The 54,582-nt window shown below is 70.4% G+C and carries 51 protein-coding genes and 1 pseudogene; 26 read left to right on the forward strand and 26 right to left on the reverse strand.

Annotated elements, in window-relative coordinates:
* Together VGZ32_RS13455 and VGZ32_RS13460 are read right to left on the reverse strand one after the other, a co-directional pair.
* Positions 1-428, reverse strand: a pseudogene (locus VGZ32_RS13455) (anthranilate phosphoribosyltransferase); the annotation flags it as partial.
* A gap of 61 nt (positions 429-489) precedes the next feature.
* Complete coding sequence (locus VGZ32_RS13460) at positions 490-942, reverse strand: hypothetical protein (protein ID WP_326886328.1); 453 nt, start codon at positions 940-942, stop codon at positions 490-492.
* Positions 943-1,302: 360 nt separating this feature from the next.
* On the opposite strand from VGZ32_RS13460, the gene VGZ32_RS13465 reads away from it, so the two are divergent.
* Genes VGZ32_RS13465 through VGZ32_RS13480 form a run of 4 tightly spaced genes read left to right on the forward strand, consistent with a single transcriptional unit; the run spans position 1,303 to position 5,548 of the window.
* The gene (locus tag VGZ32_RS13465) at positions 1,303-1,953 is read left to right on the forward strand and encodes a heme-copper oxidase subunit III (protein ID WP_326886329.1); all 651 of its coding nucleotides are present in this window, start codon (positions 1,303-1,305) and stop codon (positions 1,951-1,953) included.
* Between the two features lie 32 nt (positions 1,954-1,985).
* Positions 1,986-2,840 carry a c-type cytochrome gene (locus VGZ32_RS13470; RefSeq protein ID WP_326886330.1) on the forward strand — a complete coding sequence of 285 codons (855 nt, stop codon included), beginning with the start codon at positions 1,986-1,988 and terminating at the stop codon, positions 2,838-2,840.
* A gap of 3 nt (positions 2,841-2,843) precedes the next feature.
* On the forward strand, positions 2,844-3,929 hold the full coding sequence (locus VGZ32_RS13475; protein WP_326886331.1) for a ubiquinol-cytochrome c reductase iron-sulfur subunit: 1,086 nt from the start codon (positions 2,844-2,846) through the stop codon (positions 3,927-3,929).
* Entirely contained in the window at positions 3,926-5,548 is a 1,623-nt protein-coding gene (locus VGZ32_RS13480; RefSeq protein ID WP_326886332.1) for a cytochrome bc complex cytochrome b subunit, read from the forward strand. The genes VGZ32_RS13475 and VGZ32_RS13480 overlap by 4 nt, the downstream gene beginning before the upstream one ends.
* A gap of 146 nt (positions 5,549-5,694) precedes the next feature.
* On the opposite strand, the gene VGZ32_RS13485 is transcribed toward VGZ32_RS13480, so the two are convergent.
* Both VGZ32_RS13485 and VGZ32_RS13490 read right to left on the reverse strand, forming a co-directional pair.
* Entirely contained in the window at positions 5,695-5,973 is a 279-nt protein-coding gene (locus tag VGZ32_RS13485) for an Lrp/AsnC ligand binding domain-containing protein (protein WP_326886333.1), read from the reverse strand.
* Positions 5,974-6,073: 100 nt separating this feature from the next.
* Positions 6,074-6,964 (reverse strand): rhomboid family intramembrane serine protease, encoded by an 891-nt coding sequence (locus tag VGZ32_RS13490; protein WP_326886334.1) that lies wholly within the window; start codon positions 6,962-6,964, stop codon positions 6,074-6,076.
* Between the two features lie 147 nt (positions 6,965-7,111).
* Between VGZ32_RS13490 and VGZ32_RS13495 the strand changes: the two genes are divergently transcribed.
* The 3 genes from VGZ32_RS13495 to VGZ32_RS13505 all read left to right on the forward strand — a co-directional run bounded on the left by VGZ32_RS13495 (position 7,112) and on the right by VGZ32_RS13505 (position 11,549).
* Positions 7,112-8,554 carry an NYN domain-containing protein gene (locus tag VGZ32_RS13495; protein WP_326886335.1) on the forward strand — a complete coding sequence of 481 codons (1,443 nt, stop codon included), beginning with the start codon at positions 7,112-7,114 and terminating at the stop codon, positions 8,552-8,554.
* 168 nt (positions 8,555-8,722) lie between these two features.
* Positions 8,723-10,114, forward strand: coding sequence for a C40 family peptidase (locus VGZ32_RS13500; protein WP_326886336.1), 1,392 nt, complete (start codon positions 8,723-8,725; stop codon positions 10,112-10,114).
* A gap of 271 nt (positions 10,115-10,385) precedes the next feature.
* Positions 10,386-11,549, forward strand: a complete 1,164-nt coding sequence (locus tag VGZ32_RS13505) for a glycosyltransferase family 4 protein (protein WP_326886337.1) — start codon at positions 10,386-10,388, stop codon at positions 11,547-11,549.
* Positions 11,550-11,649: 100 nt separating this feature from the next.
* Here VGZ32_RS13505 and VGZ32_RS13510 read toward each other — a convergent pair whose 3' ends face one another.
* On the reverse strand, positions 11,650-13,476 hold the full coding sequence (locus VGZ32_RS13510; RefSeq protein ID WP_326886338.1) for an AMP-dependent synthetase/ligase: 1,827 nt from the start codon (positions 13,474-13,476) through the stop codon (positions 11,650-11,652).
* A gap of 418 nt (positions 13,477-13,894) precedes the next feature.
* On the opposite strand from VGZ32_RS13510, the gene VGZ32_RS13515 reads away from it, so the two are divergent.
* The 4 genes from VGZ32_RS13515 to VGZ32_RS13530 all read left to right on the forward strand — a co-directional run bounded on the left by VGZ32_RS13515 (position 13,895) and on the right by VGZ32_RS13530 (position 17,270).
* Entirely contained in the window at positions 13,895-14,344 is a 450-nt protein-coding gene (locus VGZ32_RS13515) for an SRPBCC family protein (protein ID WP_326886339.1), read from the forward strand.
* Positions 14,345-14,461: 117 nt separating this feature from the next.
* Positions 14,462-15,829 (forward strand): ArsA family ATPase, encoded by a 1,368-nt coding sequence (locus VGZ32_RS13520; protein ID WP_326886340.1) that lies wholly within the window; start codon positions 14,462-14,464, stop codon positions 15,827-15,829.
* Positions 15,826-16,275, forward strand: a complete 450-nt coding sequence (locus VGZ32_RS13525; protein WP_326886341.1) for a DUF5304 family protein — start codon at positions 15,826-15,828, stop codon at positions 16,273-16,275. Before VGZ32_RS13520 ends, VGZ32_RS13525 begins: the two co-directional genes overlap by 4 nt.
* Positions 16,276-16,328: 53 nt before the next feature.
* Entirely contained in the window at positions 16,329-17,270 is a 942-nt protein-coding gene (locus VGZ32_RS13530; protein ID WP_326886342.1) for an ROK family glucokinase, read from the forward strand.
* Between the two features lie 111 nt (positions 17,271-17,381).
* Here the strand turns inward: VGZ32_RS13530 and VGZ32_RS13535 are convergent, their stop codons facing one another.
* On the reverse strand, positions 17,382-18,083 hold the full coding sequence (locus VGZ32_RS13535; RefSeq protein WP_326886343.1) for a hypothetical protein: 702 nt from the start codon (positions 18,081-18,083) through the stop codon (positions 17,382-17,384).
* Positions 18,080-18,931, reverse strand: coding sequence for an alpha/beta hydrolase (locus tag VGZ32_RS13540; RefSeq protein WP_326886344.1), 852 nt, complete (start codon positions 18,929-18,931; stop codon positions 18,080-18,082). The genes VGZ32_RS13535 and VGZ32_RS13540 overlap by 4 nt, the downstream gene beginning before the upstream one ends.
* Positions 18,932-19,150: 219 nt before the next feature.
* On the opposite strand from VGZ32_RS13540, the gene VGZ32_RS13545 reads away from it, so the two are divergent.
* On the forward strand, positions 19,151-19,888 hold the full coding sequence (locus VGZ32_RS13545; RefSeq protein WP_326886345.1) for a lysophospholipid acyltransferase family protein: 738 nt from the start codon (positions 19,151-19,153) through the stop codon (positions 19,886-19,888).
* A gap of 146 nt (positions 19,889-20,034) precedes the next feature.
* Here the strand turns inward: VGZ32_RS13545 and VGZ32_RS13550 are convergent, their stop codons facing one another.
* On the reverse strand, positions 20,035-20,685 hold the full coding sequence (locus VGZ32_RS13550) for a GTP cyclohydrolase II (RefSeq protein WP_349263593.1): 651 nt from the start codon (positions 20,683-20,685) through the stop codon (positions 20,035-20,037).
* Positions 20,686-21,087: 402 nt separating this feature from the next.
* Between VGZ32_RS13550 and VGZ32_RS13555 the strand changes: the two genes are divergently transcribed.
* Positions 21,088-22,113 (forward strand): 6-phosphofructokinase, encoded by a 1,026-nt coding sequence (locus VGZ32_RS13555; RefSeq protein WP_326886347.1) that lies wholly within the window; start codon positions 21,088-21,090, stop codon positions 22,111-22,113.
* Positions 22,114-22,222: 109 nt separating this feature from the next.
* Complete coding sequence (locus tag VGZ32_RS13560; RefSeq protein WP_326886348.1) at positions 22,223-23,383, forward strand: ROK family transcriptional regulator; 1,161 nt, start codon at positions 22,223-22,225, stop codon at positions 23,381-23,383.
* A gap of 50 nt (positions 23,384-23,433) precedes the next feature.
* Here the strand turns inward: VGZ32_RS13560 and VGZ32_RS13565 are convergent, their stop codons facing one another.
* Both VGZ32_RS13565 and VGZ32_RS13570 read right to left on the reverse strand, forming a co-directional pair.
* On the reverse strand, positions 23,434-25,410 hold the full coding sequence (locus VGZ32_RS13565) for an anthranilate synthase family protein (protein ID WP_326886349.1): 1,977 nt from the start codon (positions 25,408-25,410) through the stop codon (positions 23,434-23,436).
* A 197-nt stretch (positions 25,411-25,607) separates the two neighbouring features.
* On the reverse strand, positions 25,608-27,071 hold the full coding sequence (locus VGZ32_RS13570; RefSeq protein WP_326886350.1) for an MFS transporter: 1,464 nt from the start codon (positions 27,069-27,071) through the stop codon (positions 25,608-25,610).
* Between the two features lie 168 nt (positions 27,072-27,239).
* On the opposite strand from VGZ32_RS13570, the gene mgrA reads away from it, so the two are divergent.
* From mgrA to VGZ32_RS13590, 4 genes are all read left to right on the forward strand, one after another.
* Positions 27,240-28,229, forward strand: a complete 990-nt coding sequence (mgrA, locus tag VGZ32_RS13575; protein ID WP_326886351.1) for an L-glyceraldehyde 3-phosphate reductase — start codon at positions 27,240-27,242, stop codon at positions 28,227-28,229.
* A gap of 249 nt (positions 28,230-28,478) precedes the next feature.
* Positions 28,479-29,831, forward strand: a complete 1,353-nt coding sequence (locus VGZ32_RS13580) for a class II 3-deoxy-7-phosphoheptulonate synthase (protein WP_326886353.1) — start codon at positions 28,479-28,481, stop codon at positions 29,829-29,831.
* Entirely contained in the window at positions 29,828-30,859 is a 1,032-nt protein-coding gene (locus tag VGZ32_RS13585) for a threonine aldolase family protein (RefSeq protein ID WP_326886354.1), read from the forward strand. Before VGZ32_RS13580 ends, VGZ32_RS13585 begins: the two co-directional genes overlap by 4 nt.
* A 135-nt stretch (positions 30,860-30,994) precedes the next feature.
* A complete protein-coding gene (locus VGZ32_RS13590; RefSeq protein ID WP_326886355.1) occupies positions 30,995-31,795 on the forward strand; it encodes a hypothetical protein in 801 nt (266 codons plus the stop codon).
* A gap of 69 nt (positions 31,796-31,864) precedes the next feature.
* Here the strand turns inward: VGZ32_RS13590 and VGZ32_RS13595 are convergent, their stop codons facing one another.
* Positions 31,865-33,340, reverse strand: a complete 1,476-nt coding sequence (locus tag VGZ32_RS13595; protein ID WP_326886356.1) for an MFS transporter — start codon at positions 33,338-33,340, stop codon at positions 31,865-31,867.
* A 165-nt stretch (positions 33,341-33,505) separates the two neighbouring features.
* Between VGZ32_RS13595 and VGZ32_RS13600 the strand changes: the two genes are divergently transcribed.
* Positions 33,506-34,303 (forward strand): TetR/AcrR family transcriptional regulator, encoded by a 798-nt coding sequence (locus tag VGZ32_RS13600; RefSeq protein WP_326886357.1) that lies wholly within the window; start codon positions 33,506-33,508, stop codon positions 34,301-34,303.
* On the opposite strand, the gene bfr is transcribed toward VGZ32_RS13600, so the two are convergent.
* Both bfr and VGZ32_RS13610 read right to left on the reverse strand, forming a co-directional pair.
* Positions 34,300-34,794, reverse strand: a complete 495-nt coding sequence (gene bfr / locus VGZ32_RS13605) for a bacterioferritin (protein ID WP_326886358.1) — start codon at positions 34,792-34,794, stop codon at positions 34,300-34,302. The genes VGZ32_RS13600 and bfr overlap by 4 nt on opposite strands.
* Positions 34,795-34,898: 104 nt before the next feature.
* On the reverse strand, positions 34,899-35,105 hold the full coding sequence (locus VGZ32_RS13610; protein WP_326886359.1) for a (2Fe-2S)-binding protein: 207 nt from the start codon (positions 35,103-35,105) through the stop codon (positions 34,899-34,901).
* 376 nt (positions 35,106-35,481) lie between these two features.
* Here VGZ32_RS13610 and VGZ32_RS13615 point away from each other — a divergent pair, with 376 nt between their 5' ends.
* Positions 35,482-36,126 carry a sulfite oxidase-like oxidoreductase gene (locus VGZ32_RS13615; RefSeq protein ID WP_414642538.1) on the forward strand — a complete coding sequence of 215 codons (645 nt, stop codon included), beginning with the start codon at positions 35,482-35,484 and terminating at the stop codon, positions 36,124-36,126.
* 15 nt (positions 36,127-36,141) lie between these two features.
* Here VGZ32_RS13615 and VGZ32_RS13620 read toward each other — a convergent pair whose 3' ends face one another.
* Positions 36,142-36,696, reverse strand: coding sequence for a DUF4230 domain-containing protein (locus VGZ32_RS13620; protein ID WP_326886361.1), 555 nt, complete (start codon positions 36,694-36,696; stop codon positions 36,142-36,144).
* Positions 36,697-36,967: 271 nt separating this feature from the next.
* Here VGZ32_RS13620 and VGZ32_RS13625 point away from each other — a divergent pair, with 271 nt between their 5' ends.
* Positions 36,968-37,198: a hypothetical protein gene (locus tag VGZ32_RS13625; protein ID WP_326886362.1), complete on the forward strand. Its 231-nt coding sequence runs from the start codon at positions 36,968-36,970 to the stop codon at positions 37,196-37,198.
* Between the two features lie 36 nt (positions 37,199-37,234).
* Here VGZ32_RS13625 and VGZ32_RS13630 read toward each other — a convergent pair whose 3' ends face one another.
* The 12 genes from VGZ32_RS13630 to VGZ32_RS13685 all read right to left on the reverse strand — a co-directional run bounded on the left by VGZ32_RS13630 (position 37,235) and on the right by VGZ32_RS13685 (position 50,159).
* Positions 37,235-38,212: a hypothetical protein gene (locus VGZ32_RS13630; RefSeq protein ID WP_326886363.1), complete on the reverse strand. Its 978-nt coding sequence runs from the start codon at positions 38,210-38,212 to the stop codon at positions 37,235-37,237.
* A gap of 126 nt (positions 38,213-38,338) precedes the next feature.
* Positions 38,339-39,412 (reverse strand): SCO2521 family protein, encoded by a 1,074-nt coding sequence (locus VGZ32_RS13635; RefSeq protein ID WP_326886364.1) that lies wholly within the window; start codon positions 39,410-39,412, stop codon positions 38,339-38,341.
* A gap of 1 nt (position 39,413) precedes the next feature.
* A complete protein-coding gene (locus VGZ32_RS13640) occupies positions 39,414-40,364 on the reverse strand; it encodes an SCO2522 family protein (RefSeq protein ID WP_326886365.1) in 951 nt (316 codons plus the stop codon).
* Positions 40,365-40,371: 7 nt separating this feature from the next.
* Positions 40,372-41,310: an SCO2523 family variant P-loop protein gene (locus VGZ32_RS13645; RefSeq protein WP_326886366.1), complete on the reverse strand. Its 939-nt coding sequence runs from the start codon at positions 41,308-41,310 to the stop codon at positions 40,372-40,374.
* Between the two features lie 4 nt (positions 41,311-41,314).
* A complete protein-coding gene (locus tag VGZ32_RS13650; RefSeq protein WP_326886367.1) occupies positions 41,315-43,192 on the reverse strand; it encodes an SCO2524 family protein in 1,878 nt (625 codons plus the stop codon).
* A 69-nt stretch (positions 43,193-43,261) separates the two neighbouring features.
* Positions 43,262-44,023: an SCO2525 family SAM-dependent methyltransferase gene (locus VGZ32_RS13655; RefSeq protein ID WP_326886368.1), complete on the reverse strand. Its 762-nt coding sequence runs from the start codon at positions 44,021-44,023 to the stop codon at positions 43,262-43,264.
* A 170-nt stretch (positions 44,024-44,193) separates the two neighbouring features.
* Complete coding sequence (locus tag VGZ32_RS13660) at positions 44,194-44,793, reverse strand: N-acetyltransferase (RefSeq protein WP_326886369.1); 600 nt, start codon at positions 44,791-44,793, stop codon at positions 44,194-44,196.
* Positions 44,794-45,066: 273 nt separating this feature from the next.
* Positions 45,067-46,950, reverse strand: coding sequence for a Stk1 family PASTA domain-containing Ser/Thr kinase (gene pknB, locus VGZ32_RS13665; RefSeq protein ID WP_326886370.1), 1,884 nt, complete (start codon positions 46,948-46,950; stop codon positions 45,067-45,069).
* A 156-nt stretch (positions 46,951-47,106) separates the two neighbouring features.
* Positions 47,107-48,000 carry a thiazole synthase gene (locus tag VGZ32_RS13670; protein WP_414642539.1) on the reverse strand — a complete coding sequence of 298 codons (894 nt, stop codon included), beginning with the start codon at positions 47,998-48,000 and terminating at the stop codon, positions 47,107-47,109.
* A gap of 7 nt (positions 48,001-48,007) precedes the next feature.
* A complete protein-coding gene (gene thiS / locus VGZ32_RS13675) occupies positions 48,008-48,229 on the reverse strand; it encodes a sulfur carrier protein ThiS (RefSeq protein ID WP_326886372.1) in 222 nt (73 codons plus the stop codon).
* Complete coding sequence (gene thiO / locus VGZ32_RS13680) at positions 48,226-49,416, reverse strand: glycine oxidase ThiO (protein WP_326886373.1); 1,191 nt, start codon at positions 49,414-49,416, stop codon at positions 48,226-48,228. Before thiO ends, thiS begins: the two co-directional genes overlap by 4 nt.
* Positions 49,417-49,643: 227 nt before the next feature.
* Entirely contained in the window at positions 49,644-50,159 is a 516-nt protein-coding gene (locus tag VGZ32_RS13685) for a hypothetical protein (RefSeq protein ID WP_326886374.1), read from the reverse strand.
* A gap of 107 nt (positions 50,160-50,266) precedes the next feature.
* Here VGZ32_RS13685 and VGZ32_RS13690 point away from each other — a divergent pair, with 107 nt between their 5' ends.
* From VGZ32_RS13690 to VGZ32_RS13710, 5 genes are all read left to right on the forward strand, one after another.
* Positions 50,267-50,632, forward strand: a complete 366-nt coding sequence (locus VGZ32_RS13690) for an Rv2175c family DNA-binding protein (protein ID WP_326886375.1) — start codon at positions 50,267-50,269, stop codon at positions 50,630-50,632.
* A gap of 39 nt (positions 50,633-50,671) precedes the next feature.
* Positions 50,672-51,340 carry a thiamine phosphate synthase gene (gene thiE, locus VGZ32_RS13695; protein WP_326886376.1) on the forward strand — a complete coding sequence of 223 codons (669 nt, stop codon included), beginning with the start codon at positions 50,672-50,674 and terminating at the stop codon, positions 51,338-51,340.
* Between the two features lie 211 nt (positions 51,341-51,551).
* On the forward strand, positions 51,552-51,674 hold the full coding sequence (locus VGZ32_RS13700) for a hypothetical protein (protein WP_326886377.1): 123 nt from the start codon (positions 51,552-51,554) through the stop codon (positions 51,672-51,674).
* A 655-nt stretch (positions 51,675-52,329) separates the two neighbouring features.
* Entirely contained in the window at positions 52,330-53,994 is a 1,665-nt protein-coding gene (locus VGZ32_RS13705) for an MFS transporter (RefSeq protein ID WP_326886378.1), read from the forward strand.
* Positions 53,995-54,076: 82 nt separating this feature from the next.
* Positions 54,077-54,582 (forward strand): helix-turn-helix domain-containing protein (locus VGZ32_RS13710; RefSeq protein WP_326886379.1); only part of this gene is annotated, 506 nt, incomplete at its 3' end.

Here is a 54,582-nt window from a genome sequence, read left to right on the forward strand (position 1 = left end):
ATGGGCAGATCGAGTCGCACGCCGAGCTCTTCCAGCACGTCCGCGGCGCCTGATGCGGAAGATAGGGCGCGGTTGCCGTGCTTGACCACGCGCGCGCCCGCTCCAGCGGCCACGATCGCGGACATGGTGGAGATGTTGACGGTCTTGGCCAGGTCGCCGCCGGTGCCCACGACGTCCACGATCCGGCCGGGCACCTCGATCAGCTCCGCGTGCCGGTACATCGCCGCGACCAGGCCCTCGACCTCGTCCACGGTCTCGCCCTTGGCCCGCAACGCGACCGCGAACCCGGCGATCTGCACCGCGGTCGCCTCGCCGTTCATGATGACGTCCATCGCCCACGCGGTCGCGTCGGACGACAGGTTCTCGCGCCGCATCAGCCGGCTGAGGATCCCGGGCCAGTTGTGCGCGCCCTCCGCCGAAGTCGTCATAGTCCTGGCCCTCCTCCCGGGAGTTACACGGTGCGGCCGGCGGTACGCCGCCGTCGGGGCGTCAGGCTACCCGGGTGCGCAGCAGGGCGGCGGCGACATCCGCGAGCCGGACCGGGTCGATCGGGTGCGGCACGATCGCGTCCGCCCGCGCCCAGGTGGCGAGCCAGCCGTCCTGCGCGCGCCCGGTCAGCACCAGCAGCGGCGGGCAGTGGTAGATCTCGTCCTTGAGCTGCCGGGCGATCCCGATGCCGCCGGCCGGCACCGCCTCGCCGTCCAGAATCGCCAGATCGATGCGCACGCCGGACTTCGCGATCGCGTCCATCGCCTCGATCACGGCCGGCTCGGTGGCCACCTCGTGCACCCGCACCTCGGGCAGGTCCGGGGCCGGGCGGGTGCCGAGCGCCCCGCGGATCGCCGCGCGCACGGTCGCGTCGTCGCTGTACACCAACACCGTCAGGACGGTGGGCGGCGCCGGTGGGGCGACGACGTGGTCGACGGTCGACGGGCCGGGCATGGGCCACTCCCTCGTGACGTGGGGCGCGGCGGCCCTGGTCGGTCCCGCGCGCCCGCTGCCTTTCGCTTTCGCTCACGCAGATCGTAGTCGGCCGTCTGTCGTGGTGGAACGCGAGGTGGCACCGGTGGACCGGCAAAGGCAACGATTAGGTCACGGGGCGGGTTCCGGCCGAACGGGGGAATCCGGTCGCCCACGGTTGAGCCGCGGGGGTGAGGGGAAGGAGAATTCCTCCGGCCACGGGGCGGATCGCGTGCGATGTCCGTTTCGACCCTGAACGGCTACTCCATTCTGACGTAACGTCACTCTTTCGAACCGGTAACCCCTACCCCCTGCGTCGGGCCCGCGGGGGCAGGCGACATAATGGCCGCCGTGGCGACAGCAACAGCAACCCAAGCCGCACCCGCGCACCGGGTGCCCAACCGGCCCAACCTGGTCAGCGTCGGGACGATTGTCTGGCTGGCCTCCGAGCTGATGTTCTTCGCGGCACTGTTCGCGATCTATTTCACCCTGCGGTCGGTGTCCGGGAACGACTTCTTCAAGGCCAACGCGGCGCACTTGAACGTGCCGCTGTCCGCGGTCAACACGATCATCCTCGTGTCCTCCTCGTTCCCCTGCCAGTTCGGCGTGTTCGCGGCGGAGCGCCACCAGGTCGCCCGGACCGGCTCGCTGTGGAACCTGCGGCGGTACGGGATGCGCGAGTGGTACGCCCTGGCCTTCCTGCTCGGCGCGGTCTTCATCTCGCTGCAGGTCTACGAGTACTCCTCGCTGATCCGGGACGGTCACCCGATCTCGGAGAACCAGTGGACCAGCATCTTCTACCTGGCCACCGGTTTCCACGGGTTGCACGTCACCGGCGGTCTGTTCGCGTTCCTGATGGTGATGGGCCGCACCTACAAGGCCCGAAGGTTCTCCCACGATCAAGAAGTCGCCGCGGTCGTGGTGTCGTACTACTGGCACTTCGTCGACGTGGTCTGGATCGGCCTGTTCAGCGTGATTTACCTCATCAAGTAACTACGGACGCAAGCCATTAAGGGAACCAAGTCGTGAAATCGCTCTCCATGCGGCGACGCCACCCACTGGCAGCGTTCGTCGTCCTGGCCCTCGCGCTGGCGTTCGCCGGCATGCTGTTCGCCGCCCTCGTGTCGCCCGCGGCGAGCGCCGACAGCGGGGAAACCGCGGCCCAGCAGATCGCGGACGGCAAAGGGCTGTACACGTCGTCCTGTTCGAGCTGCCACGCCCCCAACGCCGCGGGCTCCGACCTGGGCCCGTCGCTGATCGGCGTCGGCGGCGCCGCGGTGGACTTCCAGGTCTCCACCGGCCGGATGCCCGCCAAGCAGCCCGGCGCGCAGATCCAGGCCAAGCAGAACCAGGCCCAGCAGAACATCTTCACGCAGCAGCAGATCGACGACATGGCGGCGTACATCCAGTCGCTCGGCGGCGGTCCGAACGTCCCGGCCGCGAGCGACTACGCCCAGAACGACAGCCTGATCGCGCTCGGCGGCGTGCTGTTCCGCAACACCTGCTCGCAGTGCCACAGCGTCAACGGCATCGGCGGCGCGCTGACCGACGGCAAGTACGCCCCGGCGCTGACCGGCACCTCGCCGAAGGCGATCTACGAGGCGATGCTCACCGGCCCGCAGAACATGCCGGTGTTCGGCGACAGCAACCTGTCGCCGAAGGACAAGCAGGCGATCGTCTCCTACCTGGTCGAAGCGCGCGCGGCGCCGAACTACGGCGGAGCCGGCCTCGGCCGGCTGGGCCCGGTGTCCGAGGGTCTGTTCATCTGGACCATCGGCCTGATCCTGCTGCTGCTTTTCGCGGTGTGGATCGCCGCGCACACCACGAAGGCCTCCGCGGAGCGTGTCGCGAAGGCCGCCGCTGAGAAGGCGGGGAAGTAACCGATGAGCACGGGTGAGATGAACCACGAGGAAGAGCACGGCGGCGCGGTCGCCGTGGAGGAGCACGGCCACGGCGCCCTGGTGCCGGCCGACGACCCGTTCGCCGACCCCGGCCTCGAGCCGCACCGGCCGCGGATCTTCGACATCGACGAGAAGGCGGCCAAGCGGGCCGAGCGGCAGGTGGCCCTGCTGTTCACCCTCTCGGCCCTGTCCGCCGTCGGCTTCATGGTGGCCTACACCGAGATCCCGCGCACCGCGATCGTGAACTTCTTCCCGATCGGCGCGGTCTCGGCGTCGAACTTCGCGCTCGGCGTCCTGCTGGGCGTCTCGATGTTCTCGCTGGGCGCGGGGGCCATCTACTGGGCTCGCACGCTCATGACCGACGTGGAGTTCCCGCAGGAGCGCCACCACCTCGAGTCGGAGCCGGCCGACAAGGCCGCGGCGATCGCCGAGTGGAAGCAGGGCGTCGAGGACTCGGGCATCAAGCGCCGTCCGCTGATCCGCCGGACGCTGATCGGCGCGATGGCGGTCCTGCCGCTGCCCGCCCTTTGGATCCTGCGCGACCTCGGCCCGCTGCCCGGCAACTCGCTGCGCAGCACCGCGTGGACCGAGGGCGAGCTGATCATCAACGACGCCACCGTGTCCCTCGACGGCACCACCGGCACCGGCATCAAGCCCGAGGACGTCACCATCGGGTCGCTGTTCATGTGCCGCCCGGCCGCGGCGCTGACCGCCGGCGAGGACTTCAACAACCTGATGGCGAAGGCGGCGGTCTTCGTGGTCCGGATGGACCCGGCGGACATCGCCTCGCAGCGGGAGCGGGACTGGGGCTACGAGGGCATCGTCGCCTTCTCCAAGATCTGCACCCACGTCGGCTGCGCGGTCGACCTCTACGAGCAGCAGACGCACCACATGCTGTGCCCGTGCCACCAGTCCACCTTCGACCTGTCCGACGCCGGCAAGGTGATCTTCGGCCCGGCGGCGCGCTCGCTGCCGCAGCTGCCGATCATGGTCAACGCCGACGGCTTCCTGGTCGCCCGCAGCGACTTCCAGGAGCCGGTCGGCCCGAGTTTCTGGGAGCGCGGATGAGCGCCACGCCTGCGGAGTTCGCCCCGCCCGCGACGCCGGCGGGCAAGGCCGCCGACTATCTGGACCAGCGCCTCGGCATCGCGAACGCGGCCAAGAGGCAGCTGCGCAAGATCTTCCCGGACCACTGGTCCTTCATGCTGGGCGAGATCGCGCTGTACAGCTTCATCATCCTGCTGCTGTCGGGCATCTTCCTGACGCTGTTCTTCACCCCGTCCATGAACGAGGTGACGTACAACGGCTCGTACACCCCGCTCGACGGCATCCGGATGTCCGAGGCCTACGCCTCCACCATCAACATCTCGTTCGACGTGCGCGGCGGCCTGCTCATGCGGCAGATCCACCACTGGGCCGCGCTGATCTTCGTGATGGCGATCACGGTGCACATGCTCCGGATCTTCTTCACCGGCGCGTTCCGCAAGCCGCGCGAGATCAACTGGCTGATCGGCTTCGGCCTGTTCGTCTGCGCGCTGCTGGAGGGCTTCGCCGGCTACTCGCTGCCGGACGACCTGCTGTCCGGCACCGGTCTGCGTATCGCCGAGGGCGTCATCCTGTCGATCCCGATCGTCGGCACCTACGTCTCGTTCTTCCTGTTCGGCGGCGAGTTCCCGGGCCACGACCTGGTGCCGCGGCTGTTCACCATCCACATCCTGCTGGTCCCCGGCATCCTGCTGGCGCTGATCACCGCGCACCTGATCCTGGTCTTCTACCAGAAGCACACCCAATGGGCGGGCCCGGGGCGCACCGAGGAGAACGTCGTCGGCCTGCCGTTCCTGCCGGTCTACACGGCGAAGGCGGGCGGGTTCTTCTTCGTCATCTTCGGCTTCACGGCGTTCCTCGGCGGCCTGGTCTCGATCAACCCGATCTGGTCGTACGGGCCCTACATCCCGAACCAGATCAGCGCGGGCTCGCAGCCCGACTGGTACATCGGGTTCCTCGAGGGCTCGCTGCGCATGATGCCCAACGTGGAGTTCAACTTCTGGGGCCACACCCTCTCGCTCAACGTGCTGATCCCCTCGCTGATCGTGCCGGGCATCCTCTTCACCGGGCTGGCCCTCTACCCGTTCATCGAGGCGTGGGTCACCGGGGACAAACGCGAGCACCACATCCTGGACCGGCCGCGCAACGTGCCGACCCGGACCGCGATCGGCGTGGCCGGGGCGACGTTCTACGGCGTGCTGTGGCTGGTGGGCGGCAACGACCTGATCGCCACCCACTTCCACCTCTCGCTCGAACAGATCACCTGGTTCGGCCGGTTCGCGGTCTTCTTGGGCCCGGCGTTCGCGTTCTGGCTCACCAGACGGATCTGCTTCGGCCTGCAGCGGGCCGACCGGGACAAGGTGCTGCACGGCAGGGAGTCGGGCATCATCGTGCGCGCGCCCTCCGGCGAGTTCTCCGAGATCCACGAACCCGTCTCGCAGGGCGACCTGCACAAGCTCACCGCGCACGACGTGCACCGGCCGCTCAGCCTCACCGAGGTCGCCGACTCCAACGGCGTCCCGGCGCCGCGGATGCGCCAGGCGAAGCTGCGGGCCCGGGTCACCAAGTGGTACTTCGGCGAGCGCGTGGAGAAGCCCACCGCGGAGGAGTACCACGACGCGATCAGCAGCGGCCACCACTAGCCGCGGTCGCAACCGAAAGCGAACCGGGAAGGCCCGCTCCGAGGGTTCGGGGCGGGCCTTCCCGCGTGTTCCGCCACGGGGCCTGGCAGCGGAGTAGCGGGCGCGGGCACGGCGCCCCTCACGCCACGCCGTTCACGCGGGGCCGTTCACTCCAGGCCGAGCGCGAAGGCCGCCTCGAGGTCGTGGCGCGAGTAGGCCCGGAAGGCGATGTGCGTCTCGGTGCGCACGATGCCCGGGATCTTGTTGAGCCGGCCCGGGATCACCTCGGCCAGCTCGTCGTGCGCGTGGACCCGCACGATCGCGATCAGGTTCCACTCCCCGGTGACCGAGTACGCCTCGCTCACGCCGTCCACGGCGGAGACGGCCTCGGCGACCTCGGGGATCCGGTCGACGTCCGTCTTGATCATGACAATCGCGGTGACCATGCCGAATACCCTAAGGCCCGGTCTGCCTGCGGCCTACTCGCGGCCCACTTCCGGACCACTTGCCGGGACAGCGACGCCGTCGTCGGCGCGCTTTAACGGGCTAGCGGCGGCCGGGATAGGGGAAGTTCGGGTCGTAGGGGTCCTGGTCGTACGGTCCGGGCTGTGCCCAGCCTGGCGGGACCGGGGGCGGCGTCTGTGTGCGTCTTGCGGGTGGGGGAGGGGAGCCGCGACCCCTGCTGCCCACGACCAGCACCGTGTAGAGGAATCCGGCGGTGAAGCCGGCGACGTGCGCCACATAGGCCACCGTGTCGTCTGTAGGCACGCCAAGGAGGTGCTGGACCGACGGCAGTTGCAGGATGAACCAGGAGCCGAGCACCAGCCAGGCTGGGAAGCGCAGCGGTAAGAAGAACAGGAAGGGCACCAGGCTGGTGACCCTTGCCTTCGGGAACATGTAAAGGTACGCGCCGAGCACGGTGGCGATGGCCCCGGAGGCGCCCACGAGCGGCATCGTGGACGACGGGTTGACCGCCGCGAACGCGTATGTGGCCAGGTAGCCGCCGCCCAGATAGAACAGCAGGAAGTGGATCCGCCCGAACCTGTCCTCCACGTTGTTGCCGAACACGTAGAGGAAAAGCATGTTCCCCAGCAGGTGCAGCCAGCCGGCGTGGATGAACATCGCGGTCAGCACCGACACGAACGGCACCTTGTGCGGCATCGCGCCGAGCGGGCAGGCGACCTGGCCGATCGACGTGTCGACCGCGATCTGCGGCTCCTGGGCCGGGGTGAGCTGCCGGTTCGTCACCAGTTCGTGGGGGATCGCCCCGTGCTCGACGAAGAAACGCTGCTCGGTGCACGCCTGGGCGACCGACGGGTTCCCGAGGACCGCCGCGCTCGGCCCGAACAGGAAGACCGCGAAGTTCAGCGCGATCAAGGCGAAGGTCACGTACGACGTGCGCCGCACCGGGTTCTTGTCATGGATCGGGATGACCACCCTCAGATCCTTCCCGGTTTGGTGCCAACTGCGCGCGCGGCGCGCGTGGGGTGCGTGACGAAGGCCGCGCGCGGGAATTCACCCTCTACCCTTGAAGTGTGCGCACCCACGGGGAGAGTGGTATCTGCTGCCGGCCGGAGGGCCGGGATGAGAGGAGTCGACGTGGACGGCCAGGAGTGGGAGGTGCCGATCCCCGACTCCGCCGAGCTGCCCTACGACCCTGACGGAACCGACCCCGAAGGCACGCCGGGCGGCGGTGACTCCGTGCTCGAGGACGCCACGGTGCGACTCGCCTCCCCGCTGCACGAGGCGGTGCGGCAGCGGGTCATCTCGCTGGCCTCTGAGACCGCCGGGCAGCTGCCGCCCGTGCAGGTGCCCACGGCGTTGCGCTCCTTCGCCCGCTTCACGCCCGCCAAGCGGGCCAAACTCGCCGCGATCCCGCTGGCCGCCGCCGTCGAGACCGACACGGTCTTCCGCGGCCGGGTCGCCGACCGGGTCTCCGCCGCGTTCCCCGAGGTCGTGCGCGCGCTCGAGGACGGGGTGCTGCCGGCCGCCGCCGATCCGCGCGACGTCGCCGCGATCGCGTACCTGGTGCGCCCACCCGGCTGGCCGGAGTTGGTCGCCGAGGCGGAGCAGGCGGCGCGCGCGGCCGAGCGGTTCGTCGCCGACGAGCATCTCGGCGACGAGGTCGCCCGCCTCAAGGCCGAGATCGACGTGCTGCGCGACGCCGCCAAGCAGGAAACCGAGCGGTGGAAAGCGGAGCTGCAGACCGAGCGGCGCCAGGGCGACTCGCTGCGCCGCCAGATCAGGTCGCTGGAGGCGGACATGCGCCGCGCCCAGGCTCAGGCTCGCCGGGCCGAGACCGAGGCGCAGGCGGTGCGCGACGAGGCCGCGGGGGCGGTGTCCAACGCCGAGGCGGAGCTGCGCCGGCTGCGCACCCGGCTGGCCGACGCGGAGAGCGCGCTGGAGTCCACACGGCGCAACGCACGGGAGAATCGCACGGCCGACGAGGTCCGGCTGCGGCTGCTTCTGGAAACCATCTCCGAGGCCGCCACCGGGCTGCGCCGCGAGCTGGCCCTCTCGCCGACCGACCAGCGCCCGGCCGACATGGTCGACGCGGTGCGCCCGGCCGCGCCCGGCACCGGCGACGTGTCCGAGAAGGCCCGCGCGACCGACGACCCGGCGATGCTCGACGCGCTCCTCGCCCTGCCGCGCGCTCACTTGGTCGTGGACGGTTATAACGTCACCAAGACCGCCTTCCCGACCCTGTCCCTGCAGGAGCAGCGGGTCCGGCTCGTAAAAGGTCTCGGCACGCTCGCGGCGCGCACGGGCGCGGAGGTCACGTGCGTCTTCGACGGCGCGCAGCTCGGCGGTCCGGTTCCGGTGCCGCCGCACAAGGGCGTGCGCGTGCTGTTCTCCCGTCCGGGTGAAATCGCCGACGAGCTGATTAGGCGCCTGGTGGCGGCTGAGCCGCAGGGCCGCCCGGTCATCGTGGTCTCCTCCGACCGGGAGGTGGCCGAAGGGGTCCGCCGGTCAGGCGCTCGCCCGGTGCCCTCGACGATGCTCGTGCGGGCTCTGGCGCGCGGCTGAGGCCCGCCGAACCAGGCGCCCGCGTATTGGCCCGACCGAGTGAGCAGCCGTTGCTCTGAGAGTGACTGCCTCGCTACGGTGCGTGCGGTCCGCCGTTTCGGGGACGGCCGGGGTATCCCGCGCCGCCGGGGCGGACCGCCGCCGAGCGTGGAAGGAGTGACGCCGAGCGTGGCGTCCCATAAACGCGCGTGCCGCCGCAGAACTCTGTTGCGCGGAACCGGCGTGGTGGTCTCCACCCTCGCGGTCGCCGGATTCACCGCGAGCGTCGGCCACGCCGAACCGGCCGGGGGCGGGGCGAACCGCGGGGCGGGGAAGGGGGCGGCGCCGGACGGCGGCACCGCGGGCAATCCCGCGCAAGATAACGCAGGAAATCGCGGACCGGCCTCGGCCAGCGCGGCCGAGGCATTCGCGGCCACGTCCGCAGCGGTCGAGCAGCAGGTCGCAAACCTCTACCAGCAGGTGGACGCCGCCACCCAGCAGTACGACGCCACCGAAGAACGCATCGCGCGGCTCCAGGCGGCGGTCTCGGGCGAAAGCTCGAAGGCGGCGCAGTTGCGGGACCAGCTCGGGACGGCCTCAGCCGGACTCGGCCGTCTCGCCGCCGAGCAGTACCGCGACGCCGGGATGAGCCCCGAGATGGCTCTGGTCTTCGCCACCCATCCGGACGCGTACCTGGAAAAGGCCGGGGTGGACGACCGGTTGGCCGACCTGGCCCGCCAACGGGTGCTCGCCGCACTGATCGACCAGCGGCAACTGAACACGCTCGAGCGAGAATCCGCCGCCAGCCTGTCCGATCTGAACGTGGCTCAGACGCAGCTCGCCGCGCACCGGTCCGACATCGAAGCGCGGCTCGCCGACGCCCGCAACAGGCTGGACATGCTCGGCGGCGCGCAGCGGCAGCAGGTGACGGCGGCGCTCGCAGGCAGTCTGCCCGGCGACGGTCTCGGCACCACGGTGTCCGTCGCGGCCCCGACCCTCAGCTCCCTCATCGCGTCGGTCGCCGCTTCCACAGGGAACGGGGCTTCAGCCGCAGCCGCAGCCGCAGCCCCAGGCACGCCCGCGCCGACCGCTGTCCCGTCAGCCGCCGCCCCACCGGGCGCATCAGTAGCCGCGGCGAATCCGGCCGGAGCGCCGTCCCCGGGCGCGACGGGCGCGGACGGTGCGGCCCCTGACAACTCTGCGGACCAGAGCACATCACCGGGTGACGAGGCACGCATAATCAAGGCCATCTCCGCCGCCTACTCAGAGCTCGGCAGGCCCTACGTCTGGGGCGCGACGGGCCCGGACGAGTTCGACTGCTCCGGCTTGACCCAGCACGTGTGGGCTTCCGCCGGCGTCATGCTGCCGCGCACTTCGCAAGAGCAGGCCAACGCCGGTGAAGGCGTCCCGCTGTCCGACATCCGCCCCGGCGACCTCGTGATCTACTACGCGGGCGACACCCACGTCGGCCTCTACGTCGGCCAGGGCCTGGTGATCCATGCCCCGCGGCCCGGCTCGTTCGTCCAGTTCGCGCCCGTCGACTCGATGCCGATCGACAAGATCGTCAGACCGGTGCGGTAGGGCGTGCTTAAGAAGGATCGTCAGATAAGCCCGCAGCGATCCTTCTTAAGCACGCCCTAGCTGGCGCGGTTTCTCCCTCCCGCTCGTCGCGGCGATCGTGTCCGCCAGAAAGTGGTAGCGACACCCGCGACGGATCGGTCACGGGGTGTCGCGGGCGGCGGGCCGTGGCGCGGGGGCCACTGCCCGCCAGAGGGCCGGAGTTCCCTGGATCGTCGCGTTCCTGACGGACCGTCGTGTGTGGCGGCACAACCGGATCTGAGATCGTGGCGGCATGGTCCGCACGCTCGTCGTCACGAACGACTACCCCCCGCGCCCCGGCGGTATCCAGGAGTTTGTTCAGTCGATGGTCGACGGGTTCACTCCAACGGACGTGGTCGTCTACGCCTCGACCTGGCACGGCCGCGCGGAGGAGTGCCGCGCGTACGACGCCGCGCATCCGTACCTGACCGTGCGCGAGCGGACCTCGGTGCTCCTTCCGGAGCCCCGCCGCGTGCGCCGCGCCTGCGAGATCGCCCGAGCCGAGGGCTGCGAGGCGGTCTGGTTCGGCGCTGCCGCCCCGCTCGCCCTCATGGCGCCCTCGCTGCGGCGCGCGGGGGTTCGCCGGCTGGTCGCCACGACACACGGCCACGAGGTCGGGTGGGCGAAACTGCCCGGCGCCCGCCAACTGCTACGCCGAATCGGTGAATCGGTCGACGTGGTCACCTATCTGAGTGAGTATCAGCGCACCCGGATCGGGGCGGCGCTGAGCCCGGCCGCCGCCGCGCGGATGGCGCCCCTCTCGCCCGGTGTGGACATCGACCGCTTCAAGCCCGAGAACCGCGGCGCGCCCGAGACCACCGCACTGCGGGCCCGGCTCGGACTCGCCGACCGGCCCGTGGCGGTGTGCGTGTCGCGGCTGGTCCCGCGCAAGGGCCAGGACACCCTCATCCGAGCCTGGCCCGAAGTGCGCCGCTCGGTTCCGGACGCCGCGCTGCTGATCGTCAGCGGTGGCACTTATCGCAAGGATCTCGAGCGCATCGCCCGCGAAGCCGGCGTCGAGCGCGACGTCGTGTTCACCGGCGCGGTGCCGTGGGCCGAGCTGCCGTTCCACTTCGCGGTAGGAGACGTGTTCGCGATGCCGTGCCGCACCCGCCGTGGCGGCCTAGACGTGGAGGGCCTCGGCATCGTCTACCTCGAGGCGTCAGCGACCGGGCTGGCCGTCGTCGGCGGAGACTCCGGCGGCGCGCCCGACGCAGTGATCGACGGCGAGACCGGCTACGTCGTGTCCGGCCGCTCGATCAGCCAGACTGCCGGCCGGGTGGCCGAACTGCTCGCGGACCCGACGCTCGCCACCAAGATGGGGCAGGCCGGGCGGGCGTGGGTGCAGGAGCGGTGGCAATGGTCATCGATCCGGGCCCGGTTCCGCGCGCTGCTGGATCCGGACGAGGGGGCCTAAGGGCTCAGGGCGTCGAGCGGATCTACGGAGGCTGGGAAAGCCCCTGCGCCGGACCGAGGAGCAGTCCGGCGCAGGGGTGAGAGACAGCGGCAGGTAAGGGCTACTTCGCGTACAGGGCCTCGATATCGGCCACGTGCTCCGCGTTCAGCACGTGCCGCTTGATGCCCATCTTGAGCGACAGCTGGCCGCCCTCGATGGTCCACTCGACCGGCAGCACCTTGAACTTGCGGATCGACTCGGCCCTGGAGACCGCCTCGTTCGCCGACGCGACTGCCGCCTCGATCTCGTGCAGCACCGCCGGGTCGCCGGCCAGGTCCGCGAGCGGCATGTCCTTGGGACGACCGTGCAGCTCAAGCCACCCCGGCAGCGCCTCAGGGTCGAGGGTGATCAGCGCGGCGATGAACGGCTGCTGGTCCCCGACCACCATGGACTGCGCGACCAGCGGGTGCGCGTTGAGCCGGTCCTCAAGCACCGCGGGGGCCACGTTCTTGCCCGCCGCCGTCACCAGGATCTCCTTCTTGCGCCCGGTGATCGAGAGGTAGCCGTCGTCGTCCAGCTTGCCCAGGTCGCCGGTGCGGAAGTAGCCGTCCTCGGTGAACGCCTCCTTCGAGGCCTCCTCGTTGTTCCAGTACCCGGCGAACACCTGGCGGCCCTTGATCAGGATCTCGCCGTCGTCGGCGATCTTGATGGTGGTGCCGGGCACCGGGGGACCCACCGTGCCCGCCTTAGCGTTCGGGTACGGGTTGACCGCCACCGCGGGCGCCGTCTCGGTCAGGCCGTAGCCCTCGCACACGAACAGCCCGATACCGCGGAAGAAGTGGGTCAGCCGCGCGCCCAGCGGCGCGCCGCCGGAGATCGCGTACTTGGTCCGGCCGCCCAACGCCGCGCGCAGCTTGCCGTAGACGAGGCGGTCGAACAGCTTGTGCTTCAGCACCAGGCCGGTGCGCACCCGTCCGGTCTCGTGCGCCTCGGACCACTCGATCGCGGTCGCGGCCGCCATGTCGAAGATCTTGCCCTTGCCTTCGGAGTGCGCCTTGAGGCTCGCCGAGTTGTAGACCTTCTCGAACACCCGCGGCACCGAAAGGATGAACGTCGGCTGGAAGCTGCCCAGTTCCGCGACCACGTTCTTGACGTCCGAGCAGTGGCCGAGCTTGGCCCGCGCGAACAGCGCCCCGAGGTGGATGACTCGGGCGAACACGTGCGCCAGCGGCAGGAAGAGCAGCGTCGAGGGCTGCTCGCCGTCCTCGCCGAGGAACATGGCGTTCAGGAAGTTGACCGCGTTGCCTACCTCGAACAGCAGATTGCCGTGGGTCAGGACGCAGCCCTTCGGCCGCCCGGTCGTCCCCGAGGTGTAGATCAGCGTCGCCACGGTGTCCGGCTTCAGCGAGCCGCGCCGCTCGGCCAGCGTCGCCTCCGCGACGTCAGCGCCCGCGGTGGCCAGCAGCGCCAGGGCACCGGATGGGGCCTCGGCCGACGAGTCGATCTGCCAGACGTGCTTGAGCCCGGCGGCCTGGTCGCGCACCGACTCCACCGTCGCGGTGTTCGCCGCGGTCTCGGCGAAGACGGCCACCGCGCCCGAGTCCGCCAGGATCCACGCCACCTGCTCGGTCGAGGAGGTCTCGTAGATCGGCACCGGGATCGCGCCGGCCTCCCAGATCGCGAAGTCCAGCAGCGACCATTCGTAGCGGGTGCGGGAGAAGATCGCGACCCGGTCGCCCGTCCCGACCCCCATCGACACCAGGCCGCGGGCCACCGCCGAGATCTCGTCGAGGAACTCCCGGGCGGTCACGTCCTGCCAGGCTCCGGCGGAGTCCTTGCGGGCGACCACCGCCAGGTCCGGTACTTCCGCTGCGTTGCGGTGCACGAGATCGGTGAGGTTCGCCCCTTCGGGCACCTCGTACAACGGTTCAACAGTGAACTCGCGCACCCATGGCTCCTCGGACACTGAGGGTTTAAACGGTCTACAGCGGTAATACCGGAAACGGTCCGGTTAGTCCCGCACTGTTGTGCCATACCAGCGTTTCCGCCCTCTGGAATCCGGCCCGCGGCGGCGGGCCGCACCAATCCCAGACGCGCGTTTCCATGGCATCCGCACTGACGTTACATCTCATTACTAGCGGGTAGCTAGTGTCTCTGGCCAGGCGAACGCGTCACATCCGCGCGGCGAAGTCGCCCTGGCCACTGTGGCATTGGCCGACCTGCGGTATACGTGTGCCTCCTTAGGGGCAGCGCGGCGCGGTACCCTGAACCGAGCAAAGCCAGGGGAACACCACCGGCCGACGGCCCTCGTCCGGCGCGGCCCCGATCCGGACGTCGGGCACGGCAGGGGCAGAAAGGGCAGGGCGATGGCGGACCGCACCAGAGCCTCTATCCATATCGGCGCGCCCGCCGCCGCCGTCATGGCGGTGATCGCGGACCTGCCCGCCTACCCGGAGTGGACCGGAGAGGTCAAGAAGGCCGAGGTGCTGGCGACCGATCCGGACACCGGGCGCGCCGCCCGGGTGCGGCTGTCCATCGACTCCGGGGCGCTGCGCGACCAGCAGGTGCTTGCGTACACCTTCGACGGGGACCGCGCCGTGCACTGGACCCTGGTCGAGGGGGACATGCTGCGTTCGCTCGAGGGCTCGTACGTGCTCACGCCCCAGGACGGCGGCGGCGCCACGACCGTCGAGTACACGCTCGCCGTCGACGCGAAGATCCCGTTGTTCGGAATGATGAAGTCGAAGATCGAGAAGGTCATCATCGACCGCGCGCTCGCGGGCCTGAAAAAGCGCGTCGAAACCACCGCCCGGTGACCGCGGGCCGCCACGACGCCGAACGCAGACAGCAGACAGATTCAGATGGAGACCTCCTCGCAGCCCGGACCCGCCTCGCCCCCCAAACCCTCCGACAGCACCCTTCCCGACAGCGCCATGACCTCCGTCGGTGACGCTACGGGCATCGGCGCCGCGGCCCTCTCAGAGGCACCCGACCTCGCCGAAAGCGCCCCTGCCCCGGCTACTGCGGCGGCCCCGCCTGAGCAGCTGAACCCCGCCCGCGCCACGCGCTTGGTCTTCGTCACCGGCAAGGGCGGCAGCGGCGTGAGCACGGTGGCCGCGGCCACCGCGGCGCACGGTGCGCAGCGCGGCCTGCGCACCCTCGTGCTCTCCCTCGGCGCGCTCGGCGCGGACAACGACGCCGACGACCTGCCCGCGATCCTCGACCACGAGGTCAACACCGTGCCCACGCAGGTCGACGATCTGCTTTACGCACAACGCTTCGCGGTGCAGCCCGCGTTCGAGGAGTGGTACGGCAAGGCCGTCACCCGCTTCCGCGGCCTGCTGGAAACATTCGGCGTCGGCGCCCCCGACGCCGCGGAACTGGCCGCCCCGCCCGGCGTGGGCGAACCGCTCGCACTGCACGAGATCACCACGGCCGTCACCGGCGGCGCTTGGGACCTGGTCGTGGTGGACGGCCCGCCGCTCGGCCCCGCGCTGCGCTTGCTGTCGCTGCCCACCAGCGCGCAGACCTGGCTGCGCCGTGCCCGCCCGGTGGAGAACCAGGCCGCCCGCGCGCTGCGCCCGCTGCTCTCCTCGCTGGCCGGGCTGCCCCTGCCGCAGACCGCGCTGGTCGACCTGGCTGACAACGCCACCGCGCGCTGCGCCGCCGCGCACGCCGCGCTCGCCGACCCCCTCTCCTCGGTCCGCCTGGTCGCCACGCCGGACACCGTCGCCGCCTCCCGGCTGCGCGCCGCGCGCACCGCCCTCGCCCTCTACGGCCTGCGGCTCGACGGCCTGGTCGTCAACCGCCAGATCCTCGAGGCGCCCCGGGACAGCTGGTCGAGGGGTTGGGCCGCGGCCCAGCGGATCGCGATGGAAACCCTGGCGGAGACCTTCGGCGGGGTGCCCCTGCACGAGATCCCCTACCGCCCCTGCGAACCGCTCGGCCTCGAGGAACTCGCCGTCGTCGCGGCCGCCGCGTACGGCGCGGGCGACGGCCTGGGCCCCGCCGCCATGCCCCCGGCCCCCCGGCTGATCGAGTCCGAGGGCGGATATACCCTGGTGGTGCCGCTTCCCGCGGCCGACCGGCGGGCGCTGTCGCTGGTCCGGCGCGGGGACGACCTGGTGCTCACGACCGGCGCGCACCGCCGCGTCCTGCCGCTCGACTCGGTGCTGCGACGCTGCCGGGTCGCCGGGGCGGTGCTGCGCGAGCAGGCCCTGAACATCCGCTTCGTGCCCGATCCGGACCTTTGGCCGGCCCGGGACGCCGCGCCGTCCACGCCGCCAGGAGGCCAGCCGTGACCGACCGCCCAGCCGACGATTCCGCGGACCGCGACCCCGGCGCCGACGGGGCCGCCCCGGACGGCGAGGACGAGGGCGCCGACATCCCCGTCGTCGAGGTCGCACCCGCCGCGCCGCCGGCCCGCATTGGCTCCGGCGTGCCATCCACTCCCAGCACTGCCGGACCGGACTGGACGCGGGATGAGCCGGTACGGGATGATCCGGGGACGTTGGGTGAGGAAGCGCGCAAACTGTGGGACACGGTCCGCGATCAGTTCGTCGATCCTCTCCTGCGGAACTACCCGGAGGCGGCCGGGCATCTTTCCACTGCGGGTTCGGAATTCGCGGCGGCGTTGCGTGCGCTCGTCCGCGGTGCCGAGCGCCGGTGGACCGACAGCGAGCAGCACCCGGAAGACGGCCGCGACGGCCGGACCGCGAGGGACGAGGGCGGGGACGCCGACTCCTGAGCCCGGCCCGGCCCCGCGGCCGTGCGCAGGGGCGAATGGCGAATGAGGGGACCATGGGACTGACGATCGGCGTCGACATCGGCGGCACGAAGATCCTTGCCGGCGTCGTGGACGAGAGCGGCACGATCCTTGACCGGGTCAAGGTGCCGACGCCGCGGGACTCGGCGCACACCGCCGTGGCCATCGCCGAAGCGGCCCTCGCCGTGCGCAAGGACTATCCGGTCCAGGCGGTCGGCCTCGGCGCCGCCGGGTTCATCAGCTCCGACCGGGCCACCGTGCTGTTCGCCCCCAACGTCGACTGGCGCAACGAGCCGCTCAAGGCCCGGGTCGAGGAGCGGGTCGATCTGCCCGTGGTGGTGGAGAACGACGCGAACGCGGCGGCGTGGGGCGAGGCCCACTTCGGCGCCGGCGGCGGCCGCCCCAACGTGGTGCTCTACACGATCGGCACCGGCGTCGGCGGCGGGATCGTGCTCGGCGGCGAGCTGTTCCGCGGACACTTCGGCATCGGCGCGGAGTTCGGCCACTACCGCGTCGTGCCGGACGGCCGGCTGTGCGGCTGCAAGCAGCACGGCTGCCTGGAGCAGTACGCCTCCGGCAACGCCCTGACCCGGTACGTGAAGGAGCGCGCCACGGCCGAACCGGACCGCGCCAAGATCCTGCTCTCGCTCGGCGACGGCACCCCCGAGGGGATCATCGGGTCGCACATCACCGAGGCGGCGCGCAAGGGCGACCAGATAGCCCTGGACGGCTTCGCGGAGATCGGCGGCTGGCTGGGCCAGTCGATGGCGGACATCGCCTCGATCCTGGACCCCGAGGTGTTCGTGGTCGCGGGCGGCGTGTCCGACGCCGGGGAGATCCTGACCGGCCCGGCGCGCGAGCGGTACCACACGTCCCTGGCCGGAGACGGCAACCGGCCCTTCGCGGAGGTCGTGACCGCGACGCTCGGCCCGGACGCCGGACTGATCGGCGCCGCGGACCTTGCGCGGCGCTTGTAGGCGGGCTCTCTTGTAGTCGGAGCCGGATTCTCCGGGGCGGTGCCCCGAGACGGCGCAGCAGTACAACGCGAGCGCTTTGAACGAGACGCGCCGCGCTAGACGGCCGTACCGCTAGACGACCGCGCCGAACGTCGGGTCGTCCGGGTCGTCGTCCTCGTCGTCGGGCCGGTCCTTGAGCTTGGTGACCAGGTACGCGAAGCCCGCGATCCCGGACAGGATGCACAGCAGCGAAGCCCACTGCGGCGTCTGCCAGTGCAGCACCGTGGCCAGTGCCAGATACGCCGGGCCGCCGAGCCCCATCAGCCACGCCGCCTTCGTCGCCATGCCCAGTTCCGGCAGCGGCGGCGGGGTCGGCGGCACGAAACCCTCGTACTCGGCGTCTTCGCGGGCTTGCCAGTCGCGCGGTCCCGCCACGGTCGGCGGCGCACCGGACTCGCCGCCGCCTGTTGCCGCCGGGCTAGCGTCGCCGGTCCAGGTGACCGAGGCCGGGGGTCCCGCGGGCGCCGAACCGGGGGCGGCACCGGGCCGGTTCGCCGGGCGCACCACGCGTGCCGGACCACCCTGGCCGAATCCCGTCGCCGGGTCGGGGGAGGAGGGCGCCCGGTGCTGTCCGGGCCCCGGCGCCGGATCGACCTCGGCCTCCTGCTCCGCGTCCTCGTCGCGCGGCAGATCCTCCGCGTCCGGCCACAGACCCGTCTCGTGCGAAGGGCTGGCGTGGAACGAGGCGACCAGTTCGGTCCAGACCGCGTCGTCCACAGCTCCGGGCTGCTGCTCCCCGCCTTCCGGCTGCCGGTCCGCGTCGCCCGTGGTCATACCGGCGCCTCCGATCCGTCCGCCGCCGCTGGATCAGGCGCCTGCGTAGCGCGTGCGTCCGCCGCGAGCCTCCGGAAAAACACCGCGGAGTCCGCGAAAATGGTGGGCGCGTCGTTGTCGAGCGTCGCCACGTGATAGCTGTCCGGCAGCAGCACCTCGGTCACGTCCGTAGACCCCACCTTCTCCAGCACCAGGGCGCTGTTGCTCGGGTGCACCACATGGTCCTCCGGGGACCGGAACAGCAGCAGCGGCGCCGTCACCTTCGGCAGATCCGCCTCGACCGTCGTCCACAGCTTCGTCAACGACAAGGCCGCCTTCAGCGGTACCTTGTCATACGCCAACTCGCCCGAGCCGGGTCGCTTGATGTCCGAGGCGATACCGGGCATCGCGGGCACGAATCGCGCGAGCAGCGGGATCAACGCCTCGCGAGAGCTGTTCCGCTTCACCGACGGATTGACCACGGCCACACCGCGGATCGCGGCGCCGTGCACCTCGGCCAGCCGCAGCGCCAGACCGCCGCCCATCGACAAACCCCCGACGAAGACCGCGTCGCAGTCGTCGAGCAGACGGCGCAGTGCCTTGTCCGCCTCCGCGTACCAGTCCTCCCAGGTGGTGGACTGCAGATCCCGCCAATGCGTGCCGTGCCCCGGCAAGCGCGGCAGCGACACCCGGAATCCGGCCTCGACGAGGTACTGCGCCCACGGACGCATCGACTGGGGCGAGCCGGTGAAACCGTGGCACAGCAACACCCCGAGCCGCCCGCCGCCGCTCTCCGGCGTCGCCTCGAACGGCTCGGCCCCGGGAAGCAGCGCGGTCGCCGTCCCGGAATGCGCCGAATCAGTCGTCACCGTCGCTCCTCCACGAGCCCGGACCTGGTAATGGCCACGGGACCCGTCCGCGGTCCAGCGGTGCGGACACCGCCCCTCCGGGCATCGTCCCACGCGGTCCGCTTCTGCGTACACCCAACGGTCGTCAAAGTGCGGCGCGGCGGTCATCAGGCGCGGCGGACGGCGACGCACGGCTAAACTCCGGCAGACCACATCCCATCCGGGGAGGCGTGACCGGCGATGCTCTACGGCCTTCTCAAATCGACGCTGCTCGGCCCGCTGATGCGGCTCGTGTTCCGGCCGCGCGCCGCGGGTGCCGACGGGTTCCCGGCCGAGGGACCGGTGCTGCTGGTCGCGAACCACCAGTCGTTCTCCGACTCGCTGTTCATGCCGCTGGTCGCACCCCGGCCGGTGAAGTTCCTCGCCAAATCCGAGTACTTCACCGGCTCCGGCCTCAAGGGCCGGCTCTACTCGTTCTTCTTCCGCGGCGTCGGCTCCATCCCGATCGACCGCTCCAGTGCCAAGGCCGCCGATCCCGCGATCTCCACCGCGCTGCGGCTGCTCGCCGAGGGTCACGTCGTCGGCATGTACCCCGAGGGCACCCGATCGCCGGACGGCCGCCTGTACAAGGGACGCACCGGCGTCGCCCGGATCGCGTTGGCCGCCCGCTGCCCGGTGGTGCCCTGTGCGATCTCCGGCACCGAGCGCGTCCAGCCGACCGGCGCCAAGATTCCGCGCCCGGCGCGCGGCCACCACGGCCGGGTCCGGGTCGTGTTCGGCGCGCCGCTGGACTTCTCCCGCTACACCGGCCCTGACGGCGAGGCGTGGCGGCTCCTCGAAGGCACCGAGGCCGAACGCGCGGTGCTACGCGCCGTCACCGACGAGATCATGCACACGCTGATGCGGATGACCGGGCTCGAATACGTGGATGTCTACGCGACATCGGCGAAGAAGACCGCGAGCAGGCGGGGTGTTTGACGGCTCGGCGTTTAGTGGCTCGGCGAGCTCGACCGGGGCTTTATGACGGCTGTAGATCGCGTGGCGGGGCAGTGTATGAACTGGTGCAGGAGCTATCCTCGCCACGCGATCTTTCGCCGCCGCGGTCGAGCTCGCCGAGCATCCGGTCAGGCTGCCGGGTTCAGCACGATGCCGTGGCCCGTCACGCTCACCTTGGTCTGCAGGTAGCGCAGGTTCGACGCGGTCACGAACACCCCGGTCGGCACCTTGTCCCGCACCGTGATCCCGTTCCGGCCCAGCTGAACGGCCTTGTCCGGATTGTTCGACAGGAGCCGGATCTCAGGAGCCTCCAGCGCGTGCAGGATCTGAGCCGCGGCCGTGTAGTCCCGCGCGTCCGAGGGCAGTCCCAGCGCCTCGTTCGCCTCGTATGTGTTCAGGCCTTTGTCCTGGAGTGCGTACGCGTCGAGCTTGTTGTACAGGCCGATGCCCCGGCCTTCCTGCCGTAGGTAGATCAGATAACCGCCGACGTTCGTGATCTGCTCCGCCGCGTCGCGCAGCTGCGGACCGCAGTCGCACCGCGCTGATCCGAATACGTCACCCGTCAGGCATTCCGAGTGAAGCCGTACCAAAGGCACGGCCGCCTCCCGGTAAGGCCCGAGACCCATCGCCAGGTGCTCCTGCCCGTCGACGAGTCCTTCGAAGGTGAATACCTGCGCGTCGGTCCGGTACCCGTCGCTGAACTGCAACGGGATGCGGACAGATGTACGCACGGTGGCCGCCGGCGGAGCCTCGGACCTCGAAACCCGCTGGGACTGCATTGTCATCCACAGCTCCTGAGGCTGGTGTCAAGTGATCACTTCTTTTTCACAGGTGACCAACGGTCGGGGCGCCCGCGGAAATTCCCGCCCGCCCACCGGACGGCCGCTGTTCACCGGCTCGTCATCCGTCCGCGATGCGAGCCGGGGAAAACCGACCCGTGAGTAACCGGTAAGTTGGATGGCGAGGTGAAACGCCGCACAATCCCTCCAGACCCCTCGTCCGGACGGTGGCGCGGCGGCGGGCAACGAGGCCCGGACCCTCCCCGCGAACGGGAGCGCGCGGCGGCGTGCCACCCTACCGGGAGGGGATCGGGGACGCCCGGCGCGGCGGCCCCCTCCCCAGCAGAGCCGGTGCAGGCGGCTCCCATACCTCCCACACATACGGCTGTTGAAGGGATCACAATGCGCGTCGGAGTCCTGACCGGCGGGGGCGACTGCCCCGGTCTGAACGCCGTCATCCGGGCGGTCGTCCGCAAGGGTGTCCAGAAGTACGGTTACGAGTTCGTCGGCTTCCGCGACGGCTGGCGCGGACCGCTCGAGGGCCTGACCCGGACCCTCGACGTCAAGGCGGTGCGCGGGATCCTGCCGCGCGGCGGCACCATCCTCGGCTCCTCCCGCACCAACCCGATCAAGGTCGAGGGCGGCGTCGAGCGGATCAAGGCGAACCTGGCCGAGCTCGGCGTGGACGCGCTGGTCGCGATCGGTGGCGAGGACACCCTCGGCGTCGCGACCAAGCTGCACGAGCAGGGCGTCCAGGTCGTCGGCGTGCCCAAGACCATCGACAACGACCTCAACGCCACGGACTACACCTTCGGCTTCGACACCGCCGTCACCATCGCCACCGAGGCGATCGACCGGCTGCACACCACCGCCGAGTCGCACCACCGGGTGCTGATCGTCGAGGTCATGGGCCGGCACGCGGGCTGGATCGCGATCCACTCGGGCATGGCCGGCGGCGCGAACGTCATCCTCATTCCGGAGGAGAGGTTCGACATCGACCAGGTCTGCGCCTGGATCGAGTCCCGGTTCAAGAGCGAGTACGCCCCGATCGTGGTCGTCTCCGAGGGCGCCACGCCGGCCGACGGCGGCGAGGCCCTGGTCTCCCAGGAGCTCGACGCGTTCGGGCACGTGCGCCTCGGCGGCATCGGCGAGGCGCTGGCCAAGGAGATCGAGAAGCGCACCGGCAAGGAGGCGCGCACCACGGTGCTCGGCCACGTCCAGCGGGGCGGCACCCCGACGCCGCGCGACCGCTGGCTCGCCACCCGCTTCGGCCTGCACGCCATCGACGCGGTGCACGACTCCGACTGGGGCAAGATGGTCGCGCTCAAGGGCGTCGACATCGTCCGGGTGCCGCTCGCGGCCGCGACGACGGAGCTCAAGACCGTCCCGATGTCCCTCTACGACGAGGCCAAGGTCCTCTTCGGCTGAGCCGGCACAACCCTTCCGGGAATGCGGCCAGGGGCGGCGGGTTCACTCGGCGTCGCTCCGGCCGCAGCGCGGGTACTATCCAGCCAGCGCTACCGCCCGGAAGCAGGAGATGACCCCCCGCCCCGCGACTCCTCAAACCGCCCGTGCGATCAACGACCGGGCGGCCCTCGAGCTGTTCGCCGCGCGCGGCGCGCTCACCGCCGGGCAGCTGCAGGAGGCCACCGGCCTGGCCCGCCCCACGGTGATGGACCTGCTCGCCCGGCTCGGCGAGGGCGGCCTCATCGAGCAGATCGGCGAGGTCGGAGCGGACCGGCGCGGCCCCAACGCTCGGCTGTACGCGCTGGCCGGGCACCGCGCCCGGGTCGCCGGGGTCGACGTGCGCACGCACGTCGTGCGCGTCGCGATGACTGACCTGGCCGGACACGTCCTGGCCCGGCACACGCTCGCCGTGCCGCACGGCGCCCCGGATGCGATCCCCGACGCGGAAGCGCTCAAGGTAGTCACGGACGACCTCGCCGAGGCGCTGCGCGCGGGCGTCGGAGCGGATAAGGCGCCCCTGCACGGGGTGACGATCGGTATGCCCGGGCTGATCGACCCAGCGACCGGGATGGTGCGCCCGACGTCGCCAGCGGCTTTCTGGCACGCCGATCTGGCCGCCGAACTGCGCGCGGCGCTCGCCGTCGGCGACGGTCTGCCCCCGGCAACGATCGTGCTGGAGAACGAGGTCAACCTCGCTGGAATCGCCGAGTACCGGGCCACCGGCACCGGCACCTTCGGCCTGCTGTGGCTCGACCGCGGCATCGGCGCTTGCCTCGTGCTCGACGGCGTGTTGCGGCGCGGCGCGTCGGGCGGGGCCGGCGAACTCGGCTTCCTGCAAGCGCCGGGCACCACGCCGCGTGGCCCGGATTCTCCCGGCTGCGCGGGCGGACTGTGGGAGCTGATCGGCGCCGACGCGGTCCGTAGCCTGGCCGCGGCGCACGGCACGACCCCGGACGACTTCGGGCACGAGCGGTTCCGCGCCGAGTTGGCCGAGCGCGTGGCCTTGGGCGTCGCCGCCTTCGCCCTGGTGGTCGACCCCGGCGTCGTCGTGCTCGGCGGTGAGCTCGGCCGGGCGGGCGGCGCGCTGCTCGCGGACGCGGTCGAGCGGCACCTCGCGCAGGTCTGCCCCGTCCCGACCCGAGTCGTCGCCACGGCCGTGCCCGGAAACCCGATCCTCGCCGGGGCCGTCGCCACCGCGCTGGACCGCGCCCGGGCCGAACTCTGGCCCTGACGCGTGTCGCGGCTTCGTCCGTGACAGCGTGCTGAGTCGGACCGCGGCAGTCAGCCGACGGAGCACTCCCGATCCGGCCTTGTCAGGATGCGGACCAGTTCCCGCCGCAGGATTCGGAGTCCGTCGATGGTGAGCACGGACTCGGCGTGGAACTGGAGGCCGGTGTAGTGCGGGCCGCGCATCGCCACGATCTCCCGGCGTTGCCCACCTTCGCGATCTTCTGGTGCGCCGAGCGTGGCGAATTCCAGCCCTGGCACCGGACCGCGCGGAGCCAGCGCGCAGAACGAGTTATAGAACCCGACCCGCTCCGGCCGTCCGAACAGGTCCACCGGCACCTGCGTGCCCTGATTCGGCTCCGGTCGGCGCGCGAGCTCGAGCCCGAGTGCCGCGCACACCATCTGGTGCCCGAGACACACGGCGAGGAAGGGAGTGCGGGCGGCGAGCAGACGGTGCGTGAGCATCCGGCCGTTGCGCATCTTCGGCAGCGAAAGGTCGCGCGGATCGCCGGGGCCGGGGCCGAGCACGACCAGATCGAAGCCCGCGAGGCCGTCGCGCTCGTCGTACCCGGCGGTTCCGTCGACGGCCGCGTACGGCGTCCGCGCCACCTGCATGCCGAGCGCCCGCAGGACCACGGCGAGCATCGAGGTGAATGCGTCCTCGTAGTCCACGATCAGCGCGGAGCGTCCGTTGAGTTCCGGTGCGGCGAACTCGCGCTCGTCGTGCTCGGCCAGCCAGAAGGGGGCGAGGTTCTCGTTGCGAGCGGCCAGTGCGGCGCGCACTCGGGGGTTCTCCGCGTGGCGAACGCCAGTGGTCGCGCGCGGCTGTGTTGATTTCGGCCGCGTTGATCTCGGCTGTGTCGATGTACTGATGTGTTGGCCGCGCTCGCCCGAGTTCGCATTCTCGACGCCGAACGCACGCAAGACACCTGCGGCTTTCGCGTGAGTCTCGAGAACTTCGCCGTAAGGGTCCGAGCCGCGCACGAGCGTTGCGCCCACAGGAATCCTCAGCGAGCCGTCAGCAGGATCCAGATACGCTACGCGCAGCAGCAGTGACGCGTCCATCGTCTGTGTGCCCTGTTCGTCCGCGCCGATCAGCGCCGCGACTCCAGCGTAGTATCCCCGGCCGCCGGTCTCGTGCCGCTGGATCACCCGGAACGCATTGCGGATCGGCGACCCCGTGGCTGTCGGCGCGAACATCGTCTCGCGCAGTACGCGCCGCGCGTCCATGTCCGTACGCGCCTCGATGTAATACTCCGTATGCGCCAGATGGGCCATCTCCTTGAGGAACGGCCCGGCGACCCGTCCATGGCCGCCGACCTCGGCCAGCATCTTGAGTTCCTCGTCCACCACCATCGCCAGCTCGTCGCGCTCCTTCGGATCGGCCAGGAACGCCAGCACCTCCTCCGGCGTCGCCTCGCCCGGCGGCTTGCGCAGCGTCCCGCTGATCGGGTTCATCACCGCCACGCCGCCGTGCAGCGAGACGTGCCGCTCCGGAGTCGCGCCCACCAGGATGCGGTCACCGGTGTGGATCAGGAACGTCCAGTAGGCGCCGCGCTCCCGATCTAGGAGCCCTCGGAACGCGGCCAGCGCCGTCGCGGCGGCGTCGTCGCAGTGCCCGACGAACGAGCGGCGCAGCACGAAGTTCGCGCCCTCGCCGCGCGCGATCTCATCGTCGAGTACTGCCTTGACCTGCCGTGCGTAGGAGTCGTCGTCGATGTCGAACGCACCGTCGCGGATCGCGGGAGGCTGCGCGTCCGGCAGGTCCGCCGGCGAGAGCTCGACGCGCTCGCGCACCAGCAGCGACAGCAGCGGCGTTTCGTCGTCGTGACAGGCGTCGCCGCGTTCGCGCAGCTGCCGATAGGGCACGAGAACGAGCTGCTCACCGCCCTCCCGCTCAACCGGCGGCAGGTCGGCGAGGCGCTCGACGGCGACCATCCGCCCGCGCAGCAGTTCGACGGTGTCGCGGCCTTCGCGTCGCAGCAACGCGTAGGGCGGGGCCAGATCCAGGAGCTCGGTGTGCGTCGGCATGGTCGGAGCCTTTCGGTCGGCCAACCGCCCTCCGGCTGAACCGATCCCTCGCCACACACAGCGAACCGGCCGCCAGATCGGCGGCCGGTTCGCGTGAGTCGGGGTGCGCGAGCCTTGTCAGTCCGCCGAGAGGGCGGACCACCACTGGGTCAGGGAACTGGAGCGGGCTCGCTGCATGGCGCCGACTGTAGCAGGACTCAGCGCTTCGGGAGAAGGAATGACGTCCCGAGGACCACCACCGCGAGCGCCGCGCAGAGCGCCGCGGCGACCGTCATCGCCGAGACGTAGCCGTGCACGCCCGCAGACCTGCCGAGCACCGAGAAGAAGACCGTGCCCAGGATCGTGACGCCGCTGGCGTTGCCGAACTGCTGCGCCGTGGTGAGCGCCCCGGCCGCCATCCCGGCGCGGGCCGGCTGTATCCGGGTGAGCACCGCGCCGATGATCGACGGCAGCGCCAGCCCGTTGCCGAATCCGACCACGATCATCCCCGGCTCGAGCCAGCCGACCGTCGTGTGGTCCCCGCGCGCCAGCAGGAGCCCGGCGGTGAGCAGCAGTCCGGCGAGGCTCACCGTCGCGCCGATCGTCACCACGCGCTTGCCGAACCGCCGCGCCAGCACCGAGCTGAGCGCGAAGGCGATACCCAGCGGGGCGAACGCCAGGCCCGCGCGCAGCGGCGAGAGCCCGAGGCCGTCCTGCAGCAGCAGCGTGAGGCACAGCATGAACCCGGCGAAGAAGGTCAGATAGCCGCCGGAGATCACCATGCCGGCTGCGAAGACCCGCTCGCGCAACAGCTCGGTCGCCAGCACCGGGGCACCGCCGCGTCGGCCGAGCCGAGACTCGTAGCGCAGCACCGCGGCCATCAGTGGGACCGACGCCGCGATGGCGATCCACGTCCACACCGGCCAACCCTCCGGCCGTCCCAGCGTGATCGGCACCAGGATCAGCGCCAGCGCCGCGCTGATCCCGATCGCGCCGACCGGGTCGAGCCTGGTGTCCGCCCGCCTGTCCCGGCTCGGCAGCCACCGGGCCGCCAGCGTCGCAGCGGCCAGGCCGATCGGCACGTTGATGAAGAAGATGGTGCGCCAGCCCCAGCCGAACAGGTTCGCGTCGAGCAGCACGCCGCCGAGCGCCTGCCCGGACACCGCGCCGATGCCGATCGTGGCGCCGAACGCCGCCATCGCCTTCGCCCGCTCGTGCAGCGGGAACATCAGGTTGATCAGGGCCAGCAGCTGCGGGACCATCGCCGCCGCGGTCAGCCCCTGCAGGATCCGCGCGGAGATCAGCAGCGTCGGGCTGGTGGCCAGCCCGCACAGCAGCGACGCGGCGGTGAACGCGGTCATCCCGAACAGGAAGAGCCGGCGGTGGCCCCAGAGGTCGCCGAGACGCCCTCCGGTGATCAGGCCGCTCGCGTATGCGAAGCCGTAACCGCCCACGACCAGCTCGATCGCCGAGTCGGAGGCGCCGAGGTCGTGCTGGAGCGAGGGGGCGGCGACGTTGACCACGAAGTAGTCGAACATCGCCATGAACATCGCGGAGAGCAGGACGGGCAGGACACGCCACCTCTGTGGATAGGGCGGTGGCTCGTCGTCGTGTCTTTGCTGTCGGTGCGGGGCTGTAGCGTCGGAGACCTGGGTCGCAGCGTGTTCGGCGGCGAGGGACATGCGCGGTACCCCCTGTGCGGCGGTTAGTTCGATGAGAAGCGAACACTGGAATCGTACGACGATCATCGAACAACTGCAACCGGATTACCGGGGGAGCCGCGAGCGCCGAGCCGTCGCCCTCCGCCGCACTAGGATTCCGGCGGACCACGACACCGAGGGGCGAACGCGATGACCTACACAGCCGCCGGCGACCGATACGCCACCATGCAGTACCGCCGCTCTGGGCGCAGCGGACTCAAACTCCCCGCCATCTCGCTCGGCCTATGGCAGAACTTCGGCGACGCCAAGCCCCGCGAGACCCAGCGCGCCGTGCTGCGCCGCGCCTTCGACCTCGGCGTCAGCCACTTCGACCTGGCCAACAATTACGGCCCGCCGGCCGGCTCGGCGGAGGCGAACTTCGGCGCGATCTTCGCCGAGGACTTCCGCCCGTACCGCGACGAAATGATCATCTCCACCAAGGCCGGCTACAACATGTGGCCCGGCCCCTACGGCGACTTCGGCTCCCGCAAGTACCTGCTCGCCTCGCTCGACCAGTCCCTGTCCCGGATGGGCCTGGACTACGTCGACGTCTTCTACAGCCACCGCCCCGACCCGGAGACCCCGCTCGAGGAGACGATGGGCGCGCTCGACCACGCGGTGCGCTCGGGCAAGGCCCTCTACGTTGGCATCTCCAACTACACCCCCGACCAGACCCGCGCCGCCGCCGCCATCCTGCGCGACCTCGGCACCCCGCTGCTGATCCACCAGCCGTCCTATTCCATGCTCAACCGCGGCGCGGTGGAGAACGGCCTGCTCGACACCCTCGAGGACGTCGGCGCCGGCTGCATCTGCTTCTCGCCGCTCGCTCAAGGCGTGCTGACCGACCGGTACCTCGGCGGCGTCCCCGCCGACTCTCGCGCCGTGATCGGCCAGTTCCTGCGCCCGGAGTCCCTCACCGACGAACGGATGGACAAGGTCCGCGCCCTCGACAAGCTGGCCGGCGACCGCGGCCACGCGCTGGCCCAGCTCGCCCTGGCCTGGGTGCTGCGCGACTCCCGGATGACCTCCGCGATCATCGGCGCCTCCTCGGTCGCCCAGCTCGAGGCCAACGTCGCCGCCCTCCAGATCCCCCCGCTGAGCGCCGACGAGCTGGCCGCGATCGACCGCATCCTCGGCTAGGGGGATTTTGGAAAGTCTCGCCGGGCCCGCGGCGCCTGCCACGCACGCTCGCTGCGTGGGCGAAGCACCCCCCGGTGCCGCCAGGCACCTATGGTTCACAGCTTCCCGATATGAGGGAGCTCCGCCGCCTTGCGATCGCACGCGTCAGACGCCGCGGGCTTATCCGGCGAGACTTTCCACACACCCCCTGCAATCTCGTCACCCGAAACGCGGGCTACCATCCCACCGGCGTCCCTTAGCCTTATCCGTGTGGATACGACACTCAGTGCACACGCGCAGTTAGAGACGTGGCGGAACCTGCCCGTGAAGCAGCAGCCGGCGTGGCCCGACCACGCCGCTCTGCGCGCCGCCGCCGCGGAGCTGCGCACGTATCCGCCGCTCGTCTTCGCCGGCGAGTGCGACATCCTCAAGGGCCGTCTGGCGCAGGTGGCTCAGGGCGAGGCGTTCGTGCTGCAGGGCGGCGACTGCGCGGAGACCTTCGAGGGAGTCACCGCCGACGCGATCCGCAGCAAGCTGAAGACGCTCCTGCAGATGGCGGCGGTGCTTACCTACGCCGCCTCCGTGCCCGTCGTCAAGATCGGCCGCATTGCCGGGCAGTACGGCAAGCCCCGCTCGAAGGACACCGAAACGCGCGACGGCGTGACCCTGCCCGCCTACCGAGGCGACTCGGTCAACGGCTTCGACTTCACCCCCAAGGCGCGCGTCCCCGACCCGTGGCGCATGGTCCGCATGTACCACTCGTCCGCCGCGACCCTGAACCTGGTGCGCGCCTTCACCACCGGCGGCTACGCGGACCTGCGCCAGGTGCACGCGTGGAACCGGGACTTCGTGGCCAACTCCCCGTCGGGAGAGCGCTACGAGATGGTCGCCACCGAGATCGAGCGGGCGCTGAACTTCATGCGCGCCTGCGGCACCGACCCGGAGGAGCTGCGCACCGTCGAGTTCTTCTCCTCGCACGAGGGGCTGCTGCTCGAATACGAGTCCGCACTCACCCGCACCGACTCGCGCACCGGGCTGCTGTACAACACCTCGGGCCACTTCGTCTGGATCGGCGAGCGCACCCGCGACCTCGACGGCGCGCACATCGACTACTTCTCCAGGATCCGCAACCCGATCGGCATCAAGCTGGGACCGGCCACCACCCCCGACGACGCCATCGCCTACCTCAACAAGCTGAATCCGGACCGGGAGCCCGGCCGGCTCACCTTCGTCACCCGGATGGGCGCCGGCCTGGTCCGGGACAAGCTCCCGGCGCTCGTCGAGAAGGTCACCGGCGAGGGCCACCAGGTCGCCTGGATCTGCGACCCGATGCACGGCAACACCTTCGAGGCGCCCAGCGGGCACAAGACCCGCCGCTTCGACGACGTGCTCGACGAGGTCAAGGGCTTCTTCGAGGTGCACCGCGGGCTCGGCACCCACCCCGGCGGCATCCACGTCGAGCTGACCGGGGACGACGTGACCGAGTGCATCGGCGGCGGCGACGAGATCGTGTTCGACGACCTGGGCACCCGCTACGAGTCGGCCTGCGACCCGCGCCTGAACCGCTCCCAGTCGCTGGACCTGGCGTTCCTGGTGGCCGAGATGTACCGAAGCGCCTCATGACCGCCGCCGGCGCCGCTACCGATGCGACCTCTGTCGACCTGCGCAGTGACACGGTCACCAAGCCGACCGCGGCGATGCGCGCCGCGATGCTCGAGGCCGAAGTCGGCGACGACGTCTACGGTGAAGACCCGACGGTCGCAGCCCTCGAAGAGAAGGTCGCCGACCTCTTCGGCTTCCCGGCCGCGCTCTTCGTCCCCACCGGAGTGATGGCCAATCACATCGGCATCCGCACGCTCGTCGGCCCGGGCGAAGAGCTGGTCTGCGACGCCGACGCGCACATCGCCGCGCACGAGGACGGCGGCCTGGCCTGGCACGGCGGTATCCAACTGCGCACCGCCCTCAACGAGCGCGGCCTGTTCACCCCCGAGACCCTCCGACAGCTGATTCGCCCGCGGCTGCCCCACACGCTCGCGACCAGTGCCATCGAGCTCGAAAACACCCACAACCGCGGCGGCGGCTCGGTCTATCCGCTGGCGACCCTCGAGGCGATCAAGGAACTTGCCGACGAGTACGGCATCCCCGTGCACGTCGACGGCGCACGCATCTGGAATGCCCACATCGCCACCGGAACCCCGCTGCGCACCTACGGGGAACTCGCCGACACCTTGTCGGTCTGCCTGTCCAAGGGTCTGGGCGCTCCTGTCGGCTCGGTCCTGCTGCTCAAGCTGGAGGACCGCCCGCACGCCGTGGCCATGCGCCACCGTCTCGGCGGCGGCTGGCGCCAGGCCGGCCTGCTCGCCGCCGCGGGCATCTACGCCCTCGACCACCACATCGAGCGGTTGGCCGACGACCACGCAAATGCCAAGCTGCTTGCCGAGACTCTGCGCGCCCACGGACTGGCCGCGCGTGAGCCGGAGACGAACATCGTGCTCGTCGACGTGCCCGACGCGCCCGCCCGCGCCGCGCGGGCGAAGGAGCGCGGCGTGCTCGTGTCAGCGTTCGGACCCACGATGCTGCGCCTGGTGACCCATCTCGATGTGAGTGAAAAGGACTGTCTGCGCGCCGCAGAGGTACTCGCGCGCTCCTGAAATCCCGTCACAATCGGCCCGGATGGTCCGGTACCGTCCTGGTTGGCGGTGTTCGCGCCTGTTGATAGAGCCCTGTCATTCGGACTACCGTCCTTCCGACGCAATCACGGATCCGTACTGTCTGGGGGAAGGCTCATGGGCCTGTTCGACAAGCTCTTCAACGACGACGAGAAGGAACGCGAGGAAGAGGCCAAGCGTAAGGCGGCTGAGAAGTACGCCGAGGACCACGCCCACGACCACGACGCGAAGGGGCACTCGGAGCACGCCACCGCCCACGTCCACGCCGCGGTGACCACGACCACTCCGGCGAAGAAGGTCCCTGCGAAAAAGGCCGCGGCCGCCGAGCCGGAGCACGAGGCCAAGCCCGTGGCGAAGAAGACGACTGTCAAGGTCCCCGCAGCGGCACCCGTCACGGCCACGATCCCGCACCAGCACGGGCCGGCGACAATCCCGCATCAGGGCCAGATCAAGGCCGGATCAGTCACCGTCGCGCACGACCAGGCGATGACGCTGCACGTGCTCGCCCACATCCCGGACCACGCCCCGCGCGAGGACGACCCGCACTACCACCTGTTCGAGCAGGCCAAGGCCCGCCTCAAGCGCCAGGGCCTGTGGAAGTGCATGATCGGCGACGAGCTGTGCGGCGGCGAGCCCGAGCTGCACCACACGTTCATCGAGTTCTCGCAGATCAACGAGGTCGACCCGTCGAAGATCCAGCAGGCCCTCGGTCTGCATTTCGACAGCGACGAGCAGTTCCAGGAGTGGGCGGAATCTCCCGGCAATTTGGAGGTTCTGTGTGCACAGCATCATCGCGCCCATTACGGAATCCACGTCATCCCAGGTCCGCTGTGGGAAGCGCTTCGTTTCCGCAAGGCGGGAACCGCGGCCGCGGCCGAATTCGTGGCCGCCTCCGACGCGCCTAAGGATGCTAACTGACGAAGGCCGTCAAAAGGGCGCGGACTCACCCCTGTGGAGTCCGCGCCGTTTTGTGACTCAGGCCGCCCGTCAGTGGATCTCGGCGTTGGGGCGGGCGAAGCGGGGGAGAAGAAAGCCGAGCGGGATGCAGACGACAGCCGCGGCGGCGGTATAGAGCAGGGCGTTGGTGGACGCGGCGACCGAGGTGTGGCCGGCCTTCAGCCCGTTGAAGTAGAGCGTGCCGAACAGGGCGACGCCGAGCGAGTTCGCCAGCTGCTGGACCGCGTTGAGCACGCCTCCTGCGGTGCCGGTCTCGTGTTCGTCGACCTCTGCGACGACGAGGGTGAAGTAGGTCGCGATCATGAGGCCCATGCCGATTCCGCACACCGCGTATGAGGGGGCGACGTCCCAGGCCGTCATGCCCTGGCCGGCCGTCGTGACCGTCCACGCGAGCGCCGCGAGGCCGCCCGCCATGAGGACGACTCCGCTGTGCAGCACCCTGCGACCCAGCTTGGGCGTGAGCGCCGCGCCGGATCCGGCGCCGACCGCGGCGCCGAGGGAGAACGGCAGGCCGGTCAGTCCCGCGCGCAGGGAGCTGAAGCCGAGCGCCAGCTGGATGTGCAGCATCAGGACGATGAAGAGCCCGCCCATCGCCGCGAAGAAGCACGTCGCGAAGACCAGGCCGCCGCTGAAGCCCTTCTTGGTGAACAGCGTCGGCGTCACGAGGGGAGTACGGCCCCTGCGCTGGCGCGCCCGCTGCTGGAACCCGAACGCGGCGAATACCGGCACTGAGGCGGCCATCAGCACGAACATATAGACCGGCCAGTTCTTGTCACGGCCCTGGATCAACGGGTAGACCAGCAGCAGCATCGCGAACCCGGACAGCAGCATGCCGACCACGTCGAGGGTGGGCGCGTTGGGGCCGTGGCGCTTGTCCCGGGGCACGACGCGCCAGGCGCAGACCAGTCCCAGCAAGCCGAGCGGGATGTTGACCCAGAAGATCGAGCGCCAGTGTGAGCCGAGCAGATTCGCCTGCACCAGCGCGCCGCCGACGATCGGTCCGAGCGTCGCGGCAAGTCCCATCACCGGTCCGAAGACGCCCATCGCGGCGCCCGCCTGTGCGGGCGGGAAGACGGAGCGGATGATCGACAGGCCCTGCGGGAGCATGACGGCCGCGGACAGGCCCTGCAGACAGCGGGCCGCGATGAGCAGCTGCGGGTCGGGAGCGGCCGAGCTGAGCCCGGAGAACAGGGTGAACGCTCCGATGCCGAGCAGGAACATCCGGCGGTGGCCGTAGATGTCACCGAGACGGCCCGCGGTGATCAGCGCCGCGGCCATGGCCAGTGTGTAGCCGGCGATCACCCATTGCAGCTGGGTGCTCGAAGCGTGCAGGTCGCGGGCGATCGATGGGGCGCCAACGTTCACGATCGTGGCGTCCAGCAGGTCCATGATGTCCGCGCCGAGCACGGTGAGCAGAACGAACCATTGGAGCCGGGACTTCTTCGCGGCGGCGTGGGTGCCGCTGGACTGACCGGCTGCTACGGCCGGTTCGACGCTGGTGGACATGCTCTGCCTCCCCAAGACACGACGAACAGTGTTTGTGATACGAACACCGTTCTACACTCGTACGATGTTCGCGTCAAGAACGATGTTCGCTTGCGGAACGTCGTTCGTGATTGCGTACGGCGTTCGAGCGCGCGTACGCTGGCCGGGAGATCGAGGAGGACCGCGATGGGTGCGCGAAGCGAGGCTGAGACGGCGGCCGCGGCCGGGTGGGCCGGGATCGCGCCGCCGTGGTCCCCTGCGGCGAAGGGCCGCGGCGCGCGCGCCGAGAAGCCGGCGCTAAGCCGGGAGGCGATCGTCGAGGCGGCGCTACGGATCGTCGACACCGAGGGATTGGACGCGGTGTCGATGCGGCGGATCGCCCAGGAGTTCGGCACCGGTGCCGCCTCGCTCTACGCGTATGTGGCGAACAAGGACGAGCTGTTCGACCTGGTCGTGGATGCCGTCATGGCGGAGATCGCGGACAGCTGGCCGCCGCACGACCCGAAACGCGACTGGCGCGAGGAGCTCAAAGAGAGCACCCGGCTCGGCGTGGCGGTGCTGCGGCGGCACCGCGACGTGGCGAAGGCTTTCATGGGCCGGATCCCGTTCGGCCCCAACGGTCTGCGGGGAGTGGAGGCGCAGCTGGCCATCCTGCGCGATGGCGGTGTGCCGGACCACGTGGCCGCCTATGTCGGCGACTTCCTCGGCTCGTACATGGTCTCCACCGTGATCGAGGAAGACATGTGGGCCTCGCGCTTTCCCGGGGCGACCGAGGACGACGTCGCCCGTCAGATGGGTGAGATCCGCGACTACCTGGTGTCCCTGCCGAGCGACCGGTTCCCCCACGTGGTCGCGATGGCCGGGAAGATGGTGGACGCGGACCGGGACGGACCCGACCGGTTCGAGTTGGGGTTGGAGATCATCATGCGGGGGATCGCCTCCTACCAGGAGAAGGAGAAGACGGGCGACGGGGCCGGAGACTAGGCGGACGACTCGGCGGCGTGCGGCTGCTCGACCAGCTGCGCGAGGTACAGCGGCTCGCCGAGCCGATTGAGCAGGTCGAGCTGGGTCTCCAGGTAGTCGATGTGCTCCTCCTCGTCGGCGAGGATCCCCTCGAAGAGGTTGGCGGAGGTCACGTCGTCCTTCTCGCGCATGTACCGGATGCCGCGGCGCAGCCGGTCCACCGCCTCGACCTCGATCTTCATGTCGCACTCGAACATCTCGGTGACCGACCGGCCGATGCGCAGCGGTCCGAGCCGCTGGAAGTTCGGCAGCCCCTCGAGGAAGATGATCCGCTCGGCGAGCCGGTCGGCGTGCTGCATCTCCTCGATCGACTCGCGGCGGGTGTGCCGGGCCAGCTTCGCCCAGCCGTTGTTCTCCTGGAGCTTGTAGTGCAGCCAGTACTGGTTGATCGCGGTCAGCTCGGCGGTGAGCTGCTCGTTCAGGAACTCGATGACCTTCTTGTCGCCCTGCATGGCCGCGATCCTTCTTCCCGACTGGCGTGAACGGCTCCAGTCTGGGACAGCCTTCCGCGCGGGGGCCGGACGCTCCGGGCGTTGCGCCGGATGTCGGGGGAGGGTTAGGCCGAATGGGTGGGGACGCGGCGGGGAGCGCCGCCATTGGGCTGCAAGGCCGCGGCTATGAGGCAGCCGAGCCGCTCGACGCACGTGCCACAGCTGGTCCCGGCGCCGCATCGATCGCCGAGTTGTTCCTCGGTGTGCGCGCCGCGCGCGATCTCCTCGGTGACCTCTTCCTCGGTCACGCTGAAGCATACGCACGCGTACATGGGGGCCTGGAGCTCCGTATCGGGTGATGGGAACCTGAAACAGGTGAGTTAGGTAAACCTAAGCTAACCCAGAGTTGGTGATTCTGCCAAGACGGAGCGGGGTGGGCGGGCGCCCGGCTTCGGGGGAGTGTGCGGTGTGCGGGCGTGTGCGGGAGCGGGGACGCGGGCGCACATGCGGGGATGCAGGCACGGGGCGCCTGGTGGCACGAGGAGTTCGAACGTCAGTGGCGGCGGGGTCTGATGCGGCCAGAGGCGTCGGGTCGGTCGGAACCGCAGCGTGGCCGCGTCGTCGCGTGCTGGAGGGCCGCGCGAAGTGGCACCGCAGTGGCACCGCCGTGGTTCGGAGCACTGCTCGGGATCTGCGACCATAGAGCGTATGGGTCAGACGGGTAACCCAGCACGCGGGTCTCGCGCTGGCGGCCGCGCTGACGGTGATTCCGTCGATGGCATGGAGCGCATTCCTCCGGGGCAGCGCGCGCAATCCAGCTGGCCGGTCCTGCACTACGGCCCGGTGCCCCGGTTCAAGCCGGATCGCTGGGACTTCCAGGTCTACGGCGCAACGGTCGACGGCGGAAAGCACGTGTGGGACTACGAGGCGTTCAAAGCGCTGCCCACCGACTCGGTCACCGCCGATCTGCACTGCGTCACCAAGTTCACCATGCTCGACAACACGTGGGGCGGCGTGCTTGCCAGGACCGTGCTCCAGCTCGCCCCGCCCGCTCCCGAGGCGACGCACGCGATGGTCTGGGCCGAGTATGGGTACTCTGCCAACTTGCGGATCGAGGACCTGCGGCAGGAGTCGACGATCCTCGCCGACCATCGCAACGGGGAGCCTTTGAGCCCCGAGCACGGATTCCCGCTGCGCCTCGTCGTGCCGCACCTGTACGCATGGAAGGGCCCGAAGTGGGTCCGCGCCATCGAGTACCTGGCCGAGGACCGGCGCGGGTTCTGGGAGGAGCGCGGATACCACAACGTCGCCGATCCCTGGCAGGAGCAGCGCTACTCCTACCAAGAGGTGTAGCGGTCCAGCGCGGTTCTAGGCGAACGTCACCGTCACGTTCTTGAAGCCGAGCGATTGCAGCAGGCTGATGAGCATGGCGCGGGTATTGCGCTCGGCGTCCGATTTGATCGTGCTCTGCGCCGCTGCCTGCTCGATCTTCTTCTGCGCCAGCTCGTACACGGCCTGCTGGCTGTTGGGGTTCCCGCCGAGGAACGAGTTGATCCGGGTGAACAGTCCCTGCTGCTGGGCGAAGACATAGGACTGCTTCACATCCAGGGTCGCGGACTCGAGTTGCGCGTGCGGCAGGGTGAGGGTGGCGGACAGCCGGTCCGCCGACACCTGCACCGCGCTGCCCTTCAGTTTCGAGAAGTCCACGAATGCGTTGTCGTTGCCGATGCCGATGAACAGGGTGTCGCTGCCCTCGAGGAAGCTGGGGAGGATCCCGCCGGAGCTGATGTCGACGACCACCTGGAAGTTGCCGCTGGCCGCCTCGTAACGCGACAGCTCAACGATCGACTTGAGGACGACGGGACCGCTGCGGTCGGTGGTCGTCTCGGAGAACGGGTTGCGCAGCTGTGGGAACAGATGCACGGCCGATCCGACGAGCAGTACCGCCAGTATCAGGACTATCCCCCCGACGACGCCCGCGATACGTTTGCGCCACCTACCCACTGTGTCCGCCTCTCCCATCGGTATCCGGAGCCACTGTTCGCCTGTTCGACCTCGCGCAATCCGGGTACCCAGTGGAGAGCGGTTTGCCCGTGCCCGGTGCCGGTAATCTTCTCAAGGCCACGCCGGAAACGGGGAACGGCGCGGACGGCGGCTTTTTCCCCCACATCAGGGGGCGGACAGGAGGACGGCAGTGGCCTTTCAGGGACCGTGGCGCAGGCGTCGGCGCAGGGACGGCCAAGCCGCCGGGCCCCGGCCGCTCGGCTGCCTCTGGCCGCTGTTCTGGCTGATCCTGCTGATCATCCTGCTCGGGCTGCTCTTCGGCGGCTATCGCAAGGGTACGAGGGTGAGCGCTCCCAGCGTGTGGCCGGAGCGGGCGACGGTGGTGAGTGTGATGGCGATGGGAAGCGGCCACGGTCACTGAGGCGGGCGCTGAGCTTCGAGGGCTGATCAGCCGGGGCTAGAACTGATCGTTGTCGGGATCGCCGCACGGCAGCGCGGCGTCCCAGATCTCGGCGAACTGGCGCACCCGCTTGGCCACCAGCGTGCGGTTGAGTAAGAGGTGGGTGGTGGAGATGACCGGGCGGCTGTCGCCGGGGGCGAGCGAGGGCACCGACTCGTAGCTGATCTCGTTGTCGAACACGATGAAGTCGTCGAGCTTGTTGTGCAGGTTCACCGAGACCATGTCGGGGGTCAGGTACCTGATGTCGATGCCGAGGTTGCGCTGTCGGTCGCACATGCGCTGATACGCCTCGTCCTCCGTGACCCGGCTGTGCTCGAGGACGAAGACGCGGCGCACGGTCACTCCGCGCTTGATCGCGTCGGCCTGCCGCTCCAGATAGTGCAGGCCGAGGTCGCTTTCCCAGAAGCCGCCTGCGTAGCGCGTGCGTCCGCCGCCGTCCGTAGTGGTCAGGCTGGTCGCGTCGAGGGTGCGGGCGCAGTTGTGGGTGAGGGTGAGCAGCCAGTCGCGGTCCTCGCCGTCATAGGTGCCCTCGCCGCTGCGCAACTGGTGCAGCAGAAGGTTGAACCGCTGCGCCTCGGCCCGCACGAAGGCGTTGGCGAGCGGCGAGGAGCGGTGCTCGAACGCGTACGCGTTCTGCACCACCCGGACCAGCTCGGCCGCCCGGTCGTGGTCGATCGGCTGGAGCCCGAAGGCCTCGGGGATGTTGGTGAGCTGGGCGAAGCGGCGGTCCACGTCCGCACGGATCTGGCCGGCGGCGCGCTCCAGGGTCGCGCCGACCTGTTCGAAGGCGTCGCGCGACGATTGTTCCACCGCGCGCAGCCTCAGCTCGAAGCAGAACAGGAAGTCGGCGACCAGGGCCACACCGCCGACGGTGACCCCGACGCCGAGCGCTTGGGCACCGCTCGCGTGGCCCGGTCTGAGCGCGAGAATGAAGCCGACCACCCCGAACGCCGCGGTGATCAGGATTCTGCGCACAGTCCGCACGATGCGTCCCGCGCCACCCTCTTCTTTCCCCACGCCGGCCCCCTCCGCACAATCGCGCCGGATCGGTTGGCGGGGCCGGCCGCCGACGGGTTGCCGCTCCTGTGTCGGCACCCGGTATCAGTACCCGGTGGTGGACCCCACGTCCTTCACTGACAGCGTCGCGAGAAGTTGCAAGGTCTGCAAGGCCAATTGGTCGCGCACTCGGGCGACGGCCGCCTCCCACTGGCGGGTGAATCCGGGCCGCCGCTCGAAACCCTCCCACACCGCGGCGAGTTCGTCCGCGACGCGGGCGCCCGGCATCCAGAGGTGCAACAGGTGGTCTATCGCGGGGCGCAGTTCCTCGACCGCGCGCGCCCGGTCGCCGGCGCCCAGATCGGTGCGCTCGATGCGGCGGGTGACCGTGGTCAGCACCCAGTCGTGCAGCGCCAGATCCCGGCACAGCTCGAGGATCGCCTCGAGCAGCGTGTCGGAGTTCTGCGAGGCGCCGCCCAGCACTCCCGCGGGCCGCGGGATCAGCAGGCTGAGGGTGCGCACCGTGTCGCTCTCCAGGGTGAACTGCGCGGCCGGCTCCCCGCCCCCGGCTCCCGGTTCCGCGCCGTACAGCGCCGTCCAGCGCAGCCTCGTCCACTGGAAGCGCAGCGGCTGGCGGCCGTCCAGCAACGGCGAGCTCTGCATCCGCCGGGCCAGCCGCTCGCTGATCGAGCCGAGGTCGAGGCACTCGGTCGCCTGGTCCTGTGCCAGGTATCCGGAGCACAGGTCGCGCGGGTCGGCCCGGCCGAGCGTCTCGAGCAGGCCGGGGCGCGCGGTGTAGTGGGACCACGGCAGCCGCCGCTGGGCGCCAGCTGGGTCGATCCGCGTATACGACGAGGTCTGCAGCACTCGACCGCCGACCACCGCGGCGTGGGTCAGCACGGTGCCGACGGCGCGCACCCGGGCGCGGGTGTCGGTCGGGAACAGGCAGTCCACCCCGTTGGCCACGTCGGCGGACAGCGCGTGCGCTATCGGCCGCTCGGACTGGCGTACCGGCTCGCCCGGCACCAGGTCGATCAGCTCGGCGACGGCCGCTTTGGGCAGCGAACCGCTGTGCCGCAGCAGCCCGGTGCGGATCTCGCCGACCGCGACCGCCAGGCCGCCGACCCCGGCGGTGCTCCGGGTCGGCGCCGGGTAGGCCGCGACGGACTGGGTGCGCACGTTAGAAGTCTGTCATGAAGACGTAGGCGATGCGCCCGGTCACGTCGGTCGGCACCGGCATGCCCTCCTGCTCGGCCCGTTCCTCGACACGGCTCATCACCTCGGGGTCCTGCGCGACCTGCCCCAGGATCACCCGCACCGCGTGCTCGATCGGCAGGAAGCGGTCCTCCAGCAGCGACAGGGTGCGGTAGCCGTGGAACGGGGTCGCCTTGGGGTTGAGCTGCACGACGGGCGGCATGCCGGCCCACTCGCCGGGCAGCTCGTCCGGCAGCGGTCGCGGCTGGATCACCGTGCGGCCCTGATTGCGCAGCAGTCCGAGGCGCAGCAGCTGCCAGACCGCCGCGAGCATCGGGCAGGACCAGGTGCGCTTGCCGTCGCTCTCGTCCCAGAGTTCGATATCGAGGAAGATCGAGTGGCGCCGGGCCTCCGCCTCGACCGGGGGCTGCCACTCGCGCAGCAGCAGCGCCTCGGCCGGCTCGCTGGGGGAGCGCTGCCCGTTGGAGAGCCAGCCGCTCTCCGCGGTCGGCGGCCGCGAACCGTTCGTGCCCTGCGTGGGGACCGACACCAGGCGCCCGGCCACCAGCTGGGCCAGCTCCACTCCCTCGGCGGCCGCGCAGCCGGATTCCCTGGCGAGGTAGTCGATGCGCACCCCTTCCGCCGCGGCGGCTTCCTGTAGCTGCGGGACCAGCTCGGCCGGGGGGATCAGGTCGCTGAAGTAGTCGTCCACCAGGAAGCAGGTGCTGATCCGCGGGCGCAGCGTGGCGTGCCGCCGCTGGAACGAGGCGACCGTGGTGTCGTACCAAGGCGCGATCTGCGCTATGCGGCGGCGCAGGTGATCGCGACCGAGCAGGAAGTCCTCCATGTAGAGGTGGTCGAGCTCGACCGACAGATGCGAGTAGGCCACGTCCTGCGTGCGGCGCTGCGCCGCGACCTCGTGGAAGCTGGTGTCCATACCAATGTCACAGGCCTTCCCACGGAGCGTGGTCGGTGACGACGCGGGCCAGGTCCTCGAAGGCGGTCACGGTGTCCTGGTTCGCGATCTCGAGCGTGTGCACGTCCCAGTTCGTCAGCAGCTGCTCGCGCCACTGGAGCACCGGGTCCAGCGGGATGGAGCCGATCCGCAGCGCCCGGCCGAGCTTCAGCTGCGAGGCCATCTTCTCCAGCTCCCGGTCCACCTCGGCCAGCCAGGACTGCTGGGACGGGCGCAGCTGCGCCACCGTGGTGGAGTCCTGGCTGATCACCGCGGTGCGCACGAACCGGATCATGGACGACATGGCCTGCTCGGTGTGGCCGATCGCCTCGGCCGATTTGTACAGGCCACGGTCGCCGTGCACGAGGTTGTTGGCGGCGATGACGTGCTGCCGGGTCCACTTGTGGAAGACCAGCCAGCGGGTGAGCACCGGGTGCAGCACCGGGCGGGCGGTGGCTTGAAGCACCAGTTCGAGGGCGAACGAGCGGCCGGCGCTCAGGTCCACCACCGCCAGGTCAAACTCCTCGTCGAGCCCGACGAACAGGTCGACGCACCGGTCCACCATGAGCTTGGCCTGCTTGGCCCGGGCGTCGAAGGACTCGTAGAACTCGGCGCCGCCCTGGCTGCCGGGCAGCAGGGTCAGCGCGCCGGCACCGGGCGGGCGGCGGAACGATTCGCGGTTGGTCTCGGTCCACACGTCGATGCGCCGCGCGGCCGGGGCGCGCCCGGCCAGGTAATCGTGCAGTCCGTCGACGCGCACCCCGGTCACCGCGTGCTCGACGTCGAAGATGGCGCCGACGGTGGGGGAGCCGAAGTCGAAGTCGAGGTAGCAGGTGTTGTAGCCGGACAGCGCCGCCCGGTAGGCGACGTTGGTGCTGGTCACCGAGCGCCCGGTGCCGCCTTTGTCGGACACGGAGAACACGATCATCGAGTCACAGCCCCTGGCTCACGTCGCCGCGGGCGAGGTCGTTCTTGTTCAGTTGGGTGACCGCGTGCACACACAGCGCGATGGACACCGAGGGCTGGGTCTCGACCAGGTTCTTGGCCCGCTGGAGCGAGTCGCGCAGCTCCTGCAGGGAGTTCTGCAGCGGCGAGTTGATCGACGGGGTGGCCATCAGCTGCTGGTTGAGCAGCCATTCGGCCTCGCTGACCATCGACTTGGCCATGTCGGACAGCACCGGGGTGCGCGTTTGGCGCCGTACCAGCGTTTCTGCCGCGGCCACCAGTGCGTCGGCGACGCGGATCGTGGTGTTCCAGGAGGGCAGGTTGCGGGTGGAGCTGGCGGTCGGGAAGACCCGGCCGGGGTCGTCCCACAGCCCCGCGGAGCCGCCGAGCGGGATGCGCCGGTTGCTCAGGTGCGTCCAGATCTGCGCGGCCAGGCCCAGAAGGTCGTCGCGCACCTCGGCGTCGGTGGTCAGCTGGGCCAGCTGTACCACCCGCTTGAGCAGCAGCGGGGCGAAGTCGGTGATCCGCCAGCCCATCCCGGGGCCGAGCTTGTCGGCGCCGTCGAGCGTGTTGAGCAGGCCGGGCACGTGCAGCTGGAGCGTCGGGTCGTCGCGGACCGGGCGGCGGGTGATCCGGGCGCGGTTGGCCAGCTCGGCCAGCAGCGGCGCGATGCGGCGCAGTTCGTCCTCGTTGGCGTTGGTGCGCTGGATGAAGTCCTGGGTGACCACGGCGCAGACCAGGAGGCTGAAATAGTCGGACTCGGTGCCGTCCACGGTGCGCCAGGGCATGTCTTCGACCGGCCAGTTTCCGGTGGAACCGGAGCCGAACCGGGCCAGCCGGGACCAGTACCGCTGGGTCAGGTCCCGCCGCACGCCGAGGCCGGTGGCCAGCCGCTCCTGCTGCGGGTTGAGCAGGCCCAGGACGCGCGTGCGGTCGCTGGTGAGCTGTTCGATGGCGTCGAGCGCGATCGTGGTGAAGTACAGGTAGGGGGCGGACAGCGCCACGCCGTCGCGCTGCGGGCCGACCGCCGCGGTGGCGCCCTCGTCGTCGAATTCGATCGGCGGCGCGTCCTCGGCGATGCCCCAGGTCCAGCCGACCTCGAACAGGACGTTGGGATTGTCCAGCTCGTCCGCGCGGGCGACGCCCATGCGCGCCTCGGACAGACGGCCGCGCACCAGGTCCATGCGGTCGTTGAACAGCTCCGCCACCTTGCGGACCGGCAGCCCGTCCCGGTTGAGCATGCCGATCAGGTTCATGCCCTCCGCGGAGTCCGTGGTCAGCGGGTTCATCGTGAAGCCGCGCAGCAGGCCGGCCAGGGCCGCGGTCAGCCGGGTGCTGGTGCGTTCCCTGATGTCCATCACCTTGCCGCGCCAGGCGCCGCGGGTGGTCGGAGCGTTGGAGTAGACGTCGAGGAAGCCGAGCGCGGCCAGACACAGGGTGACCGAGGTGGCGTGCGAGACGACCACGTCCAGGTTGAGCTGATCTGAGGTCAGCTCGGCCTCGGGGTCGAGGGGGTGGAAGTAGCTGCCGCCGGCGAAGGTCGGTGCTCCGTCCGGTCCGGTGTACCGATCGAGGTATTCATCCAGGCCTTGGGCTAGTGCCCGCGGGATGTTCACGCTGTCGCCGAAGTAGGGGCCGAGCGCCTGGATGATGTCCTCGGCGGTGTCGTCCGGCTCCTCCAGACTCAGCTCGCCCAGCGAGGTCGCCGGCAGCAGCACGGTCAGCAACTGCTCCGCGTCGCTGATTGAGTTGGCCTCGAGCAAACCGCCCCATTGCCACCTCTTGCCCGCGTAGCTATAGGCAGCGGTTGCCCGCCAGATGTCCAGCAGCTGTCGCCGTGGCTGGAGGTTTTCCGTCCGCGCCATGTCTTCCGTGCCTCCCGTCCCGCGCACGCGCTCCGGAGGCGGCCTCCCGCCCCGCGGCGCAGCGTCCGTCTACTTCGCCCGCCCTATCGCCACCACGTACCCGGTGTAGCCCGGGCGCAGGGGGGCCGGGCGCACCTGGACCCTCTGCACCTTGAGATCGGTGGCCACCTGCTCGAGGCAGCCGCTGATCTCGGATTCGCCGACCGAAGTGGCCGGGAAAGCGATCCCACCGACCTCGTACCCCTGCGACCTCTCCATGAAAGCCGCGGCGAACGGCGAGCCGGGTCGCAGGGCCCGCACGAACGCGCCGGTGGCCGCCTCGAACTCGGCGGGGTCCTGCGAGATGGATTCGGCCACGAAGAACATCGTGCCCAGGTCCCAGCCGGCTTCCGGAAGGTCGAACACGCTGCCCTGCTCGACCTGCGCGGAGCGGGCCAGCTCGGCGCGGGCGGACTCGAAGCCGCCGCGGCCGTCGTCGGGCGACACAACCTGCCAGAACGGCCGCCACCGCTCGTCCAGGGCCGCCGTGGCGCCGCGCAGCCACTGCACGTTCGACGCCGAATACTCCCGCAGGGTGATGCGCGCGCAATGCGGGAGCATGGCCAGCGCGGGATAGAGGTTCGGGCCCGCGCCGACGTCGAGGCCGTGCAGAGCGGGGCCGACCGCCGCGTCGGTGAACCAGGAGGAGACCAGGCTCAGGATCTCCTCGTCGTCCTCGCGGAGGCTGTCGTAGTTGTGCTCGTGATACGCGTCGGCGGCGAAGTCGTCCCACGGGAACTGCGCGTTGCGGGCCGGAATGGTCGCTTCCGAGGACTGTCCTGCGGTAGGCATAAGGGCATTCCCGGTTTCGAAGATCGTCAAACTGACGCTGCGTCAGCAATGGTAGGGCCTGGTGACTCCAGATTCGCAATCGTCGTTATTGAACCGCGCTGAAGAGACCGCGCCCGGATGATGCCGCGCAACGCCGCGCCAGTGCCTCGCCCCCACCACATCAGTGTGCCTCAGCCCCACCACGCGTCCAACCGGTCCGCGCGCGGCGGTGGGGGCGTGTCGAGGCGTCCGGGGTCGGCGGTCATCATGAGCCGGTCCACGCCGGGGCCGAAGTAGTCGGGGTGGAAGCCGCTGATGCGGAAGCCGAGGGTCTCGTACAGGTGGATCGCGGCGCTGTTCTCCGGCTCGACGGCCAGGCGCACCTCGCGGGCGCCGTCGGCGGCGATCCGGCGGACGGTCTCGTGGACCAGGTGGCGGCCGTGCCCGGCTTCCCGCGCGCTCGGCAGGACGGCCAGGCCCAGCAGCCAGCCGGTGCGGGGGCGGGCGGCGAGCGCGCCGAGGCAGTAGCCGACGAGCTGCTCGCCGTCGTCGGCGACCAGGCAGTGTCGGGCGTGCAGGTCCATCAGCTGTCTGAGGGCGAAGAAGGGGTAGGCGAGGCGGCCGAAGACCAGGCGGTCGACTCGGTGCAGGTTTTCGAGGTCGGATTCCTCGGCGGGGCGGATCAGCACGACGGCCCCGGCGGGAGACCGCAGCGCGGCGTCCCGCCCTCCCCGGTCGGCCGTGATTCCGCCGCCTGAGCTCTCCTCGTGCCCACGTTTCGTATCGCGCACGCTGCTGCGCCTCCCCGGTCGGTCCGCAAACCCCCCACTCGGTCGGATCCGCGCCTGGCTCCACATCGCGCCGCCCCGAGACGGCATCGCGCGCCGACCTGTCCCACGGTTAACGGTTTCTTTCGTAGACCTCTAAATTAGAGTCCAGATCCGGCGCTGTCACGGGGGATTGCCCCGATACGTGTGCGCGAATGAGGTCGTGTGCGACGCAGGGAGCGCGCTGGAAGACACCGCGCGCCGGGGCGATCGGCCAGCTCGGGGTGGCTGCGCGAGTCAGAAGATGTTCAGTGTGACGGTGCTGCCGAAGGGCTGCTGGGTGTTGCCGGAAGGGCTCTGCGAGCCGACGGAGTTCACGATCGGCAGGAAGCGATGGGTGACCACCTTGAAGCCCAGCGCCTGCAGCTGGGCGGTGGCGTCGTCGACGTTGTCGCCGGTGACGTCGGGCAGCAGCACCTGCCGCGGGCCGTTGGAGACGGTCAGGGTGATCGTGGCGCCGTGCTTCGCGCTGCCGGTCGGGGTGTAGGAGACCACTGATCCGGCGGGGACGTTGTCGGAGGAGACCTGGTCCGCGGCGACGTCGACCTGGAACCCGGCGGCCTTGAGCTGGTCGGTCGCGTCGCCCTGGCTCTGCCCGGCGACGTCCGGGATCGGCACGTTCTGGGTGCCCTTTGAGATGACCAGGGTGACGGTGCTGCCGTTCTTGACCGGGGTGCCCGGGTTCGGGTCGCTGGAGACCACCTCGCCGGAGGGCACGGTGTCGTCGAACGCCGAGGTGAGCGAGGACTTGAGGCCGTCGCGGGTCAGCGTCGCGGTGGCCTGCGACTGGGTCAGGCCGCGCAGGTTCGGCGTGCTCTGGAAGGCGAGCTGGCCGTAAAGGTACGCCCCGACGCCGACCGCCGCGGCCAGCAGGACCACGATGATGAAGATGACCAGGCCCCTGATGCGCCGGCGGTCCGCGGTCTGGACCCGGTACGGCTGGCGCGGCGAGGTGCGGGGCCTTATCTGCGCCGACTGCCCGACCGGCCCGGTCTGGTTGACGCCGCGGTTGGTTCGCACCTGCGGCTGCTCCGCCGTCGCCGAGGTGTCGACTCTTGTGCGGTCCGGGATGCCGGCTGCCATCGGGACGGTCGGCACGGTGGGTTCGGTGCCGCCGGGCGAGCCGAAGTCGAGCGCGGTGTCGGGCAGGTTGGCGTACACAGCGCGAAGCTGCGCGCGGAACGCTGCGGCGTCGGCCGGGCGGTCGCGCGGGTCCTTGGCGCAGACGGCGGCGACCAGCGCGTCGAGGGCCGGGTCCAGGCCCGGCCGCAGCAGCGAGGGCGGCGGCACCCGGTCGGTCACGTGCCGCCGCGCGATGTCCAGCGGGGTGCCGCCGGTGAACGGCTTGCGGCCGGTCAGCAGCTCGAACAGGACGATTCCGGCCGAGTAGACGTCCGAGCGGGCGTCGCAGGTGCCGTGCTGCACCAGTTCCGGCGCGAGGTAGGAGACCGTGCCGATCAGGCCGCCGCGCTGAGCCTGGGCACCGTTCTGGCCGCCAGCCGCGGCTATGCGCAGCCCGTCAAAGGACGACGACAGGGTGTTGCCGTTCTGCCCGGGGGCGGTGCGGGCGAGGCCGAAGTCGGTGACTTTGACCGCCGCCGAATACGAGCGCTGGTGACGCAGGGCCTCCTCGCTCAGCAGCACGTTCTCCGGTTTGACGTCGCGGTGCACGATCCCGGCGCGGTGGGCGGCGGCGAGCCCGCTCAGCATCGCGTCGATGATCTCCAGCGCTTCACGGGGGCTCAGCCGCCCACGCCGGCCGAGCAGTTGGCGCAGCGTCAGGCCGGGTACGAGCTCCATCGCCAGGTAGGCGAGTGGCGGCTGGCCGGGGGCGCCGGGCAGCGCCGACTGGTCGTACACGGCGACGATGTTCGGGTGGCTGAGTTTGGCGGCAGCCTTCGCCTCGCGGATGAATCGCTCCACGTAGGCCGGGTGGCGCGCCAGCTCGGGGTCTATCACCTTCAGCGCGACGAGGCGGTCGAGCCGGTTGTCGAAGGCCTGGTAAACGGACGCCATGCCGCCCTGGGCAAGGCGCGATTGAACGGCGTACCGGCCGTCGAGCAATCGCCCGATCAGCGCGCTGTCGAGGAGCGCCGTGTATCGCCCCGTACCAGCTTCCACGTTTGGGAGTGTAGGCGGTGGTTCTGACGCACAGGTCTCAGAAACGCGACAGATTGACGCGATATTGACGGTTCCGTCTAGATGTCCAGGTCACGGCGGGCCGGTGAACCGCACCAAAGGGCGGAATGCGGAAACGCGCCGCGCTGAGAAGCCGGGTCAGAAAGCCGGGGTTTCGGCGATGCCGGGCGACGAGGCGCGCGCGTGATAACGCCGGGGGATACGGCCGGCCTGCAGCGCCAACCGCCCCGCCGCGACCGCGTGCCGCATCGCCAGCGCCATCCGCGCCGGATCCTGCGCCCGGGTGACCGAGGACGCGAGCAGCACGGCCGAACAGCCCAGCTCCATCGCCTGCGCAGCATCCGAGGCGGTGCCTATACCGGCGTCCAGCACCACAGGTACCCGCACCGAGTCGACGATCAGCGCGATGTTGTGCGGGTTGCGGATGCCGAGGCCCGAGCCGATCGGCGAGCCGAGCGGCATCACGGCGGCGCACCCGGTCTGCTCGAGCCGCCGGGCCAGGATCGGGTCGTCGTTGGTGTAGGGCAGCACGGTGAATCCGTCGGCGACGAGGATTTCGGCGGCCTCGACCAGGGCCAGCGGGTCGGGCAGCAGCGTGTCCTCGTCGGCGACCACTTCGAGCTTCACCCAGGAGGTGCCGAGCGCCTCGCGGCCCATGCGGGCGGTGCGCACCGCTTCGGCCGCGGTGTGGCATCCGGCGGTGTTCGGCAGCACCTCGATTTTCAGCGCGGCGAGCAGATCCAGGATCGAGCCCGCCGTGCCAGGAGCGACGCGGCGCAGGGCGACCGTGGTCAGCTCGGTGCCCGAAGCGGTGAGTGCGGCCTCGAGCGCGGTCAGGCTCGGCGCGCCGCCGGTGCCCATGATGAGCCGGGAACCGAACGTGCGACCGCCTAGTTCGAGTGCGTCTTCCCGGTTCGTTTCTGGCACAGTGCTCGTTCCTGACACAGCACCCGATTCTGATGCTGTGTCCGTTTCTGAAGCTGCGTCGCCTGAGGCCGTGGTCACCGCGGTTGCCGTGTCCACCGGTGTCATCCTCCCGTCACCCGCCCTGAACGGCGGTCAGAATCTCGACCTCGTCGCCGTCGCGCAGCGTCCAGCCGTCCCACGCGGTGCGGGGCACCACCGCATCCCCGACCGCGACCGCGACGCCGTTTGCTGAGCGGCAGACCTGCGCCACCACTGCCGCGACCGTCGCCCCGGCCGGGTACGTTTCGCTGCGCCCGTTGACAGTGACGCTGATGCCGATGTCTGCGGTACTCACCGCGCCGCCGCACTCGGGGCTGCCGCTGCGAACCGGGCCGGTTCGAAGCCGCGAGCCTCAGCCGGCAGCTCCCCGGTGGCCAACAGTTCGGCGATCGCATCCGCGGTCACCGGGGTCAGCAGGACTCCGTTGCGGAAGTGCCCGGTCGCGGCGATCAGGCCCGGCAGCGCCGTCGGCCCGATGACCGGGGCGTTGTCCGGCGACCCCGGCCGCAGCCCGGCGCGTACCTCGGCCAGCGGCAGCTCGGTGATCCCGGGCACCAATGCGTGCGCGGCCCGCAGCAGTTCGTACACGCCGCCCGCCGTCACCCGGGTGTCGTAGCCGAGCTCTTCGACCGTGGCGCCGACGACGAGCTCCCCGTGATCGCGCGGCACGAGGTAAACCTGGCGGCCGCGCACGAGGCCGCGCACTGCGCTGTTGAGGAACGGCACGGCGTCCGAGGGCACGGACAGCCGCAGGATCTGGCCCTTGACCGGCCGGATCGGCGGCAGCAGGCCGGGTGGCACCCCTGGGATCGAGGTCGAGTGGCAACCGGCTGCGATCACCACGCGGTCAGCGCGCACCGTCTCGCCGCCGCTAAGCCGCACGCCAGCCACCGCGTCGTGCTCGACCAGCAGCTCGGCGACCCGTTCGCGGTACAGCGGCACGCGGCGCTGGCCGACCGCTGAGAGCAACGCGGCGATCAGTTGGCGGTTGTCGACCTGGTGGTCGCCGGAGACACGCAAACCCGCCTGGACGTCGGGGGAGAGCAGCGGTTCGAGCCGTCTGCACTCGCGGGCGCTCACCGGCTCCGAATCGAGTCCGAGCGTGCGGTGAAAGGCGGCGAGGTCGGCGAGGACCGCGCGGTCGTCCGCGTCGAAAGCGACGGCGAGCGTGCCGCGCTCGCTGTATCCGGACGTGGTGCCCGCGGCTTCCTCGAGTTCCGCGGCGAACGCCGGGTATCTGGCGGCGGAGGCGAGGTTAAGCCGCAGCAGCGCCTCTTCGCCGTAGTGGGCCTCGGTGACCGGTGCGAGCATCCCCGCGGCCACGTGTGAGGCGCCGGAGCCAGGTTCGGGATCGGCCAGCGCGACCCGCAGACCTCGAGTCGCCGCGCGCCAGGCGACGGCCAGGCCGATCAGCCCGGCGCCCACCACGACCGTGTCGAAGGACGAATCCGGCCGCGTGTGCGGGATCTTCGTCGCCTGCATGATCCGCTCCCTCCACCGCGCGTGCCACGCCCTAAGGCACTGGCCGCGCTGGCCAGGTTCAAACGGTCGGGGGCCGGTCGCGCCCCCCTCTCAGCCCGCCGCGGCGGGCTCCCGTGCTGTTTGCCGCCGCCCAGTCTACCGGCGGCTGTACCGCCGGACACTGGGCCGTTCGGGGCGCGCAAGGCGGGACGGTGCCGCCCCGCCGCGCGCCCGGTCGCATCGGGGGCTCAGGAGATCTGGCCGCCGATCACGTCGAACCACATCAGCACACCGAGCAGCAGGCCGACGAAGCCGACGAAGACGCCGCCCAGCGCCGCCGCCCGCGCCCAGGTCGGGCTCTTGCCGCTGAGCAGCAGGCTCGGCGCGGTCAGCACGCCGGCGCCGATGAGCAGCGCGACGAGGCCGAAGATGAGCGCGAACAGGCCCTGCGTGTGCCACTGGCTCGAGTAGACGTCGTACTCCTGCTTAAGGCTGGAGATCTGCGTCTTCGTCAGCTCGAGAGTGCGCCGCTGCTGGTACACGTTCGCCAGCCAGCCGCCGGTCAGCGAGACCAGCGCGAGCGCCAGGGACGTGAAGCCGAACGCCCCGGCGATCAGGCCGGAGCCGGCCTCGTCGCCGGACTCGTCGTCGTCTTCGATTTCGAGCAGTTCCTCGTGCTCCTCAATGAGCTCGGGCTGCGCGACGGGGGACGAGACGACCTCGGTCTCGGTATCCCCGTTCTCCGGTGTGGTTGTGTTCTCCATAGCCGGACACCCTAGAGGTTTTTGCCGAGCTTGCGGTAAACATCTCTCCCCGTTTTCGCGGCGTATTCGCGTTGGGCTTGCGCGCGGCGTCGTGGCACTCTGGGTTCGTGACATCCATCTCCACCGAGATCGACGCTCTCGTCCCGGCCTGGCTCACCCTCCCGGAAGTCGCCAAACGCCTCGACCTGCCGGTGAATCGGGCCAGACAGCTGCTCAAGGACCATCAACTGGCGGCCGTGCACCGCGGCGAGGGCAATGCGCTCGCGGTACCCGCCGCATTCCTCGACGGTTCCCAGATCCTCAAGGGCCTGCCCGGTACGCTCACCCTTCTGGCCGATAACCACTTCTCCGCCGAAGAGGCGGTGCGGTGGCTGTTCACTCCGGACGAGTCGTTGCCCGGCACCCCCGTCGAGGCGCTGGCCGGCAACCGGGGGACCGAAGTGCGGCGCCGGGCGCACGCGCTCGGCTTCTGAGCGTCCGCGAGATTCCATAGATCTGAGCCTCCATATCCCATGACGCCTGAATCTGACGCGCGCGTGGCGGTGCGCGCCGCGCGGCTCTACCTGTGCACTGACGCCCGCGAGCAGCGCGGCGATCTGCCGGAGTTCCTGGACGCGGTGCTCGGCGCCGGCGTCGACATCGTCCAGCTGCGGCAGAAGGGCTTGGAAGCGCGACGGGAGCTCGAGCACCTCGAGGTCCTCGCGCGCGCCTGCGCCCGCCACGGAAAGCTGCTCGCCGTCAACGACCGGGCCGACATCGCATTCGCCGCCGGGGCGCCGGTGCTGCACCTCGGCCAGGACGACCTGCCGACCGCGGCGGCCCGGCGCATTCTCGGTCCTGAGCCGCTGCTCGGCCGCTCCACCCACGACCCGGCGCAAGTCGACGCGGCGTTGGCGGACCCGGAGACCGGCTACTTCTGCGTCGGACCGTGCTGGCCCACGCCGACCAAGCCGGGGCGGCCGGCACCCGGCCTCGGCTTGGTCGAGTACGCAGCGAAGGCGGCGCCGCCGGACGATCCGGGTTCGGTGCCCTGGTTCGCGATCGGCGGGATCGACCTGGAAACCGTCGGGGCGGCGCTGACGGCGGGAGCACGCCGGATCGTCGTGGTGCGCGCCATCACTGAAGCGGCGGATCCGGCCGCCGCCGCGTCGGCCCTGGCGGCGCTGCTCCGCTCACCCTGATCGCGGTACGTGCGCCACCATCGCAACGAGCTCCGATTGGTGCGCAAATCAGCGCACGGCCATCGGCAAATCCCCGGGCCAGCAAGGTGAGCCGATCTGCACTCCATGATCGTGAGTCAGGTCAGGTAAAACCAAGCGAGCTCAGCCGCAGAAGATCAGCCAGCAGCTGGGACTGGAACTGGCCCTGGGAGAGCTTTGAGTCGCCGTCGGCGTGGCGGACGCACTGCCAGGGCCTGTCGGCGTCGGCCGGGTCGAGGGCGAGGCGGTGTGCGACGGGCTCGGCGAGTGGCTTGGCGTGCGCGACGCGTGGGGAGACGAGGCGTCCGTGGGCTGACCCAGATCTCCGCCCTGAGCCCGCGCCGGGCTGGACGAGTCCGAGACCATCGGCAGGACGGTGGTTGCCGCGCCCTTCAGCGGCGTGGTGCTGCCGTCGTTCAGATCGGCGACCGCCGCTCCTACGAGGACCACGGCCGCTGCGCTGCCGAAAATCAAGGTGCGCCGCCTGCCCGTGCCGCGGCGTGGTGCGCGCCGGGAGTGTGCGCGGCTGTCCTGCGCCCGTCGGCGGTGGCCTTCCGCGGACGCTTCCGGCGCCATCGGCTCCCAGACCGCCTTGATTGCAGGCCCCTGATCCGCGGCGGCGTCCGGGCCGGCCATGGGGATCAGATCGGCCGAGCCCTGAGCATCCAGGCTGCGCCGGAATTTGACGGCTTCCCGCAGGTCGATGGCATCGTGGCCGCGGCCCCACAGCGGTTCAGAGGGCTGAGCCTGGGGATGACCGCGGCGTGGGTCGGGATGCCTCCTGCGCGCCTCGCTCACAATGCGAGCGACCCTATCAACGCTCGGCATCACCGGGGAGCAATTGCAGATCAAACAATCCGTAAAACGGAACGGTTGTGTCTCGCAATGGATCGGGCTACGCTGGCCCGCAGCGAAATTACGAAACGGAACCGTCCCGGATCGCCGGGAGCCGGAGCGGGGAGGGGTCCCACATGACGCAGGCTTCGCACGACCCTCAGGACCCACACGGCACGCAGGGTGGACAGGCACAAGCGGGTCCACCGCCCGGTGGGCCGGCCGACACCGGGCACCCGAACCGGTGGCCGATCCTCGCCGTGCTGGTCTTCGCACTGCTCGTGGTCGTCCTCGACAACACGGTGCTCAACGTCGCGCTCAAGACCATCTCGCAACCCAAGCCGGTCGGTCTCGGCGCGAGCCAGTCCGACCTCGAGTGGGCTGTCAACTCCTACACCCTGATCTTCGCCGGGCTGCTGTTCACCTGGGGGATCCTGTCCGACCGGCGCGGCCGCAAGCGGATACTCATGCTCGGCATGGTGCTGTTCGGCTTGTCGTCGCTGCTGTGCGCATATGCGGGCAGTCCGGGTGAGCTGATCGCCGCCCGCGCCGCGATGGGCTTCAGCGGCGCCGCGATCATGCCGTCCACGCTGGCCGTGATCGCCAACGTCTTCCCGCGGCGCGAGCAGGCCAAGGCCATCGGCGTGTGGGCCGGCTCGGTCGGCCTGGCCGTCGCCATCGGCCCGATCGTCGGCGGCGCGCTGCTGGTCAACTTCTGGTGGGGCTCGGTCTTCCTGATCAACGTCCCGATCATCATCATCGCCCTGGTCGCGATGGCGTTCATGGTGCCGGAGTCGCGCAACCCGAACCCGGGTAAGCAGGACCCGATCGGCGTGCTGGCCTCGATGGCGGGCCTGGTGGTCTTCGTCTACGGCGTCATCCACGGCGGCGACAGCGGTGATTGGGGCAGCGTGACCGTGTGGGGCCCGATCGTGCTGGGCGTCGCGCTCATGGCGCTGTTCGTGGTCTGGGAGCGCAACAGCGACCATCCCGCGCTGGACGTGCGGTTGTTCAATAACCGGATGTTCTCGGCGGCGGTCCTGTCCGTCACGCTGTCCTTCTTCGCGCTGATGGGCGGGCTGTTCTTCTTCTCCTTCTACCTCCAGTCGGTGCGCGGGTACACGCCGCTGCGCGCGGGCCTGTGGTCGCTGCCCTTCGCCATCACACAGCTGATCTTCTCGCCGCTGTCCGCGAACATGGTCCGGCGGTTCGGCGCGCGGGCGGTGTCGGCGTTCGGCCTGCTGATGGTCGGTGTGGCGTTCGCGATGTTCCAGCTGATCGAGGTGAACTCGCCGATGTGGCTGTACGGCGTGATCGCGAGCGTGCAGGGCATCGCGATGGCGAACGTCATGCCACCCGCGACGACCACTGTGATGGCCGCGCTACCGCGGGAGCGGGCGGGCGTCGGCTCCTCGGTCAACAACACCGTGCGGCAGGTCGGCGGCGCGCTCGGCGTCGCGGTCCTCGGCACGTTGCTGACCTCGGCGTACCGGGGACGGGTCCAGCCATTGCTGCAAGGGTTGGGGCTCCCCTCCGGCACCGCGCACACCGTCAGCGGCTCGATTCAGGCGACGCAGACGTTTGTGGGACAGTCGGCAGCGGCGCACCCGAAAGTGGTGACCCTGCTGGCACCGGCGAACGACGCCTTCGTTCACGCGATGCACATCACGACCCTTGTCGCGGCCGGGATCATGGTGATCGCCGCGGCCGTCGTGCTCGCCTGGATGCCGCGCAAGTCGGCGATGCCGACCGGCGGCGTTCCGGCCGGAGCGTCGGCGGCGGCCGAGAGCGTGACCGCATAGACGCGCCGCGGGGTAACCCAGGGCAGCCGTCGGCAGTGACCCGATCCGATCGGGCCCCTGCCCCGAGGACGAGATCGGAAGGATGACGACGATTCAGGAGCCGCAACCCGGTCCGGGCGCGCAGCGCGCACGGCCGCTCCGGAAGCAGCCGCCCGCGCAGTCCGCATCACCGGCTGAGCAGCAGCTGATGCAGGCTCAGCGGCGCCACTCGCCGGAGGCGAAGGTGGTGCGGCGGCCGGGCCGTCCGCGCAGCGACAAGGCCGAGGAGGCGATCCTCGACGCGGTGCTGACGCTGTTCGGCGAGGGGGCGACCTACGACAGCCTGTCCATGGAGATGATCGCCACCGCGGCCGGGGTGGGGAAGGCGACCATCTACCGGCGGTGGCCGAACAAGGAGGCGCTCGTCATCGCCGCGATCGGGCGGCGGCTGCACCCGGACATGCCGGACGCGCCGCCAGGCGAGTCGGTACGCGAGGACTTGATCTTCTTGCTGGAGCTGATGCGCATTCACCTGCAGGACGAGTGCACCGGCCCGGCGTACAACGTCCTGGCCCAGCTGACGCTGAGCAACTCGAACGTGTCGCGGCG

It is taken from the genome of Actinocrinis sp. (assembly GCF_035938995.1).
GTDB lineage: Bacteria > Actinomycetota > Actinomycetes > Streptomycetales > Catenulisporaceae > DASZGI01.

Bases quoted from the DNA above. Each gene is read 5' to 3' on its own strand.
- VGZ32_RS13595 (WP_326886356.1), bottom strand. From the start codon at position 33,340: ATGTCCACCAGCGTCGAACCGGCCGTAGCAGCCGGTCAGTCCAGCGGC.
- mgrA (WP_326886351.1), top strand. From the start codon at position 27,240: ATGACCTACACAGCCGCCGGCGACCGATACGCCACCATGCAGTACCGC.
- VGZ32_RS13640 (WP_326886365.1), bottom strand. From the start codon at position 40,364: ATGGACACCAGCTTCCACGAGGTCGCGGCGCAGCGCCGCACGCAGGAC.
- VGZ32_RS13555 (WP_326886347.1), top strand. From the start codon at position 21,088: ATGCGCGTCGGAGTCCTGACCGGCGGGGGCGACTGCCCCGGTCTGAAC.
- VGZ32_RS13705 (WP_326886378.1), top strand. From the start codon at position 52,330: ATGACGCAGGCTTCGCACGACCCTCAGGACCCACACGGCACGCAGGGT.
- VGZ32_RS13560 (WP_326886348.1), top strand. From the start codon at position 22,223: ATGACCCCCCGCCCCGCGACTCCTCAAACCGCCCGTGCGATCAACGAC.
- VGZ32_RS13485 (WP_326886333.1), bottom strand. From the start codon at position 5,973: ATGGTCACCGCGATTGTCATGATCAAGACGGACGTCGACCGGATCCCC.
- VGZ32_RS13535 (WP_326886343.1), bottom strand. From the start codon at position 18,083: ATGACCACGGGCGACGCGGACCGGCAGCCGGAAGGCGGGGAGCAGCAG.
- VGZ32_RS13645 (WP_326886366.1), bottom strand. From the start codon at position 41,310: ATGATCGTGTTCTCCGTGTCCGACAAAGGCGGCACCGGGCGCTCGGTG.
- VGZ32_RS13550 (WP_349263593.1), bottom strand. From the start codon at position 20,685: ATGCAGTCCCAGCGGGTTTCGAGGTCCGAGGCTCCGCCGGCGGCCACC.
- VGZ32_RS13460 (WP_326886328.1), bottom strand. From the start codon at position 942: ATGCCCGGCCCGTCGACCGTCGACCACGTCGTCGCCCCACCGGCGCCG.
- VGZ32_RS13600 (WP_326886357.1), top strand. From the start codon at position 33,506: ATGGGTGCGCGAAGCGAGGCTGAGACGGCGGCCGCGGCCGGGTGGGCC.
- VGZ32_RS13610 (WP_326886359.1), bottom strand. From the start codon at position 35,105: ATGTACGCGTGCGTATGCTTCAGCGTGACCGAGGAAGAGGTCACCGAG.
- VGZ32_RS13670 (WP_414642539.1), bottom strand. From the start codon at position 48,000: ATGACACCGGTGGACACGGCAACCGCGGTGACCACGGCCTCAGGCGAC.
- VGZ32_RS13505 (WP_326886337.1), top strand. From the start codon at position 10,386: ATGGTCCGCACGCTCGTCGTCACGAACGACTACCCCCCGCGCCCCGGC.
- VGZ32_RS13465 (WP_326886329.1), top strand. From the start codon at position 1,303: ATGGCCGCCGTGGCGACAGCAACAGCAACCCAAGCCGCACCCGCGCAC.
- VGZ32_RS13495 (WP_326886335.1), top strand. From the start codon at position 7,112: ATGAGAGGAGTCGACGTGGACGGCCAGGAGTGGGAGGTGCCGATCCCC.
- VGZ32_RS13520 (WP_326886340.1), top strand. From the start codon at position 14,462: ATGACCTCCGTCGGTGACGCTACGGGCATCGGCGCCGCGGCCCTCTCA.
- VGZ32_RS13685 (WP_326886374.1), bottom strand. From the start codon at position 50,159: ATGGAGAACACAACCACACCGGAGAACGGGGATACCGAGACCGAGGTC.
- thiE (WP_326886376.1), top strand. From the start codon at position 50,672: ATGACGCCTGAATCTGACGCGCGCGTGGCGGTGCGCGCCGCGCGGCTC.
- VGZ32_RS13530 (WP_326886342.1), top strand. From the start codon at position 16,329: ATGGGACTGACGATCGGCGTCGACATCGGCGGCACGAAGATCCTTGCC.
- VGZ32_RS13655 (WP_326886368.1), bottom strand. From the start codon at position 44,023: ATGCCTACCGCAGGACAGTCCTCGGAAGCGACCATTCCGGCCCGCAAC.
- VGZ32_RS13570 (WP_326886350.1), bottom strand. From the start codon at position 27,071: ATGTCCCTCGCCGCCGAACACGCTGCGACCCAGGTCTCCGACGCTACA.
- VGZ32_RS13590 (WP_326886355.1), top strand. From the start codon at position 30,995: ATGGGCCTGTTCGACAAGCTCTTCAACGACGACGAGAAGGAACGCGAG.
- VGZ32_RS13480 (WP_326886332.1), top strand. From the start codon at position 3,926: ATGAGCGCCACGCCTGCGGAGTTCGCCCCGCCCGCGACGCCGGCGGGC.
- bfr (WP_326886358.1), bottom strand. From the start codon at position 34,794: ATGCAGGGCGACAAGAAGGTCATCGAGTTCCTGAACGAGCAGCTCACC.
- thiO (WP_326886373.1), bottom strand. From the start codon at position 49,416: ATGCAGGCGACGAAGATCCCGCACACGCGGCCGGATTCGTCCTTCGAC.
- VGZ32_RS13475 (WP_326886331.1), top strand. From the start codon at position 2,844: ATGAGCACGGGTGAGATGAACCACGAGGAAGAGCACGGCGGCGCGGTC.
- VGZ32_RS13585 (WP_326886354.1), top strand. From the start codon at position 29,828: ATGACCGCCGCCGGCGCCGCTACCGATGCGACCTCTGTCGACCTGCGC.
- VGZ32_RS13615 (WP_414642538.1), top strand. From the start codon at position 35,482: ATGGGTCAGACGGGTAACCCAGCACGCGGGTCTCGCGCTGGCGGCCGC.
- VGZ32_RS13545 (WP_326886345.1), top strand. From the start codon at position 19,151: ATGCTCTACGGCCTTCTCAAATCGACGCTGCTCGGCCCGCTGATGCGG.
- VGZ32_RS13515 (WP_326886339.1), top strand. From the start codon at position 13,895: ATGGCGGACCGCACCAGAGCCTCTATCCATATCGGCGCGCCCGCCGCC.
- VGZ32_RS13650 (WP_326886367.1), bottom strand. From the start codon at position 43,192: ATGGCGCGGACGGAAAACCTCCAGCCACGGCGACAGCTGCTGGACATC.
- VGZ32_RS13565 (WP_326886349.1), bottom strand. From the start codon at position 25,410: ATGCCGACGCACACCGAGCTCCTGGATCTGGCCCCGCCCTACGCGTTG.